55 protein-coding genes (2 of these 55 only partly in view) are annotated in these 56,588 nt (G+C 66.3%); 32 read left to right on the top strand and 23 right to left on the bottom strand.

Annotated elements, in window-relative coordinates; all coding sequences use genetic code 11:
• Positions 1–679, bottom strand: partial view of a TIGR03619 family F420-dependent LLM class oxidoreductase gene (locus tag AC5Y4F_RS16695; protein WP_499997644.1) — the 5' portion only. 239 nt of this gene lie to the left of the window's left edge; 679 of the gene's 918 nt are visible here — the first part of the coding sequence; it begins with the start codon at positions 677–679; its stop codon lies off the left edge, out of view.
• 62 nt (positions 680–741) lie between these two features.
• Between AC5Y4F_RS16695 and AC5Y4F_RS16690 the strand changes: the two genes are divergently transcribed.
• On the top strand, positions 742–1,431 hold the full coding sequence (locus tag AC5Y4F_RS16690; RefSeq protein WP_499997643.1) for a PadR family transcriptional regulator: 690 nt from the start codon (positions 742–744) through the stop codon (positions 1,429–1,431).
• Here AC5Y4F_RS16690 and AC5Y4F_RS16685 read toward each other — a convergent pair.
• On the bottom strand, positions 1,428–3,125 hold the full coding sequence (locus tag AC5Y4F_RS16685; protein WP_499997642.1) for a 3-ketosteroid-delta-1-dehydrogenase: 1,698 nt from the start codon (positions 3,123–3,125) through the stop codon (positions 1,428–1,430). The genes AC5Y4F_RS16690 and AC5Y4F_RS16685 overlap by 4 nt on opposite strands.
• A 102-nt stretch (positions 3,126–3,227) precedes the next feature.
• On the opposite strand from AC5Y4F_RS16685, the gene AC5Y4F_RS16680 reads away from it, so the two are divergent.
• Both AC5Y4F_RS16680 and AC5Y4F_RS16675 read left to right on the top strand, forming a co-directional pair.
• Positions 3,228–4,352, top strand: a complete 1,125-nt coding sequence (locus tag AC5Y4F_RS16680; RefSeq protein WP_499997641.1) for a 3-ketosteroid-9-alpha-monooxygenase, oxygenase component — start codon at positions 3,228–3,230, stop codon at positions 4,350–4,352.
• Between the two features lie 44 nt (positions 4,353–4,396).
• Positions 4,397–4,654: a ferredoxin gene (locus AC5Y4F_RS16675; RefSeq protein ID WP_231986344.1), complete on the top strand. Its 258-nt coding sequence runs from the start codon at positions 4,397–4,399 to the stop codon at positions 4,652–4,654.
• Between the two features lie 29 nt (positions 4,655–4,683).
• On the opposite strand, the gene AC5Y4F_RS16670 is transcribed toward AC5Y4F_RS16675, so the two are convergent.
• The 6 genes from AC5Y4F_RS16670 to AC5Y4F_RS16645 form a co-directional block, all read right to left on the bottom strand.
• On the bottom strand, positions 4,684–5,007 hold the full coding sequence (locus AC5Y4F_RS16670; RefSeq protein WP_499997640.1) for a DUF732 domain-containing protein: 324 nt from the start codon (positions 5,005–5,007) through the stop codon (positions 4,684–4,686).
• Positions 5,008–5,242: 235 nt separating this feature from the next.
• Entirely contained in the window at positions 5,243–5,851 is a 609-nt protein-coding gene (locus tag AC5Y4F_RS16665; RefSeq protein ID WP_067933856.1) for a PaaI family thioesterase, read from the bottom strand.
• A 42-nt stretch (positions 5,852–5,893) separates the two neighbouring features.
• A complete protein-coding gene (locus AC5Y4F_RS16660) occupies positions 5,894–6,970 on the bottom strand; it encodes a hypothetical protein (RefSeq protein ID WP_499997639.1) in 1,077 nt (358 codons plus the stop codon).
• Positions 6,970–7,974, bottom strand: a complete 1,005-nt coding sequence (locus tag AC5Y4F_RS16655) for an alpha/beta hydrolase (protein ID WP_067933803.1) — start codon at positions 7,972–7,974, stop codon at positions 6,970–6,972. The genes AC5Y4F_RS16660 and AC5Y4F_RS16655 overlap by 1 nt, the downstream gene beginning before the upstream one ends.
• Positions 7,971–8,822, bottom strand: coding sequence for an SDR family NAD(P)-dependent oxidoreductase (locus tag AC5Y4F_RS16650; protein WP_067933802.1), 852 nt, complete (start codon positions 8,820–8,822; stop codon positions 7,971–7,973). Before AC5Y4F_RS16650 ends, AC5Y4F_RS16655 begins: the two co-directional genes overlap by 4 nt.
• On the bottom strand, positions 8,819–9,298 hold the full coding sequence (locus AC5Y4F_RS16645; protein ID WP_499997638.1) for a nuclear transport factor 2 family protein: 480 nt from the start codon (positions 9,296–9,298) through the stop codon (positions 8,819–8,821). The genes AC5Y4F_RS16650 and AC5Y4F_RS16645 overlap by 4 nt, the downstream gene beginning before the upstream one ends.
• Before the next feature lie 132 nt (positions 9,299–9,430).
• On the opposite strand from AC5Y4F_RS16645, the gene AC5Y4F_RS16640 reads away from it, so the two are divergent.
• Positions 9,431–11,332, top strand: coding sequence for a flavin-containing monooxygenase (locus AC5Y4F_RS16640; protein WP_499997637.1), 1,902 nt, complete (start codon positions 9,431–9,433; stop codon positions 11,330–11,332).
• The gene (locus AC5Y4F_RS16635; protein WP_499997636.1) at positions 11,329–12,216 is read left to right on the top strand and encodes an SDR family NAD(P)-dependent oxidoreductase; all 888 of its coding nucleotides are present in this window, start codon (positions 11,329–11,331) and stop codon (positions 12,214–12,216) included. Before AC5Y4F_RS16640 ends, AC5Y4F_RS16635 begins: the two co-directional genes overlap by 4 nt.
• On the opposite strand, the gene AC5Y4F_RS16630 is transcribed toward AC5Y4F_RS16635, so the two are convergent.
• From AC5Y4F_RS16630 to AC5Y4F_RS16600, 7 genes are all read right to left on the bottom strand, one after another.
• On the bottom strand, positions 12,213–12,839 hold the full coding sequence (locus AC5Y4F_RS16630; RefSeq protein ID WP_499997635.1) for a Dabb family protein: 627 nt from the start codon (positions 12,837–12,839) through the stop codon (positions 12,213–12,215). The genes AC5Y4F_RS16635 and AC5Y4F_RS16630 overlap by 4 nt on opposite strands.
• Positions 12,832–13,179, bottom strand: coding sequence for a hypothetical protein (locus AC5Y4F_RS16625; protein WP_067933794.1), 348 nt, complete (start codon positions 13,177–13,179; stop codon positions 12,832–12,834). The genes AC5Y4F_RS16630 and AC5Y4F_RS16625 overlap by 8 nt, the downstream gene beginning before the upstream one ends.
• A gap of 10 nt (positions 13,180–13,189) precedes the next feature.
• On the bottom strand, positions 13,190–14,005 hold the full coding sequence (locus tag AC5Y4F_RS16620) for an IclR family transcriptional regulator (RefSeq protein WP_067933792.1): 816 nt from the start codon (positions 14,003–14,005) through the stop codon (positions 13,190–13,192).
• 213 nt (positions 14,006–14,218) lie between these two features.
• Positions 14,219–15,685 carry an FAD-dependent oxidoreductase gene (locus AC5Y4F_RS16615; RefSeq protein WP_499997634.1) on the bottom strand — a complete coding sequence of 489 codons (1,467 nt, stop codon included), beginning with the start codon at positions 15,683–15,685 and terminating at the stop codon, positions 14,219–14,221.
• Complete coding sequence (bphC, locus tag AC5Y4F_RS16610; protein WP_067933787.1) at positions 15,682–16,590, bottom strand: biphenyl-2,3-diol 1,2-dioxygenase; 909 nt, start codon at positions 16,588–16,590, stop codon at positions 15,682–15,684. Before bphC ends, AC5Y4F_RS16615 begins: the two co-directional genes overlap by 4 nt.
• A 15-nt stretch (positions 16,591–16,605) precedes the next feature.
• Positions 16,606–17,790, bottom strand: coding sequence for an acyl-CoA dehydrogenase family protein (locus AC5Y4F_RS16605; protein WP_067933785.1), 1,185 nt, complete (start codon positions 17,788–17,790; stop codon positions 16,606–16,608).
• An 87-nt stretch (positions 17,791–17,877) separates the two neighbouring features.
• Positions 17,878–18,156, bottom strand: coding sequence for a 2Fe-2S iron-sulfur cluster-binding protein (locus AC5Y4F_RS16600; protein ID WP_499997633.1), 279 nt, complete (start codon positions 18,154–18,156; stop codon positions 17,878–17,880).
• Between the two features lie 130 nt (positions 18,157–18,286).
• Here AC5Y4F_RS16600 and AC5Y4F_RS16595 point away from each other — a divergent pair, with 130 nt between their 5' ends.
• The 4 genes from AC5Y4F_RS16595 to AC5Y4F_RS16580 are packed head-to-tail and all read left to right on the top strand — an operon-like array spanning position 18,287 to position 22,026.
• Complete coding sequence (locus AC5Y4F_RS16595) at positions 18,287–19,897, top strand: flavin-containing monooxygenase (RefSeq protein ID WP_499997632.1); 1,611 nt, start codon at positions 18,287–18,289, stop codon at positions 19,895–19,897.
• On the top strand, positions 19,894–20,709 hold the full coding sequence (locus tag AC5Y4F_RS16590; protein WP_499997631.1) for a mycofactocin-coupled SDR family oxidoreductase: 816 nt from the start codon (positions 19,894–19,896) through the stop codon (positions 20,707–20,709). Before AC5Y4F_RS16595 ends, AC5Y4F_RS16590 begins: the two co-directional genes overlap by 4 nt.
• Positions 20,706–21,539 carry a mycofactocin-coupled SDR family oxidoreductase gene (locus AC5Y4F_RS16585; RefSeq protein WP_499997630.1) on the top strand — a complete coding sequence of 278 codons (834 nt, stop codon included), beginning with the start codon at positions 20,706–20,708 and terminating at the stop codon, positions 21,537–21,539. Before AC5Y4F_RS16590 ends, AC5Y4F_RS16585 begins: the two co-directional genes overlap by 4 nt.
• 10 nt (positions 21,540–21,549) lie before the next feature.
• On the top strand, positions 21,550–22,026 hold the full coding sequence (locus tag AC5Y4F_RS16580) for a nuclear transport factor 2 family protein (protein ID WP_067933777.1): 477 nt from the start codon (positions 21,550–21,552) through the stop codon (positions 22,024–22,026).
• Positions 22,027–22,079: 53 nt separating this feature from the next.
• On the opposite strand, the gene AC5Y4F_RS16575 is transcribed toward AC5Y4F_RS16580, so the two are convergent.
• From AC5Y4F_RS16575 to AC5Y4F_RS16565, 3 genes are all read right to left on the bottom strand, one after another.
• Positions 22,080–22,961: an alpha/beta fold hydrolase gene (locus AC5Y4F_RS16575; protein WP_067933775.1), complete on the bottom strand. Its 882-nt coding sequence runs from the start codon at positions 22,959–22,961 to the stop codon at positions 22,080–22,082.
• 60 nt (positions 22,962–23,021) lie between these two features.
• The gene (locus AC5Y4F_RS16570; RefSeq protein ID WP_499997629.1) at positions 23,022–24,416 is read right to left on the bottom strand and encodes a WS/DGAT/MGAT family O-acyltransferase; all 1,395 of its coding nucleotides are present in this window, start codon (positions 24,414–24,416) and stop codon (positions 23,022–23,024) included.
• 352 nt (positions 24,417–24,768) lie between these two features.
• On the bottom strand, positions 24,769–25,224 hold the full coding sequence (locus AC5Y4F_RS16565; RefSeq protein WP_499997701.1) for a nuclear transport factor 2 family protein: 456 nt from the start codon (positions 25,222–25,224) through the stop codon (positions 24,769–24,771).
• A gap of 174 nt (positions 25,225–25,398) precedes the next feature.
• On the opposite strand from AC5Y4F_RS16565, the gene mbp1 reads away from it, so the two are divergent.
• Positions 25,399–25,632, top strand: a complete 234-nt coding sequence (gene mbp1, locus AC5Y4F_RS16560; protein WP_499997628.1) for a microaggregate-binding protein 1 — start codon at positions 25,399–25,401, stop codon at positions 25,630–25,632.
• A 300-nt stretch (positions 25,633–25,932) separates the two neighbouring features.
• Here the strand turns inward: mbp1 and AC5Y4F_RS16555 are convergent, their stop codons facing one another.
• Entirely contained in the window at positions 25,933–26,778 is an 846-nt protein-coding gene (locus tag AC5Y4F_RS16555; RefSeq protein ID WP_499997627.1) for an SDR family NAD(P)-dependent oxidoreductase, read from the bottom strand.
• A 206-nt stretch (positions 26,779–26,984) separates the two neighbouring features.
• Between AC5Y4F_RS16555 and AC5Y4F_RS16550 the strand changes: the two genes are divergently transcribed.
• Both AC5Y4F_RS16550 and AC5Y4F_RS16545 read left to right on the top strand, forming a co-directional pair.
• The gene (locus AC5Y4F_RS16550) at positions 26,985–28,028 is read left to right on the top strand and encodes an alpha/beta hydrolase (protein WP_082947576.1); all 1,044 of its coding nucleotides are present in this window, start codon (positions 26,985–26,987) and stop codon (positions 28,026–28,028) included.
• A 171-nt stretch (positions 28,029–28,199) separates the two neighbouring features.
• Complete coding sequence (locus AC5Y4F_RS16545; RefSeq protein WP_082947575.1) at positions 28,200–30,836, top strand: ATP-binding cassette domain-containing protein; 2,637 nt, start codon at positions 28,200–28,202, stop codon at positions 30,834–30,836.
• 5 nt (positions 30,837–30,841) lie between these two features.
• On the opposite strand, the gene AC5Y4F_RS16540 is transcribed toward AC5Y4F_RS16545, so the two are convergent.
• The gene (locus AC5Y4F_RS16540; RefSeq protein WP_197520541.1) at positions 30,842–31,006 is read right to left on the bottom strand and encodes a hypothetical protein; all 165 of its coding nucleotides are present in this window, start codon (positions 31,004–31,006) and stop codon (positions 30,842–30,844) included.
• A 251-nt stretch (positions 31,007–31,257) separates the two neighbouring features.
• On the opposite strand from AC5Y4F_RS16540, the gene AC5Y4F_RS16535 reads away from it, so the two are divergent.
• The 9 genes from AC5Y4F_RS16535 to fadD1 are packed head-to-tail and all read left to right on the top strand — an operon-like array spanning position 31,258 to position 40,355.
• A complete protein-coding gene (locus AC5Y4F_RS16535; RefSeq protein WP_067933849.1) occupies positions 31,258–32,436 on the top strand; it encodes an acyl-CoA dehydrogenase family protein in 1,179 nt (392 codons plus the stop codon).
• Between the two features lie 21 nt (positions 32,437–32,457).
• Positions 32,458–33,576 carry an acyl-CoA dehydrogenase family protein gene (locus tag AC5Y4F_RS16530; RefSeq protein ID WP_067933769.1) on the top strand — a complete coding sequence of 373 codons (1,119 nt, stop codon included), beginning with the start codon at positions 32,458–32,460 and terminating at the stop codon, positions 33,574–33,576.
• Positions 33,573–34,073, top strand: a complete 501-nt coding sequence (locus AC5Y4F_RS16525) for a MaoC family dehydratase (RefSeq protein WP_067933767.1) — start codon at positions 33,573–33,575, stop codon at positions 34,071–34,073. Before AC5Y4F_RS16530 ends, AC5Y4F_RS16525 begins: the two co-directional genes overlap by 4 nt.
• A 9-nt stretch (positions 34,074–34,082) precedes the next feature.
• Positions 34,083–34,529: a MaoC/PaaZ C-terminal domain-containing protein gene (locus AC5Y4F_RS16520; protein ID WP_499997626.1), complete on the top strand. Its 447-nt coding sequence runs from the start codon at positions 34,083–34,085 to the stop codon at positions 34,527–34,529.
• Positions 34,526–35,728, top strand: coding sequence for a thiolase family protein (locus AC5Y4F_RS16515; protein WP_499997625.1), 1,203 nt, complete (start codon positions 34,526–34,528; stop codon positions 35,726–35,728). Before AC5Y4F_RS16520 ends, AC5Y4F_RS16515 begins: the two co-directional genes overlap by 4 nt.
• A 2-nt stretch (positions 35,729–35,730) precedes the next feature.
• The gene (locus AC5Y4F_RS16510) at positions 35,731–36,132 is read left to right on the top strand and encodes a Zn-ribbon domain-containing OB-fold protein (protein ID WP_499997624.1); all 402 of its coding nucleotides are present in this window, start codon (positions 35,731–35,733) and stop codon (positions 36,130–36,132) included.
• Between the two features lie 27 nt (positions 36,133–36,159).
• Complete coding sequence (locus AC5Y4F_RS16505; protein ID WP_499997623.1) at positions 36,160–37,122, top strand: alpha/beta hydrolase; 963 nt, start codon at positions 36,160–36,162, stop codon at positions 37,120–37,122.
• Positions 37,119–38,714: a flavin-containing monooxygenase gene (locus AC5Y4F_RS16500; protein ID WP_067933760.1), complete on the top strand. Its 1,596-nt coding sequence runs from the start codon at positions 37,119–37,121 to the stop codon at positions 38,712–38,714. The genes AC5Y4F_RS16505 and AC5Y4F_RS16500 overlap by 4 nt, the downstream gene beginning before the upstream one ends.
• Positions 38,715–38,738: 24 nt before the next feature.
• Complete coding sequence (gene fadD1, locus AC5Y4F_RS16495; protein WP_067933759.1) at positions 38,739–40,355, top strand: fatty-acid--CoA ligase FadD1; 1,617 nt, start codon at positions 38,739–38,741, stop codon at positions 40,353–40,355.
• A 1-nt stretch (position 40,356) separates the two neighbouring features.
• Here the strand turns inward: fadD1 and AC5Y4F_RS16490 are convergent, their stop codons facing one another.
• Complete coding sequence (locus AC5Y4F_RS16490) at positions 40,357–41,241, bottom strand: DMT family transporter (RefSeq protein WP_499997622.1); 885 nt, start codon at positions 41,239–41,241, stop codon at positions 40,357–40,359.
• A gap of 243 nt (positions 41,242–41,484) precedes the next feature.
• Here AC5Y4F_RS16490 and AC5Y4F_RS16485 point away from each other — a divergent pair, with 243 nt between their 5' ends.
• The 8 genes from AC5Y4F_RS16485 (at position 41,485) to AC5Y4F_RS16450 (ending at position 51,073) form a co-directional block, all read left to right on the top strand.
• Positions 41,485–42,582, top strand: coding sequence for a ferredoxin reductase (locus tag AC5Y4F_RS16485; protein ID WP_067933756.1), 1,098 nt, complete (start codon positions 41,485–41,487; stop codon positions 42,580–42,582).
• Between the two features lie 28 nt (positions 42,583–42,610).
• Complete coding sequence (locus AC5Y4F_RS16480) at positions 42,611–44,005, top strand: fatty acid desaturase family protein (protein ID WP_499997700.1); 1,395 nt, start codon at positions 42,611–42,613, stop codon at positions 44,003–44,005.
• Between the two features lie 176 nt (positions 44,006–44,181).
• Positions 44,182–45,498, top strand: coding sequence for a molybdopterin-dependent oxidoreductase (locus AC5Y4F_RS16475; protein ID WP_082947583.1), 1,317 nt, complete (start codon positions 44,182–44,184; stop codon positions 45,496–45,498).
• On the top strand, positions 45,491–46,009 hold the full coding sequence (locus tag AC5Y4F_RS16470) for a hypothetical protein (RefSeq protein ID WP_067933753.1): 519 nt from the start codon (positions 45,491–45,493) through the stop codon (positions 46,007–46,009). Before AC5Y4F_RS16475 ends, AC5Y4F_RS16470 begins: the two co-directional genes overlap by 8 nt.
• Before the next feature lie 469 nt (positions 46,010–46,478).
• Positions 46,479–48,101: a class I adenylate-forming enzyme family protein gene (locus AC5Y4F_RS16465; RefSeq protein ID WP_067933751.1), complete on the top strand. Its 1,623-nt coding sequence runs from the start codon at positions 46,479–46,481 to the stop codon at positions 48,099–48,101.
• Entirely contained in the window at positions 48,088–48,861 is a 774-nt protein-coding gene (locus AC5Y4F_RS16460; RefSeq protein ID WP_067933749.1) for a class II aldolase/adducin family protein, read from the top strand. Before AC5Y4F_RS16465 ends, AC5Y4F_RS16460 begins: the two co-directional genes overlap by 14 nt.
• A gap of 114 nt (positions 48,862–48,975) precedes the next feature.
• On the top strand, positions 48,976–50,244 hold the full coding sequence (locus AC5Y4F_RS16455) for an amidohydrolase family protein (protein WP_067933748.1): 1,269 nt from the start codon (positions 48,976–48,978) through the stop codon (positions 50,242–50,244).
• 7 nt (positions 50,245–50,251) lie between these two features.
• Entirely contained in the window at positions 50,252–51,073 is an 822-nt protein-coding gene (locus AC5Y4F_RS16450) for a class I SAM-dependent methyltransferase (protein ID WP_499997621.1), read from the top strand.
• An 8-nt stretch (positions 51,074–51,081) separates the two neighbouring features.
• Here AC5Y4F_RS16450 and AC5Y4F_RS16445 read toward each other — a convergent pair whose 3' ends face one another.
• Positions 51,082–52,101: a nitronate monooxygenase gene (locus AC5Y4F_RS16445; RefSeq protein WP_067933745.1), complete on the bottom strand. Its 1,020-nt coding sequence runs from the start codon at positions 52,099–52,101 to the stop codon at positions 51,082–51,084.
• 111 nt (positions 52,102–52,212) lie between these two features.
• Here AC5Y4F_RS16445 and AC5Y4F_RS16440 point away from each other — a divergent pair, with 111 nt between their 5' ends.
• From AC5Y4F_RS16440 to AC5Y4F_RS16430, 3 genes are read left to right on the top strand one after another with little or no spacing between them, the layout of a single operon-like run.
• Complete coding sequence (locus tag AC5Y4F_RS16440; protein WP_067933844.1) at positions 52,213–53,814, top strand: arylsulfatase; 1,602 nt, start codon at positions 52,213–52,215, stop codon at positions 53,812–53,814.
• 31 nt (positions 53,815–53,845) lie between these two features.
• Positions 53,846–55,081, top strand: a complete 1,236-nt coding sequence (locus AC5Y4F_RS16435) for an FAD-dependent oxidoreductase (protein WP_499997620.1) — start codon at positions 53,846–53,848, stop codon at positions 55,079–55,081.
• Complete coding sequence (locus AC5Y4F_RS16430; RefSeq protein WP_499997619.1) at positions 55,074–56,066, top strand: Gfo/Idh/MocA family protein; 993 nt, start codon at positions 55,074–55,076, stop codon at positions 56,064–56,066. Before AC5Y4F_RS16435 ends, AC5Y4F_RS16430 begins: the two co-directional genes overlap by 8 nt.
• Here the strand turns inward: AC5Y4F_RS16430 and AC5Y4F_RS16425 are convergent.
• Positions 56,054–56,588, bottom strand: partial view of a sugar phosphate isomerase/epimerase family protein gene (locus tag AC5Y4F_RS16425; protein ID WP_067933740.1) — the 3' portion only. Its footprint extends 329 nt past the window's final position; only the last 535 of its 864 coding nucleotides appear in the window; the start codon falls outside the window, past its right edge — the gene reads right to left on this strand; its stop codon occupies positions 56,054–56,056. The two genes, AC5Y4F_RS16430 and AC5Y4F_RS16425, sit on opposite strands and share 13 nt — an antisense overlap.

Raw genomic sequence — 56,588 nt, 5'->3', positions numbered from 1 at the left:
CGTCATAGGCGGGTTGGGACTTTATGTAGTCGAGTTTGCGCGCGATCTGTTCGGGCGGGGTGAGAAACGGCCACCACCCGGAGCCGAAGGTGGCCGCCCTGCGCAGGGCGGCGTCCGCGTCACCACCGACCCAGATCGGAAGATGGGGCTTTTGAACGGGTTTCGGCTCGAAGACGATGTCCGCGAATGACACATACTGGCCCTCGAATCGCGGTGTGTCACTGGTCCACAATTCGACGATGGCCGCCAGATACTCGTCGGCGATGCGGCCCCGTTCATCGAAGGGCACTGAAAGCAACTCGAACTCGCGGGCCAGCCACCCCACTCCGAACGTCACCATCATCCGGCCCCCGCTCATCCAGTCGGCGGTCGCCAGCGCTTTGGCCAACACGATGGGATGCTGCAACGGCAAGACGGTGACGCAGGAGTTGATGGCCACGCGCTCGGTGGCGCCGGCGATGAAGGCCTGCGCAGTCGTCGAGTGTAGATAGTGTGGCCCGGACAACTCGACGTGATCGGTGGGGATGACGAGATGTTCGGGCACCGCGATCATGTCGTAGCCCCACCGGTCGGCGCATTGCACCATGCGTCGTTGGTCGGGGCCGGTGACGGCGGCCTCCCACGGCTGCGTAATCGCCTTGAGGCGCAGCAGGTGCGGAACGGGAAAGGCGAATTTCACGGGCGTCCCAGCCAGCGGTCCATGTCCTCCAATCTAAGGTGCGGTGTTGTTAACCTGGCGACATGGACTCCGGAACGGACCCTGCCGGCCAGAATCTGACCAACGCGGCCCTTGCCGCCACCAGTTGGGCGCTGCTGGGCATGATGTCCTACGAAGAGGAAGTCTCAGGTTACGACCTCAAAAAGTGGATCGACTGGAGCGTCGACCTCTACTATTGGAGCCCCTCCTACAGCCAGATCTACACCGAGTTGAAGAAGCTGGAGTCGCTGGGGCTGGTGACGTCGCGTGTCGAACGCGATGAGGGCACCCGCAGCCGTCGGCTCTACAAGATCACCCCGGCGGGCATGGACGCCATCACCGAGTGGACCAACTATGCGCCGGTAGACCCGCCGGTGCTCAAACACTCTGTGCTGCTGCGGGTTACGTTCGGCCACCTCAGTAACCCGAGTCGGCTCAAGGAATTACTGCAAGAGCACGTGGCCTACGCCGAATCCAGGCACCGTAAGGCCGTTGAGGACGCCGAGGGAGCCGAGGCGGAGCCCGCCTGGGCGTACTCGGTGCTCGCGTTGCGCTGGGCGGCCAAATACTACGCCGCCGAGCGCGAATTCGCCCTGGAGCTGATGAAAGAGATCGACGAGGCCGACGCCGTCCTGCAGCAGGCCGCCAAGGGTGGTCTCGGCAAACCGCGGCCGACGCCAGGGTATTGGCGCGAGGTCGAAAAGCAGGTCGAGGCCAAGCGCGATCGCCGCTAACCCGCCGCATCCCGGGCGGCGACGTAGCCGTACACCAGCCCCTGGGCGATCGTTGCGCCCGCGCCCGGATATGTCGTCCCGAACGCATTGGCGGCGGTATTGCCGATCGCATACAGCCCGGTGATCGCCCCGCCGTCTTCGCGCAGCACCCGCGCCCGCTCGTCGGTCTTCAGGCCACCGCAGGTGCCCAGATCGGACAGCACCATCTTCACCGCGTAGAACGGACCTTTGACCAATGGGCGCAGGTTGGGGTTCGGCTTGATCGTCGGGTCACCGTAATAGCGATCGTAGGCGCTGCGACCCCGGCCGAAGTCGGGATCCGCACCGGCAGCGGCATTTCGATTGAAGCGTGTCATCGTCGCGAAGAACTCCGACACTCCGACGCCGATCCGCGCGCCCAGATCGGTGAGGTCGTCGGCCCGCACCGCGATCCCGGCGTCATACCACGCCTGGGGAATCCGCATCCGCGGAAATAGCTCGGCGCCAAAGACGTAACTGTTGCGGTACTGCTGGTCGAAGACGATCCACATCGTCTCGACCGGGCTGCCGGCGCGCTCCAGCTCGATCAACCGCTGCCCGAAGGACATGTAATCCGCCGCTTCGTTGGCGAACCGGTGCCCGTTCTGATCCACGATCAGACAACCCGGCAGCGACCGCTCGGCGAGCATCACCGTCGGTGCCTTGCCGGGTAGCGGCGCGATGGCGGGAAACCACCACGCCTGATCCATCAGATCGATGTCGGCACCGAAATCCTGGCCCGCGCGGATACCGTCGCCGGTGTTGGTGGCAGCGCCCAGACTCAGGTTGGCGCCCAACGATTCCGACTGGAATTTCCACCGCATGTCCATGTGGTGGTCGAAACCCCCGGTGGCCAGCACCACGCCTCGCCGCGCGGTGATCGTCACCTCGCGGCCGCCCTGCTCCACGACGGCGCCCGTCACACGGTCGTCATCGCCGGTGAGGCGCGCGAGCGTGGTGCCGGTCCACACCGGGATGCCGGCACGCAGCACCCCGGTGAACAGCCCGGCCATCAGGCCCTGGCCGCCCGCGGCGTACCGCCTGCCCACCACGCGGCCGGCCACGCCCTGCGCCAGGCGTTTGCCGTAGACGGGAAGTCCCTTGCGCGGCATCCGGGCGACCAGATTCATCCACCGGTAGTCGGCGCCCGTCGTCGGCATCGGGACGGTGACCTCCATTAGGCCGGGCTCCAGCCGGGTGCGGTACCTGCCGAGCAGCGAGGTGTCGAAGGGACGGCACTCACACGTGCGCCCGGCAGCGCTGCCGCCCGGCTCCTCGGGGTGATAGTCGGAATAGTCGCGTGCCCAAAACAGCCGCAGCGGCGTCGTCCGGCGCAGCATGTCCACCGTCGCCGACACGTTGTGAACAAACCCCGCCGATCGCCGCGGCGGCGCCGATCCGCAGACGACCGCGTCCAGATAGGTGCCGGCACGTTCCGCGGTGTCACCGGCCCCCGCTTCGGCCAGCACCGGGCTGGCCGGCAGCCACAGCGCGCCGCCTGACCGGGCGGTCGAGCCACCCACATACGACGACTTCTCCACGATCAGCACCGACAGCCCCGATTCGTGGGCGGCCAGCGCGGCGGCCATGCCGGTGCCGGAGCCGACGACGAGCAGGTCAACGCATGCATCGGCCACCGGGAGCCCGGCGGGAATCGTCGCGCTGTGCGTCGTCACGTACCTCACGGTAAGCGCCGCCGGCGCGACGCGGGAAGGTCCGTCCTGATCAGTGGAACAAGGGGGTCCCGCGGCCCGGCCCGGGGGAGTTAAATCAGGCTCATGACGTCGCAGACGGAGGCCGACGAAATTCGGTTCATTGAAGCGCAGGCCGCGCCCACGCGGTTCGCCCGAGGCTGGCACTGCCTGGGGCTGACCAGGGATTTCGGCGACGGCAAACCCCACACGATCAACGCCTTCGGGCAGAAGCTCGTCGTCTTCCGCAGCGGCGACGGGAAAATCAACGTGCTCGACGGATACTGCCGGCACATGGGCGGAGACCTGTCCCAGGGCGAGGTCAAGGGCAACGAGATCGCCTGCCCGTTCCACGACTGGCGCTGGGGCGGCGACGGACGCTGCAAGCAGGTGCCCTATGCGCGGCGGACGCCCCGGCTTGCCCGCACGCAAGCTTGGACCACCCTGGAGCAGGACGGCATGCTGTTCGTGTGGAACGACCCGGAGCGCAAACCGCCGGCGCCGGAGGTGAAGATCCCGCGCATCGAGGGCGCCAGCAGCGACCAGTGGACTGACTGGCACTGGTATACGACCGTCGTCAACAGCAACTGCCGTGAAATCATCGACAACGTTGTGGACATGGCGCACTTTTTCTACATCCATGGCTCGCTGCCCACATACTTCAAGAACATCTTCGAGGGGCACGTGGCGACGCAGTACATGAATGGTGGAAGCCGACCCGACATGGGCGGGAGCGTCGGTTCACAGATGTTGGGTACGACGTCGGTGGCGTCGTACTACGGCCCATCGTTCATGATCGACGACCTGACCTATCACTACGAGCACGGCGACGCCAACACGATCCTCATCAATTGTCACTATCCCATCGACTCGAATTCCTTTGTGCTGCAATATGGGATCATTGTCAAGAAGTCCGACGCGCTGCCCGATGACCAGGCCATGGAGACTGCCATCACCCTGGGTGACTACGTCAAAATCGGGTTCGAGCAGGACGTGGAGATTTGGCGACACAAGGCGCGCATCGACAACCCGCTGTTGGTCGAGGAGGACGGTCCAGTCTACCAACTGCGTCGCTGGTATCAGCAGTTCTACGTCGACGTGGCCGATATCCAGCCGGATATGGTGGACCGCTTCGAGTTCGAACTCGACACCACCCGTCCCTATGAGGCATGGATGAAAGAGGTCGAGGCCAACATGGCGGCCCAGGCGTGACGACGCTGGAATCGTCGGTGCGAGAGGATAATCGGCTCGACGAGATGCCGATGGCGCCGGTAGCGTGCCGAATTTGTGGTGCGCGGGTTTTGGCCCGCAAGAGCAGCTGGAATCAGACCAGCGTGCAGTGGAACGCCGACGCGACGGCGCGGTGTATCGAGCGCGCCGATGCGCGGATGATTGCCACACCGGGGAGCCGGGGGGTCTTCGTCGTGTGTTCCGCGCTGAGTGCGTCGATCCTGGAAGCGGTACGCTGCGGAGACTTATCCGTCGTGGACGAGACCGACGGTAGGCAATGCTAAACCCGGGCGCTTAACCCGGGCGCTATGAACTATCCGCGCGGGATCTCATCCTTATGCCGCGGGCAGTAGGAGTAGATGCTCTGGGCGACGAAGAAGCCGGTATGAAACTCGGGTAAACTGCTGCTAGCCAACACATCTTGCATCACCTGCAGGGCCGTTTCGCCGGCGTCGAGCCGAGCGCAGACGTAGCGAGCAGCTTCGATCGCGTGTCCGGCCGAAGATCGGTCGACGATGCCCTGGGCCTCCAGCGCCGCAAGGAATTTCTGGTCGGTCGTGTCGGCATGGGCCGTCGGTGCCGCCGCCAGCAGCGCGGCGGATATCGCCCCCAGAGTGACGAGCAGGCGGGCAACCATGTCTGACGGGCTCCCTGGAGTGGGTGGTCGCGCCGAAACCGAATCGGGTAACCGCGCCCGACGCCTCGGCTGTCCTGTCTCGATTTTGCCGCATATCGTGATCGTGCTTGCCGATTATCGGTAGTTGTAACCCCGCGTGTCGACCTGCCGGCAAACGCGCCGGGTTGATCTTATCGGCGGGTGCGGTGTCACGCGGCGACCGTTGTAAACGAGATCGCATGATTGACAGCATATTTCACGATTCCTGTACACGTTGTGACCCGCCCAATCCGAGGTATTCCCGTGGTGTGATGAAAACGCCCTCGGCTTCCACCGTCACCCCGTCGGCGTTGCTGAGATGGCCGGTCGCATACGTCTTAATGCCGTCGATCCGCTCCACCCGGGCCTCGGCTCGAAGTGTCCCCAACCGCGTGGGGCGCAGATAGCGCACCGTGATGGTGCCCGTGTAAGCCGGCTTACCGGGCTGATGTGCCGTCGCGCCCAGAACATGGTCCAGGATTAGAGCGCACATGCCTCCGTGTACACAACCGGGCGGTCCCTCGTAGGCGGCGCCGAGGTGCACATCGGCATGTACGCCGCCGTCCGCGTCTTGCTGGACGACCAGTGGCGGAGCGATCGGGTTGTGCAGCCCGATGGCCACGTTGCCCGCAACGACGGTTTTGCCGTCAGGGTTCGTGTGCGCACCGAACGACCCTGCCATGAGCTGGGTGCTCAACAACTCGACGGTTTGGTCGACCAGAGCCAGGGCGTGTGCCACGGTCGCGTCGTCGGCCTCGCTGCGAATGGTTACGTCGATTAGTCGTCGCACCGACTGCGTCAGTCGTTCGCGAAGCGTGTCAGGCATCAGCACCACCGCGCGAAACGCTGCATGGTGCGGTTCTTTTCGTCACGCCAATTGGAAGGCGCTCAGCGGCGCCTCGTCGGGATAGATGGATGGCCCGCCCAGGTCATAGGCGGCGTTGAGCGCACCGATGAAAGCCGGATCGTGCAGCGGCTCACTGGGAATGTCGAGATTGATCCCGCGACCGTTGACGTCATCGACCATGATGTCGATGGCTCGGTCGATCGTCAGGTCGTCGGAACCGTCCATGTTCTTTTTCAGTTCGTCGAAGTCGGAGAACACCTCGGCCGACCAATGCACGAGGAACCGCAGTTCGTCGGTATGGTGGCGTGCGATGATCGCATCACCGTTTCTCAGCTGCCACTGGTCGCGGTCCTCCGGGTCACCGGCGAACACGGTGTCGAATCCCAATCCTTTCGGAATCTGTTGATCAAGAGGACCATTCGCCTCGCCGCGGTGCACCATCATCTCGTTCTGCACAACGACGCCACGGTTGTAGACAGGTGGTAGGACGCGCCTCGGTTCCCGAAGCGGACCGTCGGGCCAGTAGGTGAATCCGCTCCCGCGATCGAGAGAAAACCAAGTAATCACCTGCGCCATCTTTATCAGGTATTCGCCGAACAGGCCGGATTTACCCATCACGCTGGTGAGCCACGTCGGCGCGTTCTCGTGTCGCACACCGCGGAAGCTGGGCGAATCCAGATGCCCCGGATCGCGGTTCGCGCACGGTCCGTTGATGTTGAACAGCATCAGCTGGGGTTTGGCGTATTCGGCGCGCCAGTAGGTCTTGGCCATCTGCAGGAATTTCGCGTTGTAGAAGCAGTCGTGCAGTTGCGGGTAGAGCACGGCGCCATAGTTGGCGAGGTAGCCGCGGAAGGTCGGAGTGAGGAAGAGGTCCAGCGACGGTGTGAATCCCTCGGGAAAGGCTCCGCTCATCGTCGCGATCAATTCGTCGGGCGACGCGAAATGTTGCGCGATGATCAGCCTCCACGGGCCTGCGCTACGCACGACGTCGAACAGCCGCCCGATTTGGTCGTCGGTGTACACCTCGTCGATCTCCCGAGGCGGGGCGGCCGGCCGCAACACATCGGAAAGCTCCATCCGTCGATCGTTGGTGAGCATCAGCTGTCTCCTTCTGCACTGCGTTGACTGTTGTTCTGATGGAACTGCTGGACCGGCAACGGGTGAGCGAACTTCGCGCGCAGCAGCGCACCGATCTCCGCGATGGCCAGCCGGCCGCGCGCCGTTGCGTCAGACCGCATCAGAAAGCCGTGGCACATCCCGGGATAGCGCGTCACGGTTGTCTGCACAGCCGCGTCGCGCAGCCGCGCCGCGTACTGCTCACCCCAATCTCGGATCGGGTCGGCTTCCGCTGTCACCACGATCGCCGCCGGCAGTCCGGTCAGGTCGGTCGCGCACGCCGGAATCAGGTAGGGATCCTGGGGCGGGCCGGCGTCGCCATAGGCGAGTGCATGCAAGTATTCGATGTCGTCGCGGCTCAGCATTGGTGCGTCGGCGAGCGCGGTGATCGACGCGGTGTCCATATCGCGATCCAGTCCGGGATACAACAGCACCTGCGCGCAAATGGCCGGGCCACCGCGCTGGCGGGCGGCCAGCGCAACCGCCGCCGCAAGCGAACCACCCGCGCTGTCGCCGACGACCGCGAGTCGGGCACCGTCGACGCCCAATTCCTGCGCATGCCGCGATACCCATTCGGTTGCGGCGTAGGCGTCCTCGAATTGAGCGGGCGGCGCGAATTCGGGGGCCAGCCGGTAATCGACCGCTACGACGGCGGCTTGCGCGGTGGCCGCCAGCGCTCGCGCGAGCGGCTCGAACGAGTGATTGGATCCCATGACAAGTCCACCGCCGTGGAAGAAGACAAGGACGGGTCCCATGGCATCGCAGGTGGGGCGATAGATTTTGACGGGAATCGGGTCAGCCGGCCCGGGTATGACAAGGTCGGTGACGCTGGCCATCTCGGGCATGTCCCGGGGGAGCGGCGCAGCCTCGATAGCAGTGCGCACCGCGGCCAACCCCCGCTGGCGCATCGGTGGGACGTCGCCGAACGACGCGATCCGTGCGGCGGCGTCGGCATCCAGCCTGACCCTGGCGATCTGCGGACTCATCGGCGTGACGGGGGATGCTGGGTGGCAAGGACGTTCGCGCGTTCGGTCATCGCCGCCCCGACATAGTCCGGCTGGGTGAGCAGGTAGAAGCGACCCTGCGCGGCCTGCTCGAATACGGTCTCGGCGGCGGCCAGCGGATCCATGGCCCGGTCCTTGATTTGCAGCATGGCCGCGCGTTGCGCCTCGGCGGCATTGGCATTCACGGTGTCGAGGGCATCACTGGCCTCGACTCCACCGGCGGATTCAAAGATGTTGGATACCACCGCACCTGGCAGCACGGCCTGCACGTGGATGTGGTGATCGTGTCCGGCCGATTGGACGTCGAGGTACAGACATTCGGTCATGGCGAGAACGGCGTGCTTGCTCGTGATGTAGGGCGCTTGCAATGGAATTGCCACCACGCCGCCGACCGACGATAGGTTCCATACCCAGACCTGCTCGTCGGTGGCCATCATCTTGGGCAGAAATGCCCGCACCCCGTAGAAAACTCCGCTGATGTTGACATCGACGACGCGCCTCCAGTTGGCGATGGGCGTGTCCCACAAATACCCGAACTGTTCGACTCCCGCGTTGTTCACCAGCAACCGCACCGGCCCGACTTCCCGGTAGGTGCGTTCCGCGAGCCCTTGCAGGGCGTCCGGGTCGCGCACGTCGCAGACGACGTCGACCGCATCGGTTCCCGCTGCGGCGAGTTCGCTCCGTAACGCCGCCACGGCGTCCGCATCGACGTCGGCAAGCACGACCGTCATGCCCAACCGGCTGGCGTGGCGCGCCATTCCCGCGCCGATACCACCGCCTGCTCCGGTGATGACGGCGACGCCACCGGAGAATTTTTCGCGAGCGGTCACCGACCGGCAGCACTCTTTTGGGCGAGCTCGGAAAGCTGCACCGAGTTCGTGGTGTCGAGCACGATGTCCATCTCAGTGAACTCAAGCCCCTTGGCGCCGCGCCTTACGCCCACAGTGGCGATGCCTGTCGAGACCGCGAACGGGACGAAGTTTGCGATCTGGTTGACGAAGATGTAGAAGCGCGCGTACGTGATCTCACCATTGGTGCTCGTGCGGTGCAGGTTGGTGGCGTGGTGGCGCAACGGGTAGGGACTCTGATCGCGATGGTCGGCAAGCCACTTCACCACCTCGTCACGACCATTCAAATCGGGCGACATCAATTCCTCGAAAGGACTTGCGCCTGAGTCGCTTCGGGTCACGTAGTGCACGTCCTGCGCGCAGCGGCGCGCCAAGTCATCGTAGTGGGCCTCGTCGTAGTGGTACCAGAAGCCCGCGATGAAGTCGTGCAGTTCGGATAGCGTGACCTCGTTGCTCATGGCAGGTAGTCAACACGCTGTGGCCCGCGGGTGTCTGATTGATGTCCGGTCAGTGGAACACTGTCTGCCCAACCTCCCACTCAGTAGACGGGGACCCCCGCGCGGCGGGGGAGCGACTCCATACTCGGTGCCATGAGTTCTGGCGCTCCGCTGGATCCCGGTGAACTCCGGGTCAACCTGCTGAAGGCAGATCCAGGGGTACTCGTCGCGGTGTTGGCGCAGCTGACTGGTGACGCTTGTGTGGTCGACCGGTTCGGGGCGAAGATCACGCACGTGCCCGACCCTCCGGAACGGGCCGGCGTCACCGATCCTGCCACCGCAGCAGAACTGGTCGAGGCGGTGATGGCTGCGCTGCGGTCGCCCCGCGAGGCAGCGGAGATTCCCGCTGACGACCCCGAACTCTTCGGGCGGCTGCTACCGCTGGCCCTGGGATGCGAAGTCGACGGCGAATTTGTTCCATTGTTGCTCGAGCAGGGCGGTTTTCATCCCTCCCAACCAGCGCTGCCGCGCACGGTGGCGATTCCCGAGACAACGAACGTGGCGATTATCGGTGCGGGCCTCGCCGGTATCATCGCCGCACTCGCCGCGGCTGACGCCGGGGTCGGCTACCAGATCTTCGATCGCAATGACGAAGTCGGTGGTACCTGGCTGACCACGACCTACCCGGGTATCGGAGTCGACACGCCATCGGCGTACTACTCGTTGTCGCGTGAGGTGAACCCGGATTGGACGAGCTACTATCCGCAGGGCGCGGAGTATCAGAACTACCTTGTTGCGGTGGCCGACAAATATGGCCTGCGTGAGCACACCCGATTCGGCACCGAGGTCGAAGCCCTGTGGTGGGACGAGGATCGCGAGCAGTGGCAGATCCGTAGCGTTGGTCGCGACGGCGAACTCGACGTCACCTACGCGCGCGTCGTGATCACCGCGGCGGGTTACCTGAATCGTCCACGATGGCCTGATCTTCCGGGTCGGAACACCTTCGCAGGCATCAGCATTCACTCCGCGCAGTGGGATCCGGCGCTGGACCTTGCCGGCAAGCGGGTGGCGATCATCGGCGCCGGCTGTACGGCGGTACAGATCGTCGATGCATGTGTCGAGGACGTCGAGCATCTGACTGTGTTTCAGCGGCAACCACACTGGGTGGCGCCGCGCAAAAGGGCGACCGATGACGTTCCCGAACACCGCCGCTATCTGGGCCGGCACCTTCCGTTTTACGCGAAGTGGAACCGGCTGAAGTCGTATTGGGGGACGGCGGACAACAACTATCCCGTCATCCTGCAGGACCCGGAGTGGTCGAAATCGCACTTGTCGATCTCACCCGCCAACGACGTGCTGTTGCGGATGTGCATGGACTACATCAACGAGACCTTCGGTGCCGGAACCGAACTGGCCAGGAAAGTCACTCCGGATTTCGCGCCCTACGGCAAGCGGATCATTCGGGATCCGGGGGGGTATTACGCGGCGCTGACGCGCGACCACGTGGACGTGGAAGCCAGCGAACCGGCCGCGGTAAACGCCGAAGGCATCGTGACGCAGGATGGCCGGCAGATCGACCTTGACATCATCATCTACGCCACCGGTTACCACCTCGACTTTCTATCCACGATCGACGTTCGCGGCCGCGGCGGACGTACGCTCTCCGACGAATGGGGTCAGAGCCCCCGCGCGTACCGGGGTGGCACAGTGCCCGGCTTCCCGAATCTGTTCATCAATTCGGCGCCGAACTACAGTCCCGGCCACGGTGCGGGCGCGAACTTCTCGATGGAAGTGATGGCGCATTACATCATGGAATGCTTGCAACTGATGGCGCTGCGTGGCGCGACAACGATGGAGGTCACCCGCCAGGCTTACACCGACTACGTGGCCCAGATCGACCAGACGATGGCGGGCACGGTGTGGTGTCACACGCCGAATGCACACACCTACTACCGCTCAGGGTCGGGCCGTGTCGTGGTGGCGACCCCCTACCGGCTGGTCGACCTTTGGCATCAGCACCGTGCGCCGATCGAAGAGCATTTCGAGTTCCGATGACTCAATTACTCTCGGGTAAAACAGCTTTGGTAACGGGAAGTAGCCGGGGCATCGGTCAAGCAATTGCGCGGCGCTTGGCCGCTGAGGGTGCGACGGTAGCCGTCACAGCCAGGTCGCACCAACCTTCCGCGTCGACGCGGGGCGGCACGAGTCATACGCTGCCGGGCACCATCGGGGAGACCGTCGCCCTGATTCAAAGCTCGGGTGGTCACGCGTTTGGCCTCGCGGCCGACCTCGAGGATGCCCAGCAGCGCCGCCGGTTGATCGACGCAGTGCTCGAGCACACCGGCCGCATCGACATCTTGGTCAACAACGCCGGTTTCGCCGACTATTCGGTCATCGAGGACATGAGCCTGGAGACGTTTGACCGGACCGTCGAGCATTACCTGCGGACACCTTTCATCTTGACGAAAGCTGCCGTTCCACACATGCGTAGGCAAGGTGGGGGCTGGATCGTCAACATCGGGTCGGTGACCGGGCTGCCTCCGGTGCGGCCGTACCGTGATTACAACAAGACCTCAGGTGACGTGATCTACGCGTCGGTTAAAGCTGCGCTGCACCGTTTCACGCAAGGCGCAGCAGCCGAACTGCTCGACGCGAACATTGCGGTCAACTGCGTTGGCCCATCGTCGGCGGTCAAGACACCCGGTGCTGCGGAGCTGATTCCGGTGACCTTCCCGACCGAACCGGTGGAGTACTTAGCCGAAACAGTGCTGGCGATGTGTCATTTGCCCGCCGTCGAGCGCACCGGGCTGGTCGCGTTCAGCCTGCACTACCCCTGGGTACAGCAGTTGCCGGTGCACAGCCTAGACGGCTTGGAGCTGTTGCCACCGCTGAAGCCGCCGCAGACAGCCAATCCGAACGTCCTGCCCACAGGCATCTAACTGATCACCGGGCCGGCGGTGGCGCAGAAGCTGTGGCACACGCGATCACGAACGATCACCTCGGTAGTTTCGGGATCGAACCACCGGTCCACCACCGCCCAGTGGATCGGGTGCATCAGGTACGGACCCATCAACCCTTGGAGGTCGGCGAACTCCTGCTCGAACACATGGGTCCACGCCGTAGCACCGGTGGCCTCGGATACCCGGCTCAGTTGCCATGCGCGGATCGCCGGCACGTGGCGGGGCATCATTGATAGCTCGTGCTCGAATTGATCGACAGAGGCCGCCGGGGCGTCGGGCACCACCCGCAGGAGCAACGTCCGGTACACGGTGCCTGAATTTTCGGCGCAGCGCTGGGGTGCACCGGAATAGTCGGCCCCGTTGACCCGGAGCATCGCGGGGTCGGTCAACAATGCAGTGAATCCGGCTGCGCCACAGCTCCAATCGGCCCGGGAGTGGAATCGCAGGTGCACGAGGATATCGCCGCCGTTGCGAGTCCCGGGCAGAGTCGGCTCGACCACCCAGCGCGGTGATCCTGTCTGGGTTGCGGCGCAACGCAACTCGTCGAGTAGCCGGTCTCGATCTGACTTGACGACGTCAAGCAATCTCGTGACGCTAAACATCACACAGGCCGTCGACGTCGGCCGCGGCCGCGGCGAACGATCGAGATCGCTCCTGCACCAATTCGCCGATTTGCGACCACCATTCGCTCAGCGCCGGATCAGGCCGGCCCATCCATGTCATCTCCCACCAGGCTTGAACGTCAGGCAGTGTCCACGTGATGGTGACGGTGTTAACCCGGTCTTCGAACCAGATCGGCGGGCTGACCAAGATGTCGCGTAGCGTCATGCCCCGGTCCCGGGCACCCGGGGCGTACTCGGCCAGGTATGCGTCGACGAACCGCCGCGCGCAACCCGGCCGGGTGACGACACGGTCTATCACCCATACGCTGCCGGCGACCATGGGGCTTGCTTCACGCGTACTGCAACGCGGGCCGCAGCGGACGCAATGGCTGCAGAGTCGGGGCGACGCGTTGTGGGCCGCCCTCGGCGTGCCGCCAGATGCCCATCGCCGTCATCCGGACCGGAGCGACCAATCGCTGATCGAACTTCATCCGGTTCATCGGACCGCATACCGACACCGCGGCGACGACTTCCTCGCCCTCTCCCGGCCCGCCGATCGGGGCCGCCACGCAACCGAATCCGAGCAGCGATTCCTCACGTTCGAAGGCGACGCCGTGCGCGCGCACCCGGGACAATTCGACGGCCAGCTGTGAGCCGGTGGCGATCGAGTACTTCGTCTTGCGGATTCGCAGGTCCACCGGGGCATCCTCGTCGCGGTAGGCCAGGATCGCCTTGCCGACGGCGGTGCAGTGCGCGGGCTGACGGCTGCCCACTCGGGTGGGTATGGGCGCCAGCGGCGAGTCGCCGACCTTGTCGAGGTACACGACGTCCGGCCCGTCCAGAACCGCAAGGTGCGCGACGAGCCCTGTGGCGCGGTGCAATTCGCCCAGCAAGGGGCCCGCGGCGCGCACTAGGCGGTCCTGATGCACGGCTAGCGAGCCCAATTCGACGAGGCGCATGCCCAGCTCGTAGTCACGGCCGCTGCGGCGCAGCCAGCGCAGCTGCACCAGGCGCTCGAGCATTCGGTGCGCCGACGAACGCGGCAGGCCGGTACGCCGGACGATCTGGGCCAGCGTCAGGCGCCCGGGTCCGTCGAATGCGTCCAGGACCATCGAGATGCGGTCGATGACCGCCGTCGGCGCGACTGATTCTGCGGTCTCTGTCATCCGGCCCTCCCAGCTAGAGCTATCTGGCTGTCATATTCCTATTAGGAATATCTGTTTGTACCATACCGCTGTGGCCGCTGTCACACGACACGCGAACGGCGAGGACGGACGGAAGGTCTGCCGAGTGCGCACCGGCGACTGAAATGTGGGCGCGAATCCGGCCCAGGAGGCACAGTCTCAAAGCCGTCAACCCGCTCAAGACACTGAGTGCGGTCAGCCCTTGGCCGCGGAGCGGCCGGCGCGGCGGCCGTAGAAGCTGCCGTCACCCAGCGAGACTCCGCTGGCGTAGCCCCACGCGGCCAGGCCGGCGGTGCAGCGGCCGGCGGCGAAGAGTCCCGGAATGGGCGCGCCGCTGACGTGCAGCACCTCGGCGTCCAGCGTGGTGGCCAGCCCACCCAGGGTGAACCCGCCGGTGTTCTCCCGCAGGTCGACGGCGCCGACGGGGGAGCCGATCGGCTTGATCCACTCCGGCTTCTTGTGCAGCAGTGGATCCTCGCCGCGCGCGGCGCCCTCGTTGTACGCGGCAACGGTCGCCTGCAGCGATCCGATCGGCAGCCCCATATCGCGTTCCAGGTCGGCGACCGTGTCGGCCACCCAGGTCGCCGGGCGCAGCATGAACTTCGGCGACCACGAGGCCATCGCCTCCTCCTGCGCATCGCCGTCGATGATCAGATAGGCGACGTTGTCCTGCTGATACAGCGTGAGCTGCCCGATCCGGCCGGGGTAGGTGTCCTCGGCGACGTAGCGCTGACCGCGGCCGTTGACCAGGATGCCGCGTACCAGCTGCTGGGGATCGATGAAGATCGCCACCTCGGTGGCGTCCATGTGGGCCAGGTCGGCGCCCAGCGCCTGCGCCATCCGGATCGCCTGCCCGTCGTGCTGCTCGATCGACGCGGCCGGCCGGCCGGCGATCCGCGGCGCGAAGCGCTGGACCATCGCGTCGTTGTAGGCGAAGCTGCCGGTCGCGAGGACCACTCCGGTGCGCGCTCGAACACTCATCTCGGTGCCGTACCGGCGGGCGCGGATGCCGACCACCCGGCCGTCGGATTCGGTGATCAGCCGCTGCACCCGCACGTCGTAGCACGCCCGCACGCCGGCTGCGGTCGCGGTTTCGACCAGGGGCTTCATCAGCATGTAGCCGGCGCTGGCTTCGCCCTGCTTCTTGTTCTGCATCTGCGGGACGTGCCCGCGCGGCGCGGGCGAGGCAATGGTATTGAACGGAAAGGAATTCTCGCCGCCGCTGTACATCAGCCCCTGATCGCCCATCGGCTCCCAGCCGGGCTCGGAGAAGAACTCCGCCTTGAACGGGACACCGCAGCCGACCAGCCACTCGAAGTGCGCGACGCTGCCGGCGCAGTAATCGGCGATCCTGTTCTCGTCGGCGCCGGGGCCCATCGCGACGTTGAGGAACGCCGCCATGTTATCGACGGAATCGCTGAAGCCACAAGCTGTTTGGATCGCGGTGCCGCCACCGAGATAGATGAAACCACCGGCCATAGACGCCGCACCGCCCCACGAGCCGGTGCGCTCCAGCACCAATACCTCAGCGCCGGAGCGGGCGGCTTCCACCGCCGCCGCCGCGCCGGCGATACCGTAGCCCGCGATGACGACGTCGGCCTCGTCATCCCATGAGGTGATCGACGACGCGGCGACCGGCGTTACGTCCGATTCGGGCGTCACAGCCGCATCGCCGCGGGCATCTCGCCGACCCACTGGTGACCCCAGTAACTGTCGGCCGTGATTTCTTCTGCGGTGTAATAGGTTTCGTCGACCCGCATCCCGTCGGTGCCGAACTCGATGTCCCAGTCGCCAGGTGCGCGGACGTAAAACGACACCATCTTGTCGTTGGTGTGGCGCCCAAGGGTCGACGACAACTGGAATCCCTCGACGTTGACCCGGTCCAGCGCCTGCCCCACGGCGTCGAGAGTATCGACCTCCACCATGATGTGCACCAGGCGCGGATCGCGCTGGTGCGCGGCCGGGACGATCGCCAGGCTGTGGTGGCGCTCATTGATGCCCAGGAACCGAACCCGCACCGGGCCAAACTCTTTCGGCAGCGGCACCCGGAACGCGCCGCGGGCGCGGAAGCCCAGGACCTCGGTGTAGAAATCGAACAGGCCGCCTGCGTCGATGGCCGGTACCACCACGTGGCCCATGCCCTGGTCGCCGGTCACGAACTTCGCGCCGAACGGCGTGACGACCGGGCTGTGGTCGAGCACCGCGCCGTGGAATACCTCCAGCGTCGTGCCGGCGGGATCCTCGAACGTGATCACTTCTTCGACGCGGCGCGCCTCGGCCTCATCGGCGGACAGCTGTTTGTACGCCACACCGGCACCGTCGAGGGAGGCTTGCACTCGCTGCAGCGCCGGGTGGTCGCGCACTTCCCAGCCGACGGTCAGCACCCGGTCGGTCTCACCGGGCACCACGATGAGCCGGGCCGCCCGCTCGTCCATGCGCAGGTAAAGCGCGGACTCGTCGGGGCCCCTACCCTCGGCGAAACCCAGCACGCTGAAGGCGAACTGCCGCCAGCGGTCGATGTCATTGGTCGAAATGGTGATGTAGCCCAGGCTTTTCAGATCGCTCACGGATGGGTCTCCTGCTCAGATCAGGGCCCGCAGCGGGCCCTCGGGCGGGTCGATGCCGATCGAACTCAGCGCCGCCGCGTGATAGGTCGTGCCGGGGACATGAATGGCATGCATCTGTCCGACGTGCACGTCACGCCAATACCGCTGCAGCGGCTTGTCCATTCGCGCCGCGTTGCCGCCCGAGCGGGCGAAGATCTCGTCGACCGCCGACACCGCGCGCCACACCGCGCGCACCTGTGTCCGGCGCCCGGCCGCCCGGTCGGCGAACGACACCTCCTTGCCGGCCGCGACCATGTCGTAGATGCGGTCGGCGTTGGCCAGCAACTCCTGGCGGGCAGCGTTGATGTCGGCGGCAGCCTCGCCGATCGCATGCATGACGTAGGGGTCATCCTTGATCGCGGTTCCGGTAGCACCGACGCGCTCGCGCTGATAGTCCAGATGCGCGGCCAGCGCCCCCTCGGCGATGCCGATGGTCGCCGCGGAAATGCCCAGCGGGAACATCGTCGACCACGGCATCAGGTACAGCGGCTCGGTCATGCCGGCCTCGCGCTGAGCGGTACCGTCCATTACCTTGGTCGCGTCCATCGTCCGGTAATTCGGCACGAATGCGTCTTCGACGATGACATCCTTGGAGCCGGTTCCCCTCAGCCCCACCACATTCCACGAGTCGTCGACGATTTCGTAGTCCTTGCGCGGCAGGATCATGTGCAGCATCTGCGGCGGCATCAACGGGATGCCCTTTTCGTCGCCGAGCATGGCGCCCAGGATGATCCAGTCGCAATGGTCGGTGCCCGAACTGAACTGCCAGCGGCCGTTGAAGAGGTAGCCGCCGTCGACGGGCTTGGCCACACCCTGCGGCGCATACGGGGACGCCATCCAGGTGTCGACGTCGTCGGCCCAGATTTCGGCGGCCACCTTCGGGTCGGCGTAAGCCAACTGATAGGGGTGCACGCCCACGACGCCGACGATCCAGCCGGCCGCCGGATCCAATGCCGCGGTGGCCATCGTCGTCTCGGCGAACTCGCGGGGATGGACCTCGAAGCCCTGGTACTGCTTGGTCTGCAACAGCCGGATCAGGCCGGCGCCTTTCATCAGCTTGACGGTGTCGTCGGTGAGCCGGCCGATGCGTTCGGCTTCCGCGGCTTGGTCGCGCAACTGGTCGGCCATGGCCACTACCCGGTCGAGTACCCGGTCGCTCATATCGTTGTCCTTACGTGTGTGGGCTTAGTAATGGTCTACCGCAGTCGCGGTCGGTCCCAAAGGACATCCCGATGAACGGACACGGAATCAAAATTCGACGTGCACATCGTCCCCTGCCGCCCTGGCCTGGCAGGCGAGTATCAGGCCGTCCTCGAGATCCGCCGCGTCCAAGACCTCGCACGGGGCCATGTCGACCCGCCCGGTGAGCACGGTCGCCACGCAGTAACCACAGCGGCCCTCCCGGCACGAATGCGGCACCGCGATTCCCGCGTCCAGCAGCGTCTCCACCAGTGTCTGCCCGTGCGGCCAGGGCAAACGATGCCGTTGGCCGTCCAGCTCGACGTCGACACGTGCGATTTCCGGCATCGGTCGATGGTCGGCCATCAGGGCCGAGCGGCGGGCCTACGCGCCCGGTGGCCGGGAAGTCTCGCGCGAACCGTCCGGTGACCGGGAGGGACGGCGGTCCAACACGCGCAAGGGCCTACGGTCACTGCTTGTGAATGATGCCGGCCAACAGCCCCTGGATGTCGTCGTGGTCGGCGCGGGATTCGCCGGCCTGTACGCGTTGCACAAGCTGCGTGGTCAGGGCCTCTCGGTGCGGGTGGTCGAAGCGGCGCCAGAGCTCGGCGGCACCTGGTACCACAACCGGTATCCGGGTGCCCGCTGCGACGTCGAGAGCGTCGACTATTGCTATTCGTTCTCCGACGAACTGCAACAGGAGTGGGACTGGACCGAACGGTATGCCACCCAGGCCGAGATCCTGGCGTATTTGAACTGGGTCGCGGACAAGCTCGATCTGCGCCGCGACATCGCACTGCGCACCCGCGTGGTCTCGGCACGACTCGACGAGGCGACCCTGCGCTGGACGATCACCACCGAAGCGGGCCAAGAGTTTTCGGCCCGGTTCTGTCTCATGGCGACCGGTCCGCTGTCGGCCGCACTGACCCCCGACTTCGCCGGCCTGGACACCTTTTCCGGCGAGATCTACCACACCGCACACTGGCCGCACGAGCCCGTCGACTTCACCGGCAAGCGGGTGGCCGTCATAGGTACCGGATCGTCGGGCATCCAATCCATTCCGATCATCGCCGAGCGCGCCGCTCATCTCTATGTCTTCCAGCGCACCCCCAACTACAGCGTCCCAGCAGGCAACCAGCCCTTGACGGCCGATGAGCTGGACGAGATCAAGGCCGGCTACGCCCAGCGACGTGCGCTGTCGTGGCGCAGCGGGGGTGGCTCACCGCACATCACCGCCCCAAAGCCGACGATGCAGTTCAGCGCCGAGGAGCGTCGTGCGGCCTTCGAAAAGCGCTGGCAGCTCGGCGGGGTGCTGTTCTCCAAGACGTTCCCCGACCAGATGACCGATCTGGAGGCCAACGAGGAGGCCCGCAGGTTCTACGAGGAGAAGATCCGGGCCGTCATCGATGATCCGGCCGTAGCTGACCTGCTGATCCCCACCGACCACCCTATCGGTACCAAGCGAATCTGCACTGACAGCAATTACTTTCAGACTTTCAACCGCGCGGACGTGTCATTGATCAGCGTCCGCGCCACCCCGATCGAATCCGTCGACGCCACCGGCATTAACACCACCGATTCGCACTACGACGTCGACATGATCGTGCTGGCAACGAGTTTCGACGCTATGACCGGTGCGCTTGGCAAAATCGATATCATCGGACGCCACGACACCGCGCTGCGTGACGACTGGGCGCACGGGCCCCGCACATATCTGGGCCTGGCGGTGGACGGCTTCCCCAACCTGTTCTTGATTTCGGGTCCGGGCGCACCCGCCGTGCTAGCGAACATGGTGCTGCACGCTGAAGCTCAGGTGAACTGGATCGCCGACGCCATCGCTTACCTCGACCATTACGGTTACGCCGCGTTGGAGGCGAACGTGGACAGCGTCGACGGCTGGGGCGCCGAATGCGCCCGCCTGGCCGAGGCGACGCTGTTCACCAAGGCGAACTCCTGGTACATGGGCGCGAACGTGCCGGGCAAGCCGCGTGGCTTCATGCTGTTCACGGGCGGCTTCGCCACCTACAACGATATTTGCGCCGAGGTCGCCGGCGCCGGCTACCGCGGCTTCGATCTAATCCAACAATGACGAAATTGCTGAACAAGGTAGTGGTGGTCACCGGCGCCGCCAAAGGCACCGGACGGGTGCACTGTGAGCGGTTTGCCGACGAGGGTGCCGACGTGATCGCGCTCGACGCCCAAAGCGCGGCCGCCGAGTTGCGTGACACCGCAAGGGGAGTCGAGGACCGCGGTCGACGGTGTGTGACCGGTTTGACCGACGTCAGCGACCTCGCGGCGGTGACGGCCGCCATCGACGCGGGGGTGGCCGAGTTGGGCAGTCTCGACGTCGTGGTCGCCAACGCCGGAGTCCACCTGCCCGGCGCCCCGTCCTGGGAACTCGACCCCCAGGTGTGGCAGCGCACGCTCGACATCAACCTCACCGGCGTCTGGCACACGATCCGGGCGAGGGTGCCGCACATGTTCGGTCGGGAAGGCGACTGCGGTGGCTCGGTCGTTATCATCAGCTCCACCAGTGGGCTTCGCGGCCTGCCCAACACCGGGCACTACACCGCCAGCAAGCACGCGGTGGTGGGACTGGCGCGCACCCTGGCCAACGAGCTCGGGCCGCGCGGCATCAGGGTGAACACCGTGCACCCCGGGCCGGTGGCCACCCCAATGGTGCTGAACGAGGCTACTTTTCGACGGTTGCGGCCGGACCTGGACAACCCGACCGCGGCCGACGCCGCCGAGGTGCTGCGGGCACGCAACCTGCTCCCGGTGCCGTGGGTCGAGCCCGTCGACATCGCCAACGCCGTGCTGTTCTTGGCCTCGGATGCGGCTCGGTACATCACCGGCACCCAGCTCGTGGTGGATGCCGGTCTGACCCAGAAGACGACATGACCGGACGGCTGCAAAACAAGGTGGCCCTGATCACCGGTGCGGCGCGGGGGATCGGTCGTGCGCAAGCGGTGCGGTTCGCGCAGGAGGGCGCTGACATCGTGGCGCTCGATGTGTGCGGCCCGGTCGACACGGTGGTCATTCCGCACAGCACCCCGGCCGACCTTGACACCACCGCGTCGCTGGTGAGCGACGCGGGCGGGCGGGTGCACACCGAAATCGTCGACGTGCGTGACCTCTCCGGGGTGCAGGCCGCAACCGATCGCGGCGTGCAGCGTTTCAACGGCCTGGACGTGGTGTGCGCAACCGCCGGCATCACTTCCCGTGGTATGGCGGTCGACCTGGACGAAAACACCTGGCGCACCATGCTGGACGTCAATCTCACCGGGGTGTGGCATACCTGCCGCGCCGCTGCGCCGCACCTCATCACGCGCGCGGCGGGTGCGATGATCCTGACGAGTTCCATCGCGGGGAGCCGTGGACTGGTCGGCGTCGCACATTACACCGCCGCCAAGCACGGCGTGCTCGGCCTGATGCGCAGCCTCGCCAATGAGCTTGCGCCGTATCATGTTCGGGTCAACTGCGTCAGCCCGACGAACGTCGACACACCCATGATCCACAACGACATCGTCAGCAGTGCCTTTCGGCCCGACCTAAGCCGACCACCGACTCGTACGGAATTCGCCGAGGCGGCCCGCCCGATGAATATGCTTGCGGTGCCGTGGATCGACCCGCTCGATGTCGCCAACGCCGCACTGTTCTTGGCCTCCGATGAAGCGCGGTACATCACGCCGGCGGACTTGCCGGTCGACGCCGGGGCCACGCAGCGATGAGGAGAACACCATGACCGCCGACGACGGGGTGCTGGCCAGGTTGCGCCGGCTCGAGGACGAGCGCGACATCGCACGATTGATCGCTTCATACGGCCCCGCGGTCGATGCCGGCGATGCCGACGCCGCCGCGAGCTTGTGGGCGACCGACGGCGTGTATGACGTCGACGGCTGGCGCATGGAGGGCCGCGCCGCCGTGCACACGATGATCACTTCGCCGGCGCACCAGAAGTTGGTGGCCAAAGGCTGCTCGCACTTCCTCGGGCCGTGTGTAGTCACCGTCGACGGCGACGACGCGGTGGCGGTATGCGAATCCCTGGTGCTCGTGCGAGACGGTGACGGCTACCGGGTGTGGCGGGCCACCGCACATCATTTCGCGCTGCGGCGCATCGACGACCATTGGCAGATCACCATCCGCACCAGCCGCGTGCTCAACGGCGACCCGGAGGCCCTCGCCCTGCTGACGAAAGGCCTTGCGGGACAGCAATGAGGTTGATGGCGGCGACGCGCTTCGCCCGGCTTCGCGGCGCTTGCGATCGCCGTCTAATTGCGCGAAAGGAACGCCAGCACGGTGCTTTCGAACGCGTCCTTGGCCTCGATCATGGCCCAGTGTCCCGAGTTGGGGAAGATGTGCAGCTCCGCGTTGGGGATGGTGCGCATCGGGATCAGCGCCATGTCCGGTGGACTCACCCTGTCGTCGCGGCCCCACGTCAGCAGGGTGGGAGCGGTGAGCTTGTGCATGGTCGCCCATGGCAGTGGCCGGTCGGAGGCGCTCAGTGCGGCGTTCATTCCGGCGAACGCGGCCTTGCCATACATCCGTCGCGCCGCGGCCAGGGTTGCCGGGTCGGTGGCCAACTGCCAGCGTTCCTCGATCAGCTGCTCGGTGACCAGCGCCTGGTCGTAGACCATCGATTTGAGCCAGTCGACCAGGCGTTGCCGCGTGGGGTCCTCGACGAACTCCTGTAGGAGCCGAATGCCTTCGCTGGGACTGGGACTGAAGATGTTGGTGCCGATGCCGCCAATGGTCACCAACCGACCGACCCGTTCCGGATTGTGGGTTGCGAAGTTGATCCCCACGCCGCCGCCCATCGAGTTCCCGACGATGTGCACCTTGTCGACGCCCAGCGCGTCCAGGAAGGGCGATACCGTGCCGAACGCGGTGACCATCGGATGGCCACCGAAGTCGTCGCTGACCCCGAAACCGGGAAATTCCAGGATCAGGCACCGATAGTGGACGGCGAATGCGGGCAGCACGCCGCGGAAGTTGCGCCAGCCCGTGACCCCGGGACCGGAACCGTGCAGAAAAAGTAGCGTCGGGCCGCCCTGCGGCCCACCACTGTCGTAGTAGCGCAAGGCGCCCTTCTCGGTGCTGATTTCCCGCAGATCTTGCGCTGTGAGGGACGTCGCTTCAGAAGTGTCTGCCACGGATGTCACCCTGCCATGCCGCAGCGGCGGGAGGGGACTGGGTTCCGCTGACCGGGTCGATCAGAGTGGACGCTGGGCGGCGGGCTCACCGCAATTCAACAGCTCTTTGAGAGCGACGGGGAACGCGTCGGCGAGATCCCACAGGTCGGGAACGAGGTCCGGGCAGGAGATGATGCCGACGCCGAGTCGGCCGTTGAGCGACATCACGGTGATGTTGAGCGCGGCGCCGGCGATGATCGGGCCGAGCGGATACATCGCGTCGAGCCGGCAACCTAGGAAGTACAGCTGCTCCTGTGGACCCGCCACGTTGGACATGACCAGATTGTGTGGCGGCCGCTCAGGCAAAGGGATGCGTGGCAGCAGTTTTTTGGCCGCGCCGAACACGGTCTGTCCTGCCACTTGTGTCCAGTCGTGCAGCAGGGTCGGGCCCATCGCCGCGGAGTGCTTCTTGGCCGCGGCGTTTCCGGCTGCGATGCTGGCCAGCCGTTCCACTGGGTCGTCGATGTGAGTCTCGAGCCGGCAGAGCATCCAGGTCATCTGGTTGCGGCCCGCCCGAGTCGACTGGTCGCGGACGGATACCGGCACGCTGGCGACCAGGGGGGCGTCGGACAGCGCGTCGCGGTCCTGCAAGTACAGCCGCAGTGCCCCAGCACACACCGCCATCACCACGTCGTTGACGGTCACCCCGAACCGGCGCTTAACGGTCTTCACGTCATCGAGGTCCATGCTCGTCAGGGCGACGTTGCGGCGTCGGGTGAACGAGCCGTTGAATGCCGTCGGGGGGGCGGCGAACGGAGCCGCCATCGTCTGCCCGCCGCGGGCACGCAGCACCGTTTGCGCCAGGGTCAGCGCCGTCGAAGGCACGACTTTGGCCAGGCGCCACGGCCGCAATGCCGCGCCGATGAGCCCGGTGGCGGCGATCTCTAGCGGATTCGCGGCGCCGGTGCGCTCGGCCGGTGTCGGTGGCGCGGCGTCGGGCACGGCGCTGCATAACTGCGCGAGCAGGTTGGCTCCGCCGACGCCGTCGATCACCGCGTGATGGACCTTGAGGACGACGGCCAGCGCGTCGGTGCCGTGCAGGCCCTCGATCACCCACATTTCCCACAGCGGACGATCCCGATCCAGCGCAAGCCCGGCGACGTGGCCGCACAGGTCGGCTAATTCTTTCAGCCCGCCCGGCGCGGGCAGCGCGACGCGGTGAAGGTGGCGAGCCAAATCGAAACGCTCGTCGTCCACCCACACCGGATGGTCGAAGTTGAATTGATTGTCGGCCAGCTTGAGGCGGAATTCGGGCACGGCGTCCAGCCGCACCGAGAGCGCCTCATGGAAGCGATCGAACGTGTAGCCCCCGGGCATCGTCGCGGGATCCAGTTCCAGGACACAGCAAACGTTCAAAAGCTGCGTTGGGGATTCCAGGTATAAGAAGAACGCGTCTAATCCACTGAGTCGTTGCATGCTTGCTCGTCTCTTTTGGGCGGCCATGACCGCTGGTCACGTGACCGGCGGTCACTTCGGAGCTCCTGAGGGGACGTACGATCAGGCGGCCGCCATCTTTTTGTGTGACTCTTATCTGTAGCCGCTGAGGCCGATTCGGCAAACATTCCGTCGGGAGATTTAACGAAATCGCCACGCCGCTCTCGCCCGGTGGGGGCCGTGGCCGACGGGCTGGTAGCGGTGATCGACCGAACCGGCAGGTACGCCAGGAACGGTCGGTGTTGGATGCGGACATGATCCGTCCCGCTTCGGTTGGCTCAATAACGCCGAATATCAACTCGAACAACAGGTTTGACGTGTCACTGCGCCGCGATTATCGCTGCTTCCCGGAGGGCTCGCGGGCCATCGCCGAGTCTGGCGCCGCCCAGTCCGTCGAAACCTTGCGGTGCCTGATCAGCCAGGTGTCACCCTCGGGTACGAGGATGTCGCGGTAGCGGCCGTAGTGGTCGAGCCCGATGTGGGTGAGAACGGTGAAGTACGAGTCGACCCGGGCCTGACCGGGCGCTACCTCAGTGAACAACACGCTCGCGATGTTATGGCGCACAATCGGTTTCACATCGGCAGCCACGGCGATCTTTCCGGTGACACCGCCCAAGAAAGCCGCGATGTCTCGACGTCCGCACAGCGGCTCAGAACCGCGTATTTCGAGGATGCCGTCTGCGCAGAACGTCTCCGCGAGGCCTTCGAGCCGCCCGGCGTCACCCGACCAGTTGTATCGCGCCAAAGTGTCCCGGATTCGCTCGCGGGCGACCAGTTCCCACATCTCCACCGTCACGACTCCTCGCGCCGCCGACTCCTCGGCCCACCAGCGTATGGCATTTCGGCAACATGCCGCCGTGGGTGGCGAAGGCCACTCACCGGCCGTGTTTCGAAAATTCACCGGTTGGGCATCAAGGGGGCGAGCGCACGACACGGGCGTCGTCCGCAATACGGAGGGAGGAGCATGTCGGACAAGAGTGGTCCCGCGGAAGCCGTTGGGGGCGTTGTCGAGGGAGTCAAGGGCAAGGTCAAGGAAGTCGCCGGCGCAGTTGCCGGGCGTGACGATCTGCAACGTGAGGGTCAAGCCCAGCAGGACAAGGCTGACGCGCAGCGCGAGGCGGCCCAGAAAGAGGCCGAGGCCGAAAGCGCCCGCAAAGCCGCCGAAGTCAACGAAGCTCGCCAGAAAGCCGAGCAGTAGCGGGAACCGATGGTGGCCCGGTCACAGGGGTGGCCGGGCCACCGTTTTTGTCGCGACCCCGAACGAAAGCCACCGCCCCGGATCACTGAGGGCGGTGCTCCGCCTACGTTTGTCGATGAGCCCTCCGGCAACGGGGTGCTCAACGGGATCGCGGTAACGATCATCGACCATCAAGCCCGGTTCGGGCCCGCGACAACTTCCTGGGCTAACCTGAGCTAATCCGGCGAAACCCTCATTCCCGCAACGCTTCCGCGGGCCTGGGCCCGGGCCCGGGCGGAACGCGGCTTCGGTGATGTCTGATCAGGGGGCGATGGGCCGGTTTGTCCACTGGCGGTCCGGTCGGCGGGTCGAGCGGAACCATCCACCGGCGGCCCCGGTACCGCCGTCGGTGGGAATGACGTGGCCGGTGACGAACCCGGAAAGATCGGAGGCCAAGAACAGGATGACTCTGGCCTGGTCCTCGGGCAGGCCCATCCGCCCCACCGGAACCCATTGCGGCCATTGCGCCTGTTCTTGGTCCGAAAGCCATTGCGAATAGGGAACTTGCAGGGATTCGGTGACATCGGGCGCGATTGCGTTGACCCTTATCCCGTGGATGCCCACCTGGACCGCGAGGCTGCGCGTGAACGAGTTGACAGCGGATTTGAAGGCGGCATACACCGGGTCCTCCGGATACCCCCGCAGCCCCTCGAGCGACGAGACGTTCACGATCGCACCAGCCTGGCGCTCGACCATGGCCGGCAGGAACGCGTGGGTCAGCAGGAAGACATGGTGCAAGTTGATCCGGTAGAGCTCGTCCCACTGCTGCGGGTCGGTGTCGACGAAATTTCCGGGGTGGCGCAACCAATGGCCCACGTTGTTGACCAGCACGTCCACTCGATCGAACCGCTCGAGCACCGTCCGGGCCAAGCGGGCGACCTGGTCGGGGTCTCGAACGTCGGTGACGACGGCTGAGGCCGAACCACCGGATTCGGTGATCGTGGCTGCCGTCGCGCCGGCGAGGTCGGCGTCGATATCGGCGATGACCACGCGGGCCCCGTGTTCGGCGAACAGGCGTGCTGTCGCAGCCCCGATGCCTCCCGCACCGCCCGTGACGACCGTCACCCGGTCGGCCAGCAGCGGATCGGAAGGCTTCGCGTGTGTCATCGCTCATATCTTGGGCCATTAGGCGGCCTTGGCAACAGCCGGTTAGGCCCGATTGCGCCCGCGCGGGAACCTCAAGACAAACGAGTCAGTGGTACCCATCTCTTCGCGCAACAAACAGTGATGTACCTGACATTTGTGGGCCGTTCATTTCCAGTTAGCCCCCCGCGGCGGCGGGTATTCGGTCGCCACTTAGGAGGTTGAAACCGATGGTGAGCACAGCCGAACCGACACATGTATTGCCGAGCGTGGCGATGACGCGGCGCGTCCATCACCGCCATAGCCCGCAGTCGGTTGCCGTAGGGCTCGCCAGCCGCTTGATCGTGAAAAACACCGTCCGCGCATGGGCCATGACGCCGAACCTGCGCTGGCCGTTCGAATACCTCGATGGTGTCGCGGGATTGGTGCCGCAAGTCGGGCCACGGGCACAAATCGAACGGGTGCGACTAGAGAACTGTGCTGCCGAATGGGTTCGTGCGCCCGGCGTATCGGGGGAGCGGACAATCCTGTATTTGCATGGCGGCGCGTTCCTGACCTGCGGCCTCAACACCCATCGCTCCATGGTGACTCGCTTGTCGAAGGCTGCTGACGCCACCGTGCTCACCGTCGCGTACCGGAAGTTGCCCGCGCACCAGATCACCGATGCCATCGACGACGGCATCAGTGGCTTGCGGTGGTTGCAGGATCGCGGCTTCGACGGAGACCAGGTTGTCGTGGCCGGCGACTCCGCCGGCGGGTATCTGGCGTTCATGACCACGCTCTTGGCGATCCAGGACGGCATCATGGAACCGGCGGGAGTCGCGACCGTCTCACCGTTCACCGACACGGATCCGGTACGCAAACTCAAGCACCGCAACGCGCGCAAGTGCTCGATGTTCACCCGCCGGGCGTTCTCCCGGTTCGCCGAATTCCTCAGCAAGGCACAGGTTGTGGAAGGCCAGGGCGATTACGCGGTCGCCTCCCCGGTGGATGCCGATCTGTCCTCGTTGCCGCCGGTCACCATCCACGCCAGCTCGGACGAGTTGCTGCTCGTCGACGCCGAGCTGATGGCGAAGCGTTTGGAAGCCAGCGGGATCCACTGTGATCTGCATCTGTGGGAGGGGCAGATCCACGACTTCCCCTTGGCCGCCGACGTTTTGCCCGAGGGCAGGCGAGCGATCAAATACCTGGGTGATTTCGTCAAGGACGTCACCGCCGCTCGCGCCAAAGTTCCGAGCCTGCGCAGTCTGCGCAACGCCGCGGTTGCCGGTTGAAAACGGCGAAAGTAATTGTACTACAATGTAATTCGTTACCCAGCTGGCCTTCGTTGCCGGGCGGCCTTCTAGTCGGCGCCCTCCGCTGATTCCAGTCGGCGATGGTACGACACAGAGCCCGGCCAAGCACGTCGCGCATAAGCCGCCCCGCTGCCGTTACAGTTGGTCCTGATGACCTCACCAGCCCCGCCCGCGCTGACCGTGCGGTACCAGGGGGCCGAACGCACCTTCGCGCCGGGCAACGATGTAGTGATCGGGCGTGACCTTCGCGCCGACATGCGAGTAGCCCACCCCCTGATCTCCCGAACTCATCTGATAGTGCGATACGACCAGGGTCGATGGATCGCCGTCGACAACGGCAGCCTCAACGGCCTTTATGTCCACAACCGCCGCGTCCCAGTCGTCGACATCCAGGATGGGCTGCGGGTCAACGTCGGCAATCCGGACGGTCCGGCGCTCACCTTCGAGGTGGGCCGCCACCGGGGCTCGGCCGGGCGGCCCCCGCTGACGACGTCGATACCGATTGTCAGCAATCCCAGCGAACCGCCGGCACGCGCGCCGCAGAGCCGGTCGTCAGCCAGCCAGCATGCCGGCCAGACCCAGCAGCCGGCGTCGTTCCGGCATTCCGTCCAGCCTCCCGCCAGCGCGCAGCCGGCCGGGGGAGCCACGGCAAGCCAACCGTCCGAGCCGCAGCCCCGATTCCCGACCAGCGGTCTACCGAGCGAATCGCAGCCTGCGCCGCAGATTTACCGGTCGCCGCAGACGCAGGCGGCGCCGCCGACCGCTGCGGGACCGGCGCCGCAGACGGGCCGCATCGGCGGCGACGCGTCGATCATCGCGACATCGATGATGAAGATCCTGCGGCCGGGCAAGGCCGGTCCGGACGGACCGGGCGCCATCAGGATCGGGCGCGCCAACGACAACGACATCGTCATCCCCGAGGTGCTGGCATCGCGCCACCACGCCACCCTGATTCCGACGCCCACCGGCACCGAGATCCACGACAACCGCAGCATCAACGGCACCTTCGTCAACGGCGTCCGGGTCGATTCGGCCGTATTGCACGACGGCGACGTGGTCACCATCGGCAACATCGACCTGATCTTCCACGGTGGCGACCTGGCCCGCCGCGACCAGACCGCGACGGCGACGCGCAGCGGCGGCCTCGATGTGCGCGGGGTGACCTGGACGATCGAGAACAACAAAACACTGCTGGACAACATCTCGCTGACCGCCCTGCCCGGCACGCTGACGGCCATCATCGGGCCTTCCGGCGCTGGCAAGTCGACCTTCGCGCGACTGATCGCCGGATACACGCACCCGACGACGGGGACCGTGTCGTTCGAGGGCCACAACATCCATGGCGAATACGCCTCGTTGCGCAGCAGAATCGGGATGGTGCCGCAGGACGACGTGGTGCACGGGCAGCTGACCGTGCAGCAGGCGTTGTTGTACGCCGCGGAGCTGCGGCTGCCGCCCGACACCACGAAGGACGACCGCGCCCAGGTGGTGGCTCGGGTGCTCGAGGAACTCGAGATGACCCAGCACCTCCGCACCAGGGTGGACAAGCTGTCCGGCGGACAGCGCAAGCGAGCGTCGGTGGCGCTCGAACTGCTCACCGGCCCGTCGCTGCTGATCCTCGACGAGCCGACCTCAGGCCTGGACCCGGCGCTCGATCGGCAGGTGATGACCATGCTGCGGCAGCTCGCCGACGCCGGTCGTGTGGTGCTGGTGGTCACCCACTCGCTGACCTACCTGGACGTCTGCGACCAGGTGTTGCTGCTGGGGCCCGGTGGCAAAACGGCCTTCTACGGGCCGCCCAACCAAATCGGTCCCGCCATGGGCACCACCAACTGGGCCGACATCTTCAGCACCGTCGCGAACGATCCCGACGGGTCCCGTGCGCGCTACCTGGCCCGAACGGGCCCGCCGCCCGCTCCGCCGCCCGCCGAGAAACCCGCCGAGCTGGGCGATCCGTCGCACACCAGCCTGGTGCGGCAGTTCTCGACTATCGCCCGGCGCCAGATGCGGCTGATCGTCTCTGACCGCGGCTACTTCGTCTTTCTCGCGCTGTTGCCGTTCATCATGGGGTCGCTGTCCATGTCGGTGCCCGGCGATGTCGGCTTCGGGATCCCGAACCCGATGGGCGCCGCGCCCAATGAGCCCGGGCAGATCCTGGTGCTGCTCAACGTCGGCGCGGTGTTCATGGGCACCGCCCTGACCATCCGCGACCTCATCGGTGAGCGCGCGATCTTCCTGCGCGAACAGGCGGTCGGATTGTCCACCTCGGCCTACCTGTTGGCCAAGGTTTGCGTGTACACGGTCTTCGCGATCGTCCAGTCGGCGATCGTCAGCATCATTGCGGTGCTCGGCAAGGGAGCGCCGACCCAGGGGGCCGTGGCGCTGGGCAAGCCGGGTCTCGAGCTGTTCGCCGACGTCGCGCTGACGTGTGTGGCTTCGGCAATGCTGGGGCTGGCCTTATCGGCCGTCGCCAAGTCCAACGAGCAGATCATGCCGTTGCTGGTGGTCGCGGTCATGTCGCAACTGGTGTTCTCCGGGGGGATGATTCCGGTTACGGCGCGCATCGGTCTCGACCAGATGTCCTGGGCAACCCCGGCGCGATGGGGATTCGCCGCATCGGCCTCGACCGCCGATTTGACCAAGCTGGTGCCCGGTCCGCTCACCCCGAAGGACTCGCATTGGCAGCACACCCCGGCGACGTGGTGGTTCGACGTCGGCATGCTGTTCGTCATCAGCGCCGTCTACCTCGGCTTCGTGCGCTGGAAGATCCGCCTGCGCGGCGGCTGACGCGGTCAGGCGCGCTTGCGGAGCACCTGCTCGGCCGCGGCACGCATGCGGTCGGACAGTTGCAGCAGATCGTGCTCGCCTACGCCTAACGGCAGCGTGTACGCCAGTTGCCGCAATTCGACGGCGTAGTTGCGCAGATCTTCGCGCAGGCGCATCTCAACAGTGGGCATGACTTCTCCCTGGGGCTCAGCAGAATGCCTGGTCCCCGTCGACCAGCCGATCTGACAATCGTCGCAGCCCACTGGAATCACTGCGAGAGCGTCGACGTGTTTTAACCGGAGTTTGACAGCGTAGTTACAGCACGAGCGCCCGCCTGTGGCGCCCGCGCATGACGCAGCCTCGAAATCGCCGGTGCCATCTCCCTGTGGCGTTACGCTGGCGACGCTCGGTGAAAAGCATGTGGAAAGGCAAAGGCGCCGGAATGGATTTCGAACTCGACGCTGGGCAGCGCGCCTGGCTCACCGAGGTTCGGGAATTTCTGCACGACAACGTCACCCCGGAATTGCGTGTCGAGCTCGCTGAGCACGACTTGGAGGTTCCCGACGGCGAAGTCGCCCGGTTTCGCCGCAAGATCGGGGCCAAGGGCTGGTTCGGGCTGAACTGGCCGCGCGAGTACGGCGGACTTGGCCTCGGCGCCATGCACCTGCATCTGCTGATGAGCGAATTCGAATATTGGGGCGTGCCCGGTCCCGACCTGACGGTGACATCGGTGGCGCCGATGATCATGCGGCATGGCACCGAGCGCAACAAGACCGACTGGCTGCCCCTCATCGCCAAGGGCGAAATGATCTGCGCGGTAGGCTATTCCGAGCCAGATGCAGGAACCGACCTGGCCAGCCTGCGCACCAGCGCCACGCGGGACGGCGATGAATGGGTGATCAACGGCACCAAGATCTGGAACAGCGGCGCCCAGCGCGCCACGCACGAATGGCTCTGCGTCCGTACCGATCCGAGTGGTGCCCGGCATCGCGGCATTTCGGTCATCATCGTGCCGATCGACCGCTCGGGCGTCGAAATACGCCCGCTGTACGCGTGGTCGGGCTATCGCACCAACGAGGTGCACTTCCGTGACGTGCGGGTGCCGGTCACCAACCTGGTCGGCGAGGTCAACCGCGGCTGGACCTACATCACGGGTGCGCTCGATCTCGAACGCGGGGCACTGACCAACGCCGGAGACCTGCGCCGCGCCGTCGAGGAGTTGCACGAGCTGGTGCATCGCCCCCGGCGCGACGGGACCGTACCCGCCGACGATCCGTCGCTTCGTCGGCGACTGGCGCAGGCCGAGGCAGACGTCGCGGTGGCCGTGCTGATGGGCTACGAGGCGGCGTCCATCCTGGACTCCGGCGTCATACCCACCGTCGAGGTCAGCGTGGAGAAGGTTTTCACCAGCGAGCTGCGTCAGCGCATCGCCGACCTGGCTCTCGACCTCCTCGGGCCCGACGGCCTGTTGGCGCATGGCAGCGAACAGGCCCCATTGGCAGGCAAATTCGAGCGGCTCTACCGGGCCGCCCCGCTGATGCGCTTCGGCGGTGGGACCAACGAGGTGCTGCGCGACATCATCGCGCAGCGCGGCCACGGAATGCCGTCCTATGGACGCTGACGTCAGACCCGCACTCCGCAGATGAAGACGATCCCCACCGCCGAACAGCGCGAGTTCGCCTCGGCCTTGCGCGCCCTGCTGGCCGCCGAGAACCCGATCGGTCTGGTGCGCGCCCTCAACGAACCCGGTGCAAACCGCCACACGCCGGCACTGTGGAAGGCGCTGGCCGATGCGGGCGTCTTCGGCCTGGCCGTCAGCGAGGAGTACGGCGGGGCCGGCGGCTCCGTCGACGACCTCGCCGTCTTCTACACCGAAGCCGGCCGCGCGCTGTGCCCGACGACGGTGCACAGCAGCGTTCAGGCCACACTGGCCATCGACGAGCTCGGCTCGCCGGCCGTCAAGGCCCGCTGGCTCCCGTCGCTCGCGTCCGGTAAGGCGCGGGCCACCACCGCACTCTTCAACGTGCGCGACACCGCCCTCGTCGCCCCCGGGCCGCACGCCGATCGCGCCGCAAAACAATGGCGGCTCAACGGAACCGCGGACTATGTCCTCGATGCCGACGTCGCCGACCTCATCGTGGCGTCCGCCACGACGGACGAGCGGCCCATGGCCTTCGTCGTCGACATCCGCAATGCCAGTGTGGAACCGCTCGACATGGCCGGTGGGCTCCGCGCATTCACGCTGCACTTCGACGACGTCGTCGCCGACGCGGTGCTCGATGGCGTCACCGCACGCGCGCTGCGCCGGGTGGCGAACACCGCCGTCGCGCTGGGATCACTCGACCTGGTCGGCGTCGGCCAGGCCGTGCTGGACCGCAGCGTCGACTACACCAAGCTGCGTCATCAATTCGGCCGGCCCATCGCGTCGTTCCAGGCCGCCCAACACCTGATCGCCAACATGCACATCGCCTTGGCGGCCGCGCGATTGGCCGCGCACGCCGCCGTGTTCTGGCTGGGCCGGGGCCGCGTGGCGACCAGGGAGACGGCCATCGCGCGCATGCACGCGGCCACCGCCGCGCGCCTGATCACGCTGGACGCCCATCAACTGCACGGTGGCATGGGCTATGTCACCGAGACCGACCTGCATCTGTGGAGCGAGCGGGCACGGCTCGGTTCGACTCTCGGCGGCGGAGCCGATGTCGCCGCCGGCTGGCTTACACACAGCCGGCACGACGAGACAGACGAAGGGGAGCGCCGTTGAGCGAGGATAGTCTGATCGACGCGGGATCGGCGTCGCGCATCGGCACCGTAGCGGCGTCGGCGACCGGGGAGTTGAACAGCCGCGATTGGCAACGCTGGGCGGCCGCGGTCGGCGACCACAACCCGCTGTATTTCGATCCGGATTATGCCCGGGCCAACGGATATCGCGACATCATCTGCCCGCCACTGTTTCTGCAGTACGCGATCCTCGGTGTATCGGCGCTCGAGTCGTTGCGTCCCGACGGATCGTCCGGAGCGGTCTCGGGCAGCCTGGCGTTTCCGCGAGCCCCCAAACGGATGGCCGGCGGGGAGAGCTTCACGTTTCACCTGCCCGCGTACCACCGCGACGAGATCGATATGGTCCGAACCATCTCCTCGATCGTCGAAAAGCGGGGCCGCTCCGGCCCATTCGTTCTCGTCACTTGGCACACGGTGTACCGCAACCAGCATCGGGACCTGCTGGCCGAAGCGTCGACGTCGATGATCGCCCGTCCCTAGTAGTGCGACATGACCGGCCCCCAACCCTTTTTCGAAGACATCGCCGTCGGCGAGCGCGTTCCCCCGCTGACCGTCACCGTCGACGAAACCCAGATGTTCTTCTTCAGCGCCGCCACGTACAACGGTCACCGGATTCACTACGACAAAGAGTGGGCACGCGAGAACGAAGGCTACGACAACGTCTTGGTTCAGGGCCCGCTTCAGGCGGCGCTGCTGGCCCGAGCGCTCGGCGACTGGATCGGCGGGCGAGGGCGGCTGGTGTCGTTCTCGGTGCAGAACCGGGCGGTGGCGTATCCCGGCGAGGCGCTCAGTTTCGGCGGCGAGGTCACCGGTAAACGGCTGAGCGACATGGGCGCCGGGTTGGTCGACCTCGTCATCGCCGGCCGGCGTGGCGACACGATCCTGATGCCGGGGACGGCGACCGTCGAGCTGCCGATGCGGGCGGGCCAGCCGTGACCGGGTTGCGCGGCGAGGCGGCCATCGTCGGCATCGCGGAGTTGCCCGCCGAGCGGCGCCCCACCCGCGCACCGCTGTTCACCCTGGATCAGTACGCGGCGCTGGCGAAGATGGTCATCGAGGACGCCGGAGTCGGTCCCCGCTGCATCAACGGCCTGCTGACCCACGGCGTTGCCGAGTCGGCCATGTTCGCACCGGCCACCCTATGCGAATACCTGGGTATGGCATTGGATTTCGGTGAGCGAGTCGATCTCGGCGGAGCCACCGCCGCCGGAATGATCTGGCGTGCGGCGGCGGCCGTCGAACTCGGCGTCTGCGACGCGGCGCTCGCCGTCGTGCCCGGATCGGCCTCGGTGCCCCAGTCCGGGCGGCGACCCCCGCCCGGCCCGAATTGGTATGGGGCGTCTTCGAACAACTATGGCTCGCCGCAAGCCGAATTCGAGATCCCATACGGCAATGTCGGTCAGAACGCGCCCTACGCGCAGATCGCCCAGCGCTACGCGGCGGAATTCGATTACGACCCCGCCGCGCTCGCCAAGATCGCCGTCGACCAACGCACGAACGCGTGTGCGCATCCCGGCGCGGTGTTTCACGGCAGCCCCATCACGGTGAAGGACGTCCTGGGCAGCCCGATGATCGCGGACCCGATCCACTTGCTGGAGACGGTGCTGCGCGTGCACGGGGGAGCGGGCGTGCTCATCGCCAACGCCGACATCGCCCGCCGCGGCCGCAACCGCCCGGTGTGGATCAAGGGCTTCGGCGAACACATCGCATTCAAGACCCCGACCTACGCCGAGGATCTGCTGTCGACCCCGATCGCGCGCGCCGCCGATCGGGCGTTCGCCATGGCCGGGCTGCATCGGTCCGACGTCGACATCGCGTCGATCTACGATTGCTACACCATCACGGTGCTGATGAGCCTCGAGGACGCCGGATTCTGCGCGAAAGGCGAAGGCATGTCGTGGGTCGGCGAGCACGACCTGACCTACCGCGGCGACTTCCCGCTCAACACCGCAGGGGGCCAATTGTCCTTCGGCCAGGCGGGCATGGCCGGCGGCATGCACCATGTGGTCGACGGTGCACGCCAGATCATGGGTCGGGCCGGCGACGCGCAGGTGCGCGACTGCCACACGGCGTTCGTGACCGGCAACGGCGGCATCATGAGTGAACAGGTCGCGCTGCTGATGCGGGGGGACTAGGCATGAGCCATCCGGTACCCGAGCCCACACCGGTCTCGCGGCCGTTTTGGGACGCCCTGGTGCAGCACCGGATCCTGGTGCAGTACTCGCCGTCCTCGCAGCGTTACGTGTTCTATCCGCGCACGCTGGCCCCGGGCACGCTGGCCGACGACCTGGAATGGCGCGAAATCGACGGCGCCGGAACGCTGTACACCTTCACTATCGCGCGCCGGCCAACCGGCCCGCCGTGGCAGGACGCGCTGCCGCAGCTGCTCGCGGTGGTGCGGTGGGATGCCGGACCGAAATTCAGCACCGAGCTGGTGGACGTCGAGCCGGACGACATCCGGATCGGCATGCGGGTGAAGCCGGTGTTCTACGATCTGCCTGAAGAGGGCATCACCCTCCTGAAATATCGGCCCGCATGACCTTGGACGACGAGGTCGGAGGTGCACATGGACGATCCGCTGAACGGCGTAGTGCAGGCGATGCTCGACCAGTTGAACGCCGGATTCCCGCGCGTCGAGAACATGACCGGTCCGCAGGCGCGCGCAGCGGTGGCCGAGCGGCGCATGCCGGTCAACAACCTCGACGACGTCCGCAGCGCCACCGACCGCGTGGTTCCGAGCCCTGACGGGTCGGTGCCGGTGCGCATCTACCAGCCACATGGTGCGCCGACGCAGGACCGTGCCGCGATCGTGTTCTACCACGGGGGCGGATTCGTCTTCTGTGACATCGAATCTCACGACGGATTCTGCCGAGCTCTGGCCCGGGGCACCCAAGCCGTCGTGATCTCGGTTGACTACCGTCTGGCCCCCGAGCATCCCGCCCCGGCCGCGGCGCTCGACGCCTTCGCGGTGTTCGACTGGACGGTCGCGCACGCCGCGGACATGGGCATCGACCCGGTGCGCATCGCCATTGCCGGGGATAGCGCCGGCGGCAACCTGGCCGCCGTCACCGCCATTCTCTGCCGCGACCGCGGCGTCACGCCACCGGCGGGGCAGCTGTTGATCTACCCGGCGGTCGATCCGACGTTCGATACCGACAGTTATCACCGCTACGCCACCGGGTACTTCAACACCCGCGCCGCGATGCAATGGTACTGGCACCAATACCTGGGTACACAAACGGTTTTCGACCCCGCCTATTTGGTCGCCCCGGCTCGCGCGCACACCCATGCGGGCCTGCCACCGGCGGTGATAGTGACGGCCGGTCTTGATCCCCTGCACAGCGAGGGCTGCGACTACGCGCACCGATTGCGTCACGCGGGAGTGCCCGTCGTGCACCGGGACTTTCCCGGGTTGTTTCACGGCTTCATGACGATGCAAGCGTTTCCGCCGGCGGCGTCGGCACAACATCTGGTCTGTGCCGACTTGCGCGAGCTGCTGTATCCGGCGGACCGGAGCGCGGTGTCGTGACCGAAGTCAGCGACGTCATCATCATCGGCGCCGGATTCGCCGGGCTCTACGCTGTGCACCGGGCCGCCTCGATGGGCCTGTCGGTGACCGCGATCGAGGCCGCGCCCGACGTGGGGGGCACCTGGTACTGGAACCGCTACCCGGGCGCTCGCTGCGACGTCGAAAGTGTGGACTATTCCTACTCTTTCGACGCGGAACTGCAACGGAGCTGGCAGTGGACCGAACGCTTCGCCGCCCAGCCGGAGATCCTGGCCTACCTGCGCCACGTCGCCGACCGCTTCGATCTGCGGCGCCACTATCGATTCGGCGTCGACGCCGTCGGCGCCACGTTCGAGCGAGGCCGCTGGCGTGTCGACACCGCGAACAACCAGTCGTTCGCCGCACAATTCCTGTTGTGTGCAACCGGTTGTCTTTCGGCGCTGAACCGGCCGAATATCCCAGGCGCCGAGGAATTTTCGGGTGAGGTGTATTTCACCGCCGCCTGGCCCCGCGAAGATCCCGAGCTGCGCGGCAAGCGGGTGGGCTTGATCGGCACGGGATCCTCCGGCATCCAGGTGGCGCCGATCATCGCCGCAAACGCCGATCACCTGGTGGTCTTCCAGCGGTCCGCGAATTACACCATCCCGATGCCCAACCGCCCATGGTCGGTCGAGGAGCAGCGAGTAATCCAAAAGCGGTACCCCGAGCGTCGCCGGACCTCCGCCTACGCCGCGGCGGGCACGCCGCACGGCACCTACCACAAGAACGCCCTCGACACCGACGCTCACGAACGGTCGGAGGCGCTGTGGAAGCGCTGGCGCGAAGGCGGGGTCCTGTTCGCCAAGACGTTCCCGGACCAGACCAGCGACCTGTCCGCCAACGACATCGCCAGGACCTTCGCCGAGGAGCGCATCCGGGAGATCGTCGCCGATCCCGTCGTCGCAAGGGATCTCATTCCGGTCGATCACCCGATAGGAACCAAACGGATCTGCACCGACGACGGCTACTACGCCATGTTCAACCGCGAGAATGTCCGGCTGGTCAACCTGCGCCGCGAGCCCATCGAGGAGATCACCGCCGACGGCGTACGAACCGGCGCGACGACATATCCCTGCGATGTGCTGATCTTCGCGACCGGCTTCGACGCCATGACCGGGGCGTTGACCCGAATCGATCCCAAAGGCCCAGGGGGACAACGACTGTGCGACGCCTGGGCCGAGGGCCCGGTGACCTTCCTCGGCCTGATGGTGCCGGGGCTGCCCAACCTGTTCACCATCAGCGGGCCGGGCAGCCCGTCGGTACTGGCCAACATGGTGTTGCACGCCGAGGTTCAGGTGGACTGGGTCATCGAGCTGGTGCGAACTGCGCGACAGCGAGGGGTGAGCGAGGTCGAGCCACGCCGCGACGCCGCGTTGGGCTGGACCGAGCACGTAGCCCAGGCCGCCGAGCGGACGCTGTTCCCCAAGGCCGCGTCCTCCTGGTACCTGGGCGCCAACATCGAGGGCAAGAAGCGGGTCTTCATGCCCTACCTCGGCGGCTTCGGCACCTACCGGCGCCACTGCGACGAAGTAGCACGCAACGACTATGCGGGGCTGGTGCTGACCACCCGATGACGACGTCGAAGGGGAAGTGAACGCGTGCAGGAGACCGTTCAACAGCTATTGCGGCAGCGTCGCTGCGACGACACCCCGGCCGTGGCCTACGGCGAGGCGACCTGGACCTGGCGGGAGCACCTCGTCGAGGCCGAGGCGGAGGCCGCGGCGCTCATCGCGCTCGCGGACCCGGGACGACCACCGCACGTCGGTGCCCTGCTGGATAACTCGCCGGCGATGTTGCGGGCCATGGCCGCCGCGGCGCTCGGCGGGTACGTGTTGTGCGGGCTCAACACCACGCGACGCGGCGCCGGATTGCTGACCGACATCCGGCGATCCGACTGTCAGATGCTGCTCGTCGACGCCGAGCATCTTGAGCTGCTGGAAGGGTTGGACCTCAAGGGTATTGAGGTGCTCGATGTGACCGGCGGACGCTACGCCGAAGCCGTCGCCGCCGCGCCGCCGCTGGTCCCCGTCCGCGAGGTGGCATCCGCCGACACCCTGATGATGATCTTCACCTCCGGCACCAGCGGCGACCCGAAGGTGGTCCGGTTCGCCCATGGCATGGCGATCATGTGCGGTGCCAGCCTGATCTACCAATACGATGTCACCGCCGACGACGTCTGCTACCTCTCGATGCCGCTCTTCCACTCCAACGGTGTGGCCGCCGGGTGGGCGGTCGCCGTCGGCTGCGGGGCCACCATGGTGCCTGCGCGGTTTTCGCCGTCCCGTTTTCTCGACGATGTCCGCCGCTACCGGGTGACCTACCTGAACTATGTCGGTAAGCCGCTGGCATTGATCCTGTCCACCCCCGAACGTCCCGACGACGCCGAGAACACGCTGCGTGTGGCGTTCGGCAACGAGGCCACAGATCGTGATATCGCGGAATTCTCAAGGCGATTCGGGTGCCGGGTCATCGACAGCTTCGGCTCCAGTGAGTTCGCGGTCATCGTGGTGCGCGAAGACGGCACCCCGCCCGGATCCATCGGCAAGCCGTATCCCGGGGTGAGCATCTACAACTCGACCACGCTGCGGGAGTGCGAGGCCGCGCGGTTCGACGCGCACGGTGCGCTGACCAACTTCGACTGCGCGGTCGGTGAGCTGGTCAACACCCAGGGCGCGGGGCCCTTCGCCGGCTACTACAACGATCCGGGGGCCACCGCCGAGCGGATGCGGCACGGGATGTACTGGTCGGGTGATCTGGCCTACCGCGACGTGGACGGCTGGATCTATCTCGCCGGTCGTACCGCCGACTGGATGCGGGTCGACGGGGAGAACCTGGCGGCCGCCCCGATCGAGCGCATTCTGGCGCGGTTGCCCGGAATCAGCCAGGTCGCCGTCTATGCCGTCCCCGACGAGCGGGTGGGCGATCAGGTGATGGCCGCCCTGGTGCTGCGGCCCGGCGCAAGCCTGAGCCCGGGTGATTTCGAGAAATTCCTTGCCGCGCAGGCCGACCTATCGCCGAAAGCGTGGCCGCGTTACGTGCGCATCAACGATCGGCTGCCCGCGACCGCGACGAACAAGATCCTCAAGCGTGCGCTGATCGCCGCGGGTGTCACCGCACAGGACGGCCTACTGTGGACGCGACCGGCGCGTGGCACCGGCTACGCGCCCGTGGGCGACACGGCGCTGGGCCGTGCGGCGTCCACCCTCGGATCATGAGCTAGCGGCGTCCTGAGCCCGCTTCCTCGGCTGGGTCGGGTTGGGGCGCTTCGCCAAACCGGGCCAGCACCAGAGTTCCGGACACGGCGACGGCGAACCCAACGATCACCAGCCAACCGAGCCCGTCGCGAGCGGTGTCGCCGAGCCAGACCACCCCGACGACGGCGGGTGCCAGCGTTTCACCCACCACCATTCCGGCGACGGCCGTCGTCACCGATCCGCGATGCAACGCGGAGGTGAGCAAGAGGAACCCCGCGGCGCCCCCCGCAGCGGCGGCGTAGAGGGCGGGATTGGTGTAGAAGGAGCGTTTGGTGGGATCGATCTCCTCGATCAGGCGCACGGCCACCTCAACCACGCCGAATCCGGTTCCGGCGCCCAGACCAAGCGCGAGTGCGCGGACGCGGTCGGGCAGACGTCCCGCGGCCGCGCCGCCGGCGAGCATTGCGGCCACCACGCCCAGCAGCGCCCAGCCCAGCCCGGCCGGGGCGTGCCGGAAGTGGCCCGGCCCGGCGGCGAGGGCGAGCACGACCAGGCTGAGGCAGACGACACCGACGGCCGTCCATTCGGACGACGACAAGCGCGCCGACAGCAACCAAGCGGCGACCACGCCGGTGACCGCGATCGAGGCGGCCAGCGCCGCCGCGACCACATAGATCGGCACCAGCCGCAGGGCCGCGACCTGCAGCGCAAACCCGATGATGTCGAGGCCTACCCCGGCCAGATAGCGCCACTGCCGGACGGCTCGTAACAGCAGCACCGCATCGACGCCTGACCCGCTGCCCGCCTCCACGGATCGCGTCCCGGCGGCTTGCAGCACGGTCGCCGTCCCGTAACAAAGCGCGCAGCCCAGCGCGAGGAGGAAGCCGATCAGCACAGTCACCGACATTAGGCGCCGCGACGATCGGCCGCTGCGCGGCCTGACCCGCAAAAACACCTGAACAAACGTTTGGGCGACTGTTGTTCTGGGCACCACCCAGGTACCCATCGCAGCAGTGGTAAATCGAGCGCGCAGCGGCCAGTGAACGGCTGATATCTAGGTGTGCCCAAGTTAAACGCATGTGTAATGCTGTGCGACAACAACATTCAAAATGACGTTTAGAGTCGGTGCACAACTGTGTACTCTGACGCCATGGCTGAACGCGGCGCCGAGCCCCGCGTCCCCCGGGGACGCCGGTTGTTCCTGCGAGCAATACGGCGCCTGTTCAGTCCGCTGCAGCCCGACGACTACCTCGAAATGATCAACCCGCTGTGGACCACCCGGGAGCTGCGCGGCAAGGTCGAAGGCATCGAGGCGCAAGGCTCGGAAGCGGCCAGCGTTCTGATTCGTCCGGGATACGAGTGGCCCGGGCACAAGCCCGGTCAGTACGTACGTCTCGGCGTGGTGATCGACGGTGTCTACCACTGGCGCGCGTACTCGCTGACTTCGGATCCCCGGCCTGAAGACGGGCTGATCAGCGTCACACCAAAGAGGGTCGACGGCGGTGTCGTATCGCCGTATCTCGTGCACAAGATTCAGCCGGGGGACTTGGTGCGGCTCGGCGAGATCGAGGGTGTTTTCACACTGCCGGAGCCCCTGCCGGACAAGATGCTGTTCATCAGCGCTGGAAGCGGCATCACGCCGATCATCAGCATGCTGCGCGACCTGGACCATCGCGACGAATTGCGCGACGCGGTGGTCATTCATTCCGCGCGGACCCGCGAGCAGGCGATGTTCCTTTCCGCCTTGGAAGAGCTCGAGGAACGCCACGAGGGAATGAGGCTGGATCTGCGCCTTACCTCCGAGCGGGGGCGGCTGACCCCCGAGGACCTCGATGACGCGTGCCCGGACTGGCGCGAGCGCGAGGCGTTCTGCTCGGGCCCCGGTGAGATGCTCGATGCTCTGATCGAGCATTGGGAACAGAACGGGGATTGCGAGCGCCTGCACTTCGAGCGCTTCCAGCCCAAGATCGGCGGCGACGCCAACGCCGGGGAAGGTGGCACCGTCTGCTTCCTCGACAGCGAAAAGGAAGTCGAATGTGACGGCGGCACGTCGATTCTCGAGGCCGGCGAGAAGGCAGGTCTCAATCTCGCGTTCGGCTGCCGCATCGGAATCTGCCACACCTGTGTAGGCACGCTGAAGTCGGGCAAGCTGCGCGACCTGCGCTCGGGTGACGTAATCGAGCCGACGGAGCAAGACGTGCGGATCTGTATCAACACCGCCGAAGGCGACGTCGAACTCGAACTGTGATCGAAAGGAGCGGCTCGTGACAACTGCCGTGAAGAGGGCTGGGGAAACACCGCTTTCCCGCTTCGGGGAACAAGAGCTCGAAAAGCTCGCGAAGGAATTCGACGCGATCCACGACGAGGTGTTCGCCGACCTGGGCGACCGCGACCGGCGCTACATCAAGAACGTCATCTCGGCACAGCGACAGATCGTGGTGGTCGGTCGGGTGCTGTTACTCGCATCGCGCTCGAAGACGGCCTGGTTGCTCGGCACCGCCTGCCTCTCCATGGCCAAGATCTTGGAAAACATGGAAATCGGCCACAACGTGATGCACGGTCAGTGGGATTGGATGAACGACCCCGACATTCACTCGTCGGTTTGGGACTGGGACACCGCGTCGACGGCCGAGTCGTGGAAGCACTCCCACAACTACATCCACCACACGTTCACCAACATCCTCGGCAAGGACAAGGATCTCGGCTACGAGATCATGCGGATCGATCCAAACCAGAAGTGGGAGCCTCGCTTCCTGTTCCAGCCGCTCTACAACCTACTGCTCACGCTGCTGTTCGAGTGGGGCGTCGCCGTCCACGACATGGACATCGACGCCATCCGTAAGCGCGAGAAGCCTTGGTCGGAAGTCCGCAAGGACCTGAAAGGCATCGGGGTCAAAGCTCGGGCCCAGATCGTCAAGGATTACCTCGGCTGGCCCATGATCAGCGCCGGGGCGTTCGCCCTCGTCCAGTTGGCGTCGCGCGGGCGGCTCGAGCAGCCCCCGCGGTCCCGCCTCGCCAGAAGGCTCCGCAAAGTGTCGAACAGCGGCCGCATCAATGCCGCAGCGACGTTCCTCGACAAGGTGGCGCCGGGCGTCGAAAGTACGTACCTGCGCACCCTGGCCGCCGATGCACTCGCCAACGTCATCCGCAACGTGTGGGCGCACGCGATCATCTTCTGTGGCCACTTCCCGGACCAGACCTACACGTTCACACAGGAAGAGACCGAGAACGAGACGCGCGGCGGTTGGTACGTACGCCAGTTGCTGGGCGCCGCGAACATCGACGGCAGCCCTCTGTTCCACATCATCAGCGGAAATCTCGGTTATCAGGTCGAGCACCACCTCTACCCCGACATGCCGAGCAGTCGATACTCGGAGATCGCGCCACAGGTCAAAGACATCTGCGAGCGCTACGAGTTGCCGTACAACTCCGGCCGCTTCTCGAAGCAGTGGGGGACGGTGCACCGCAGCATCTTCCGCCTGGCCTTCCCCGGTGGAAAGCCCCGGCCGAAGCCCGGTCCCTACCATGGCAACGTTCATCGGCCCGGCCCCGAACGTCCCAGCGAAGGCACCCGATTCCGGGACCGCGTCCCGCCCGAACACCCTGCCGCGGGTCCCGAACACGACTCCAGCGGGGTCGAGGTACAACCGCCGCCACGCGGCAAGGACTGAGATACGCGACGGCCTCCGCTGCGAGTGTGGGGCCCAGGCACGACTCAGACGCCGTTCTGGCACGTAGGGCCCGCGCTCGGTGCAGATCCTCGATCTGAACCCTTTTCGTCGTTCCGTCGTGAATGATCGTTGACGGGCACGGCCAGGCGTGCTCGCGGAGCACGGCTTGGGGGCGGATGAGGCCGACAAAGACGACCGGCATAGCCGCTACCGACGACCCGGATGCGGCAAAGAAAACCCACGGGTTTCCCGACCGGTTATGGCGCAGCCCGTTGCGGGGACCGTGGCTGACGTCGGTGTTCGGTTCGGTGCTGTTGGTGACACTGCCGATCGTGATCGTCACCGGCCTGCTGTCCTACATCGCCTACGGGCCGCGGTTGGGCCAGGCGATCCCCGCCGACGTCGGCTGGCTCAAGCTGCCGACATTCGACTGGCCCACCGATCCGCCCTGGCTGTACCGGCTGACCCAAGGACTCCATGTCGGGCTCGGACTCATCCTCATCCCGGTGGTGCTGGCCAAGCTGTGGTCGGTGATCCCCAGGCTCTTCGTGTTCCCGCCGGTTCGGTCGATTGCCCAACTGCTGGAACGGATTTCGCTGCTGATGCTGGTCGGCGGGATCCTGTTCGAGATCGTGACCGGCGTGCTGAACATTCAGTACGACTACATCTTCGGGTTCAGCTTCTACACCGCGCACTACCTCGGCGCATGGGTATTCCTCACCGGCTTCGTCATGCACGTCGCGGTCAAGGGCCGGCGCATGTGGGCCGGCCTGCGCTCGCTGTCGCTGCGTGACGTGCTGCGCACCGGGCGCGCCGCCACCGAAGCCGAGCCGCGGCAGCCCGACAGCCTCGTCGCTGCCGAACCCGGCCCGCCCACAATGAGCCGCCGCGGCGCCCTGGCGCTGGTCGGTGGCGGCGCCCTTTTCCTGACGTTCCTCACCGCGGGGCAGACCCTCGGTGGTTGGGCCCGGCCCGCCGCCCTATTACTGCCGCGCGGGCGCCGACCCGGCGACGGACCCGAGGACTTTCAGGTCAACAGGACCGCGGCCGCGGCCGGCATCTCCGCCCTGGACATGGTCGAGCGCTGGCGGCTCGCCCTGGACGGCGGCCCCCACCCGGTGACGCTGGACCGCGCGGCCCTGCTGGCGATGCCGCAGCACACGGCGGTCCTGCCGATCGCCTGCGTCGAAGGCTGGTCGACCACCCAAACGTGGACTGGCGTGCGACTGGCTGACCTCGCCCGCCTGGCCGGCGTGCCGCTACCCGATTCCGCGCGGGTGTCGTCGCTCGAACGCTCCGGTGCTTTCGCCAGCGCGACGCTACAACGCAACCAGGTGCTGCACCCGGACGCGCTGCTGGCGCTGCGCGTGAACGGCGCCGACCTGTCCCCGGATCACGGCTTCCCCGCGCGGATCATCGTGCCCGCGCTGCCCGGCGTGCACAACACCAAATGGGTGGCAGCCATCGCCTTTCGGGCGGCCGCACATGCGTAGCGCGTTCGCACGGATCTACGGATCCCACCCGCTGCACCTGCTGACGATGCTCGCCGGGTTCGCATTGCTGGGTTACGTCATCGCCGTCATGAGACCGGTCACGCTGTGGAATCCGCACGTCTGGTGGCAGTCGATCATCGTGTGGTTCGCCGCGGCCATCGTCGCCCACGACCTGGTGCTGTTTCCCGTCTATGCCTGCGTCGACCGCCTGCTTTCACGCGGTCGTGCCCGGCGCCCCCCGGATCGCGCCGAACCCGATGTGCCGGCGCTCAATTACCTCCGGGTGCCCGCGCTGGGCGCGGGGCTGACGCTGCTGGTCTTTCTGCCCGGCATCGTCAAGCAGGGTGGCGCCACCTACCGGGCCGCAACCGGTCAAACCCAGGATCCGTTTCTTGGTCGGTGGCTGCTGTTGACGGCCGCGATGTTCGCGATCAGCGCTGCCGCCTATGTCGCAGCGCGGGCTATGGCGCGCCGCCGGGCGCGGTCGCATCGGCATGAAGACCGGCGATGACGATCCAACTGCAAAACGGCTGCGTCACTGTCCATTCCAGCTTCCGGGCGAGTGGCGCTGCGAGAAACACGTGAGGATGCTTAGAGTTTGCTCCTAGCTCGGTCGCTGGCCCACACGTCCGCCGACGCCGAACTACTGTTGTGTTTATGGGGATCCGGAAGGCTATTGCACGCGCCGCCCTGTGCGGGTGCGTGGCCGCGTTTGCCTTGACGGCCGGTCTCGCGTCGGGCGCCGCGCCGGCGGCCGCCACCGTCAGTTCATCGGTTGCGGACCCGGGTCCCGGCGGTGCCATGCCCGCGCAACCCTTCGGGCGAGGCGGCTGCATCATCGGGCTCAATTGCGGGTGCATTCGCAATATCACCTGCCCTTCGCCGCACCCGCGCAGCCCGAGCATCCACAATCAGCACGCGGTACCGGCCCCGCCGACTCCCCAGCCTCGACCAATCGGCGGCTCTCCTATCCTTTAGCGATGAGCGCCGGTGGCCTGGAAACCGTGGGGTCGCCGGCATTCACCGTCGAGGATTCCGCCCGGTTTCGTGCAGCCGGCTGGTGGTGCGATTCGACGCTCTCGGACGCGGTGCGGCACAACGCCGAACGGACACCGGATCGCCCCGCCTACCTGGATTACCCCGGGCCGGTGTTCACCTGGCGTGATTTCGAGCGTGCGGCAACGCGATTAGCCGAAGCCCTGGCCGGGGTGGGCATCGTCCGCGGTGATCGGGTGGTGGTGTGGCACCGTGACTCTGCCGCCATTCATGTGCTGTTCGTGGCGATCGAACGCTGCGGCGGGGTGGCTGTCGGCATCGGTGCGCGCGCCGGCACCCGCGAGGCGTCGGCGATCCTGCGCAGCGCCCAGCCGAAAATGATGGTCAGCGATCTGGCCCACAGCAGCGCCGCCGCCGAAGTGGCAGACGAGCTGGGCGTGCCCGCGATCGTGTTGAACCGTGACGAGGCGACACTTTACCTCGATGTCGACGCCGAGCCCAAGGCGTTGGCGGCCGGCTGTGCACTCGGCCCCGACGATGTATTCCTGATCAACTCGACGTCGGGGACCACCGGGCTGCCCAAGTGCGTCGTGCACACTCAGAACCGGTGGTACTACTTCCACCAGAAGGCCGTCGACAACGGGCGATTGACGGACGACGAGGTATTCCTGCCGGTCATTCCCACCCCCTTCGGATTCGGGCTGTGGACCAGCCACACCACCCCGATCTATCTCGGCGCCACCGCGGTGCTTCTGGACCGATTCACCACCAAAGCCACCTGCGAGGCGATAGCCCAACACCGGGTCACCGTATTATGTTGCGTCAGCACGCAATTGACCATGCTGATGGCCGACCCGGCCAGCCGCGGCTACGATTTCAGTTCGCTGCGCGTCGTCTACACCGGCGGGGAGGCGTTGCCGTATCGGCCCGCGGCCGAGTTCGAGGAACTCACCGGCGCCAAAATCCTGCAGTTCTACGGCTCCAACGAGACCGGGATGCTCAGCGCTACCACCGTCGACGACTCGACCGAGCGACGGCTGCGCACTGGCGGCCGCGTAATCCCCGAAATGGAAGTCCGATTGTTCGACGGCGACCGCGACGTGACCGCCACGGGACGCGGCCAGCCCGCGTGCCGGGGTCCGGCGACCAGCCTCGGTTACCTTGGCGGCACCGACCACGACAAGCTGTTCACCCCCGACGGATGGATGCGCATGGGCGACATCTGTGAAATCGACGCCGACGGCTATCTGCGCGTCACCGGGCGCACGTCCGATTTCATCGTGCGCGGCGGGAAAAACATCAGCGCCAGCCAGGTTGAAGACGCCGTCATGACACATCCCGCCATCGCGATAGCGGCGGCGATAGCCATGCCCGACCCGGTGTTCGGCGAAAAGGTCTGTCTGTACGCCGAACTCAATGACTCCGCCACCGTCGACCTGCCCGGACTCGTCGAACACCTGCTGGCGCTGGGGGTTTCCAAGGAACTGCTCCCCGAGCGGCTCATCATTCTCGACGAATTGCCCCGATCATCCGGCGGAAAGATAGCCAAAGGCCGGCTGCGCGAGGATATTGGAGCCAGAATGGAGGCTGGTCATGAACGCTCCTGATGCACGCCGCGGCGGGGTGGAAGTCTGGGCGCCATCGGTGGTTCCCCCCATCGGCGTCGAGCTCTCCAACGAGCAGGCGCTGGCCATCGCCTTCCGTCACCTGGCCGGCATCGGTTTCGCCGAGAACATGGCCGGGCACATCACCTGGCAGCTCGACGGGCAGTCCGACATGTTCGTCAACCCGTGGGGACTCTGGTGGCAGGAGATCACCGCGTCCGATATCTGCGTGGTCGACAGCGACGCGCATGTGGTGAGCGGGCGCTGGGACGTCACCCCGGCCATCTATATTCACACCGAATTGCACCGAGTGCGCGAGGACGCCCGAGTGGTGATCCACAACCACCCGTACTACGTCTGTGTGCTCGCCGCGCTGGGCAGACTGCCCGAACTGGTGCACCAGACCGGTTCGCTCTTCCTCGACGACCTGCGCCTGGTCGAGACCTACGATGGCGAGATCGACAGCCCCGCACGCGCCGCGGAACTCGCCGCCCGGATCGGGGGGGCCAACCTGACGATCCTGGCCAACCACGGCGTCATCGCGACGGGCCGCAACCTGCCCGAAGCCGTCTACCGCGCGGCATCCATCGAGCGAGTCTGCAAGCTGGCCCACGACGTCATGCTCACGGGCAGGGATCCGGTGACCATGAATTGGTCGGACATGGCCGGCATGCAACGGTCGCTGATCGAACGCGCCGCCGATGTGTACTGGGCCGGGGCGGCGCGCATGACCATCAAGGCCGACGCCGATGTACTCACCTGAACCACATCCGCGAGTGTGCACCCGCGGCCGCGACGCGCCGACAGACGTCGCCGCCGCACAATCAAAGGCGTCGCGTCATGCGTCGATAACGCTGCCCCGCAAGGAGATTGACGAGTGAAATCGATCGACGAGCTGGCCACCGACCTGAACTTCACCAAGGCGAAGACCGGCACCGAGCGCTCGGTCACGTTCTTGCCGGATCCGCCGCGGGCCAAGCGCCGCTACACGGTGATCTCGGTGGACGACCACATCGTCGAACCCCCGGACACCTTCAGCGGCCGCCTGCCCCGCGGGTTCGCGGACCGGGCGCCGAAAGTCGTCGAGACCGACGGCGGGGGACAGACGTGGGTCTATGACGGCAAGGAACTGCCCAACGTCGGGTTCAACGCGGTGGTCGGACGGCCGGTGGCCGAATACGGTTTCGAGCCGGTCCGCTTCGACGAGATGCGCAGGGGGGCGTGGGATATCCATGCGCGGGTCAAAGACATGGACCTCAACGGCATCTACGCGTCGCTGAACTTCCCGTCGTTCCTGCCAGGTTTCGCCGGCCAACGGTTGCAGCAGGTGACCAGCGACCGCGACCTGGCGCTGGCCTCGGTGCGGGCGTGGAACGACTGGCATTTCGACGTCTGGGCGGGGTCGTATCCCGACCGGATCATTCCCTGCCAACTGCCGTGGCTGCTCGACCCCGAACTCGGCGCGAAGATGATCCACGAGAACGCCGAGCGCGGCTTTCACGCCGTCACGTTCAGCGAAAACCCGGCGATGCTCGGGCTGCCCAGCATTCACACCGGCCATTGGGATCCGCTGATGGCCGCGTGCGCCGAGACCGGCACCGTGGTGAACCTGCACATCGGTTCGTCGGGGTCCTCACCGTCGACCACCGCGGACGCGCCGCCGGACGTGCAGGGTGTGCTGTTTTTCGCCTACGCCATTTCCGCCGCGGTCGACTGGTTGTATTCCGGACTGCCCAGCCGGTTCCCCGACCTCAAGATCTGCCTGTCCGAGGGCGGAATCGGTTGGGTCGCGGGGTTGCTCGACCGTCTCGACCACATGCTCAGTTACCACGCGATGTACGGCACCTGGCACGCGCTCGGTGAGCCGCTGACGCCCGCGGAGGTGCTGACCCGTAACTTCTGGTTCTGCGCGGTTGAGGACAAGTCCTCATTCGTCCAGCGCGACCGGATAGGCGTCGACAACATCATGTTGGAAGCCGACTACCCGCATTGCGACTCGACGTGGCCGCACACCCAACAAGCCATTCACGAGCAAATCGGCGATCTACCGGCCGACGTCATCCGGAAGTTCAGCTGGGAGAACGCGTCTCGCCTGTATCAGCACCCGGTGCCCGCCGCGGTGCAACAGAACCCCGAGGCGTTCTGACCCGGCCATGACGGCGACGGGAAAAGTCGACTTCAGTTCGGTGCGTTGGGGTTCGGTGGAGTGGACGAACCTCGTGACCCTGTATCTGCGGGCCCATGAAAGCCGCACGGAGCGGCCGATTCTGGGGGATGAGCCGGCTGCGCAAGCGGTAGACCGGATCGCTTATGACTTCAAGAGAATTCATCGGACGTCATGGCCGTCGGCCAATCAATACCTGGTTACGCTGCGGGCCAGAAAACTCGACGACTGGTGCGCCGACTTCCTCGCCCGCCATCCGGATGCAGTCGTGCTGCACCTGGGTTGCGGGCTCGACGGCCGCGCCTTCCGGCTCGACGTACCGCCGACGGCGTTGTGGTTCGACGTCGATCAACCGAGCGTGATCGGACTGCGGCGTCGGCTCTACGATGACACCGAGCGCCACCGGATGATCGGCTCGTCGGTGACCGAACTGCAGTGGCTCGACCAAGCCCCCACCGGACGTCCGACCCTGATCGTTGCCGAGGGCCTGCTGATGTACCTGCACGAGCAGGAGGTGCGGCGGCTGCTGGGGCGCCTGACCGACCGATTCGCCAGCGGCGAAATGTATTTCGACACGCTCTCGGCCCTGGCACCGCTGCTGTCCAAGTTCTTCACCAGAGGGATCATCAAATGGGGCATTACGGACGCACGCGAGATCGCGACCTGGACTCCCCGGTTGCGATTCCTCGAGCAGACACCCGTGCTCGCCGGCTACAAGCGAATCCCATCGGCCGGGGTGCGGCTGATCTACCACTTCACGTGGATGACGGCCGGTCGCCACTACGACGTACTCAACCGCTTCGCATTCTGAGTGGCCGATCACAGGTCGGATGCCAGCCGACTCAGAATGTCGGACGCGGGCTCGGCGGTCGCGTGCCGGTATCCGGTGCCCGCCCACAGGTGGACGTAGTCCGGCCTACCCGCCGCCGCGGCGGCCTTGCGCAGCGGGCTGGTCAGGTAATGGATGGCGGGATAGCCCGCCGGCGCCTCGGCTTCGTGAGCATCGATGAACGCGTTGCGCAACCCGCGGGCCGGCCGGCCGGTGAAGGCCAGGGTCAGCACCGTCTCGGTATAGGCGGGATCGACCAGGGCCGCCTGATGAGTGGCAGAGGCGCCGCTCTCAAGGGCGCGCAGCAGCACGGTGCCCACGGCGGCCGCGGTCGCCCCCGCGCGGATCACCTCGGCCACTGCGGCCGGGGTGGCCAGCCCGCCGGTGGCCATCACCGGTAGGGGTACCTTCGCGAGGACGTGCCGCACCAGCTCGACGATCGGGACCGGCGTCAAGGGCCGCTGCGGCGAGAGGGTGCCGGAGTGGCCGCCGGCGGCGGCGGCTTGCACGGCAAGCATGTCGACGCCGGCGCCGTGGGCCTGCGCCGCCTCCTCGGCGGTGGTGACCGTCTGGACCACAACACTGTTGGCGCGCTGCAGCGCGGCGATCACCTCGCGCGACGGGATGCCGAACGTGAACGACACCATCGGAACCGGGTCGTCGAGCAACAGCGCGATCTTCTGGTCGAATCTGTCGTCGTCCTCGATGGGCTCGGGTGGCAACGTCAGCCCGAACTGGTCGGCCTCGGCCTGGATGATTGCGGCGTAGGCGCGGTAACGCTGCGGGTCGACCGGCACCGGATTGGGTGCGAAGACGTTGACCCCGAACGGGACTCCTTCGGCGCGAACGGCTTTGATCTCGCCCTCGATGGCCTCGACGGTTTTGTATCCGGCCGCGAGCAATCCCAGGGCACCCGCGCGGTGGGCCGCGGACACCATGGCCGGCGTGGTCGGGCCACCCGACATCGGGGCCGCCACCAGCGGAACGGACATTCCAAACTGCGCCAACATCTCGATGCCCTTTCGCTGGTCCGCGGCTGACCTTGCCCGCCTCACCATATCGGCGTCCAGCCGGTGCGGCAGCGTTCCGCCCTGGCGACGGACCTGGCAGGATGCTTGAGCGTGACGCGTCCCAACTTTCTCGTGATCGTTGCAGACGACCTCGGGTTCTCCGACCTCGGCGCGTTCGGCGGCGAGATCGAGACCCCCAACCTCGATCGGCTGGCACACGCAGGACTCCGGCTCACCGATTTCCATTCGGCCCCGGCCTGCTCACCGACCAGGGCGATGTTGCTGACCGGGACCGACCACCATATCGCCGGCATCGGCACCATGCTCGAGGTCGCGGCGCCGGAATTCCGCGGCGCGCCCGGCTACGAGGGCTACCTGAACGACCGGGTCGTCGCCTTGCCGGAATTGTTGCGCGACGCGGGCTATCTGACGCTGATGTCGGGAAAATGGCACCTGGGCGCAACGATCGAGACCTCGCCGTGGGCGCGCGGTTTCGAGCGCTCGTTCGCCCTGCTGCCAGCCGGCGCCAGCCATTACGGTGGCTCGGCTGCCCGTGGATTCTCGCCCGTGCCAACGCTTTACACCGAAGACGATCAATTCGTCACCGTCGGCGACGACTTTTATTCCTCGGACTCATACACCGACACACTGTTGCGGTATTTCGAAGAGCGTGCCCCCGACGACGACCGGCCCTTCTTCGCCTATCTGCCCTTCCAGGCCCCGCACTGGCCTCTGCATGCACCTGAGGAATCCGTCGTCAAGTATCGGGGCCGCTACGACGCCGGGCCGGACGCGCTGCGAAAGGAGCGCCTGGCGGCGCTCAAGCGGTTCGGTCTGTGCCCGCCCGACGTCGTCGCACACCCGGTGGTGGCCGACGGCGCACCGGAGTGGGCCGACATGACCGACGGGCAGCGCGCGGTGTCGGCCCGCAGCATGGAGGTCTACGCCGGGATGGTCGACCGGATGGACTACAACGTCGGGCGGGTGATCGATCACCTCGCGGCCAGCGGCGAACTCGACAACACCGTAGTCATATTCATGTCCGACAACGGCGCCGAGGGCGCGATCGTGGAGGCGATGCCGCTGCGCGGTCCGCAGATCGCCGCACAAATCGAAAAGCATTGCGACAACAGCCTGGACAACCTCGGCCGGCCCACGTCGTTCATCTGGTACGGCCCGCGCTGGGCGCAGGCCGCCACCGCGCCCTCGCGCCTGCACAAGGCGTTCACCACCCAGGGCGGAATTCGTGTCACCGGCTTCGTCACCTGGCCCGGCTTCGCCCGGCAACAGCAGATCGGCACCGCGTTCTGCACCGTCATGGACATCGCGCCGAGCCTGCTGGAGCTGGCCGGGACCACACACCCGGGCACGTCCTACCGGGGCCGCGAGGTGGCTCCCCTGCGCGGCCGCTCACTGGTGGATTACCTGACCGGCGCCGCCGAGACCGTGCACGACGCCGACACCGGTACCGGCTGGGAGCTGTTCGGCCGCCGTGCCATCCGACAGGGCGACTGGAAGGCGCTGTACCTGCCGGCACCCTACGGCCCGAACAGCTGGCAGCTCTACGACCTGGCTTCCGACCCCGGCGAGGTCGACGATCTGGCCGCGTCACGGCCCGACAAGCTGGCCGAGCTGCTGACCCTGTGGGACCGCTACGTCGAGGAAACCGGCGTGATCCTCGATCCCGTCTCCGTGTACGACGTTCAACTCTGAGGATCCCGGTGCCGCTTATGCTTGAGCGCTGATGGTCGAGACAACGACGTGCGCCGTCGTCGGCGGCGGCCCGGCGGGCATGGTCCTGGGTCTGTTGCTGGCCCGGGCGGGCATCGAGGTCACCCTGCTGGAAAAGCACGGCGACTTCCTACGTGACTTCCGCGGCGACACGGTGCATCCGACGACGCTGCAGCTGCTCGACGAGCTCGGCCTGGGGGAGCGGTTCGCGAAATTGCCGTACAGCAAACTGCGCAGGGGCACTTTGGAATCCGACGGCCGATCGGTGACCTACCTTGACTTCGAGCGGCTCCGACAGCCGCACCGATACATCGCCATGGTGCCGCAGTGGGACCTGCTGAACCTGCTTGCCGAGGCGGCCCAGGCCGAACCGAGTTTCACCTTGCGCATGCGCACCGAGGTCACCGGCCTCTTACGCGACCGCGACCGCGTCACCGGGGTGCGGTACGACGGGGTCGACGGGCCCGGCGAGCTCACGGCCGAATTGACGGTCGCCTGTGACGGCCGGTGGTCGATCGTGCGCCAGGAGGCCGGGCTCACCGCGCACGAATACCCGGCGAACTTCGACGTGTGGTGGTTCAAGCTACCGCGCGACGGCAACGCGGATCATTCCTTCCTGCCCCGCGTGGGGCCGGGCAAGGCGCTGGCGGTGATCCCGCGCGAGCACTACAACCAGATCGCCTACATAGGCCCGAAGGGCACCGACGCCCAGCTGCGGGCACGCGGCATCGATGCGTTCCGGCGCGACCTCGATGCGCTCTTGCCCGACATGCCCCAGTCGGTCGCCGCCTTGCGGTCCATGGACGACGTCAAGCACCTCGACGTGCGGGTGAATCGGTTGCGTCGCTGGCACACCGACGGACTGCTCTGCATCGGCGACGCCGCCCACGCAATGTCTCCACTGGGTGGAGTCGGCATCAACCTGGCCATCCAGGATGCCGTCGCGGCCGCGACCGTGCTGGCCGAACCCTTACGGCGCCACCGCGTCACCGAACGCGACCTGGCCGCGGTCCGTCGTCGCCGCGGGCTGCCCGCCGCGCTGACCCAGACGGCTCAGCGAGTGCTGCAGACCGTGTTACTACGCCCGGTCTTTCGTGATGCGGATCCCAAACCGCCCGCGCTGCTGCTGAGCGTGTTGCACTGGCTGCCCTCGCTGTCGGCCGTGCCCGCGTATTTCGTCGGCGTCGGGGTCAGACCTGAGCATGCACCGGCATTCGCTCGACGCTCAGTGCAGGGGCGCGATGGCTGACACCGCGATACGCATCGGGATTCTGGGGGCGGCCAGAATCGCACCGCTGGCGTTGATCAATCCCGCCAAGGAGAACCCAGAGGTCGTCGTGGCCGCGGTGGCGGCCCGCGACGCGGCGCGCGCGCGGGCGTTCGCAGAGAAACACGGAATCGCTTCGGTGCACGTCGATTACGCGGCGCTGATCGCCGCCCCCGATATCGACGCCGTTTACAACCCGTTGCCGAACGGCCTACACGGACGTTGGACCCGCGCCGCACTGGCCGCGGGCAAACACGTGCTGTGCGAAAAGCCGTTCACCGCCAATGCGGCCGAGGCGCGCGAAATCGCCGAATTGGCAGCAGATTCGGATCGCGTGGTGATGGAGGCCTTCCATTACCGCTATCACCCGATGATGCTGCGCGCCGAGGAAATCATCGCCTCCGGCGAACTGGGCGTGCTGCAGCACGTGGAGGCCGCGTTGTGTTTCCCGCTGCCGAAGTTCTCCGACATCCGCTATAACTACGGGCTTGCCGGCGGTGCGACGATGGACGCCGGCTGCTACCCGGTGCACATGGCTCGCACGTTCGGTGGATCCATCCCAAAAGTCGTTTCGGCACATGCCAAACTGCGTGATGCACGGATCGACCGAGCCATGACCGCCGATTTGCGGTTCCCGGCCGGCCAGACCGGTCGGGTGCGCTGCTCGATGTGGTCTTCGCGGCTGCTGCAGATCAGCGCCCGGGTGATCGGCGAACACGGGGAGCTGCGCATCCTGAATCCCGTGCTACCACATTATTTCCATCGGCTCGCGGTGCGGTCGCGGCGGGGCAAACGGGCGGAACGGTTCGGGCGCCGGAGCTCCTACGCATATCAGCTGGATGCTTTCGCCGCGGCGGTGCTGCGCGGCGAACCGATCAAGACAACCCCGAGCGACGCGGTCGACAACATGACCGTCATCGATGCGATCTACCGCGCCGCGGGCCTCCCGCTGCGTTACCCGAGCTGAACCTCCGACAGCAACCGGCGTGCGGCCTCGACACACGGACGCAGGCGGTCGATCGGACTCACCCCCGCCAGTGCCAATGAGCGCCTGGGAACTTCGATTTCGAGCACGATGTGGCCGGGCAGCGCCCACAGCAGGTCGTGCAGCGGAAGTTCACCGTCACCGGGGACCATGCGTTCGAACATGGCTTCCTTTATGTAATTGTCTACGTAATTGTCTACGTAATTGTCGACTCGCGGTCGCAGCGTTGTGTCGTTGAGCTGGGCGTAGCCGATCTGATCGGCATCGATCGCGGCCAGCTCGGCGGCGCCGGAACCCGACCGCACCAGGTGCATGGTGTCGATCAACAACCGAAATTCGTCGCGGCCCACGTAATGCTTGGCGGCCAGCGCCGAGTTCACGTCGCCGATGGTCAGGCCGGGCACCGGTTCGACGACCGTATCGATATCGCGCTGGGCGGCAAGCTCGGTCAGCGCAGCGAACTGGTCAAGCGTTCGGGGCAGGTCGGGGTCCAGGCTGACCACG

The organism is Mycobacterium sp. NGS56 (genome assembly GCF_059812425.1).
The sequence above is the reverse complement of the archived record's forward strand: the minus strand, read 5'-3'. Positions and strand labels throughout refer to the sequence as shown.

Excerpts from the sequence above, each read along its gene's own strand:
- AC5Y4F_RS16540 (WP_197520541.1), bottom strand. The coding sequence starts at position 31,006 with ATGCCCACTGTTGAGATGCGCCTGCGCGAAGATCTGCGCAACTACGCC.
- AC5Y4F_RS16430 (WP_499997619.1), top strand. The coding sequence starts at position 55,074 with ATGGCTGACACCGCGATACGCATCGGGATTCTGGGGGCGGCCAGAATC.
- AC5Y4F_RS16580 (WP_067933777.1), top strand. The coding sequence starts at position 21,550 with ATGACCGCCGACGACGGGGTGCTGGCCAGGTTGCGCCGGCTCGAGGAC.
- AC5Y4F_RS16545 (WP_082947575.1), top strand. The coding sequence starts at position 28,200 with ATGACCTCACCAGCCCCGCCCGCGCTGACCGTGCGGTACCAGGGGGCC.
- AC5Y4F_RS16605 (WP_067933785.1), bottom strand. The coding sequence starts at position 17,790 with ATGAGCGACCGGGTACTCGACCGGGTAGTGGCCATGGCCGACCAGTTG.
- AC5Y4F_RS16645 (WP_499997638.1), bottom strand. The coding sequence starts at position 9,298 with ATGAGCAACGAGGTCACGCTATCCGAACTGCACGACTTCATCGCGGGC.
- mbp1 (WP_499997628.1), top strand. The coding sequence starts at position 25,399 with ATGTCGGACAAGAGTGGTCCCGCGGAAGCCGTTGGGGGCGTTGTCGAG.
- AC5Y4F_RS16625 (WP_067933794.1), bottom strand. The coding sequence starts at position 13,179 with ATGGTCGCCGGCAGCGTATGGGTGATAGACCGTGTCGTCACCCGGCCG.
- AC5Y4F_RS16630 (WP_499997635.1), bottom strand. The coding sequence starts at position 12,839 with ATGTTTAGCGTCACGAGATTGCTTGACGTCGTCAAGTCAGATCGAGAC.
- AC5Y4F_RS16640 (WP_499997637.1), top strand. The coding sequence starts at position 9,431 with ATGAGTTCTGGCGCTCCGCTGGATCCCGGTGAACTCCGGGTCAACCTG.
- AC5Y4F_RS16505 (WP_499997623.1), top strand. The coding sequence starts at position 36,160 with ATGGACGATCCGCTGAACGGCGTAGTGCAGGCGATGCTCGACCAGTTG.
- AC5Y4F_RS16530 (WP_067933769.1), top strand. The coding sequence starts at position 32,458 with ATGAAGACGATCCCCACCGCCGAACAGCGCGAGTTCGCCTCGGCCTTG.
- AC5Y4F_RS16600 (WP_499997633.1), bottom strand. The coding sequence starts at position 18,156 with ATGCCGGAAATCGCACGTGTCGACGTCGAGCTGGACGGCCAACGGCAT.
- AC5Y4F_RS16470 (WP_067933753.1), top strand. The coding sequence starts at position 45,491 with ATGCGTAGCGCGTTCGCACGGATCTACGGATCCCACCCGCTGCACCTG.
- AC5Y4F_RS16490 (WP_499997622.1), bottom strand. The coding sequence starts at position 41,241 with ATGTCGGTGACTGTGCTGATCGGCTTCCTCCTCGCGCTGGGCTGCGCG.
- AC5Y4F_RS16445 (WP_067933745.1), bottom strand. The coding sequence starts at position 52,101 with ATGTTGGCGCAGTTTGGAATGTCCGTTCCGCTGGTGGCGGCCCCGATG.
- AC5Y4F_RS16690 (WP_499997643.1), top strand. The coding sequence starts at position 742 with ATGGACTCCGGAACGGACCCTGCCGGCCAGAATCTGACCAACGCGGCC.
- AC5Y4F_RS16555 (WP_499997627.1), bottom strand. The coding sequence starts at position 26,778 with ATGACACACGCGAAGCCTTCCGATCCGCTGCTGGCCGACCGGGTGACG.
- AC5Y4F_RS16520 (WP_499997626.1), top strand. The coding sequence starts at position 34,083 with ATGACCGGCCCCCAACCCTTTTTCGAAGACATCGCCGTCGGCGAGCGC.
- AC5Y4F_RS16620 (WP_067933792.1), bottom strand. The coding sequence starts at position 14,005 with ATGACAGAGACCGCAGAATCAGTCGCGCCGACGGCGGTCATCGACCGC.
- AC5Y4F_RS16665 (WP_067933856.1), bottom strand. The coding sequence starts at position 5,851 with ATGCCTGACACGCTTCGCGAACGACTGACGCAGTCGGTGCGACGACTA.
- AC5Y4F_RS16675 (WP_231986344.1), top strand. The coding sequence starts at position 4,397 with ATGCCGATGGCGCCGGTAGCGTGCCGAATTTGTGGTGCGCGGGTTTTG.
- AC5Y4F_RS16465 (WP_067933751.1), top strand. The coding sequence starts at position 46,479 with ATGAGCGCCGGTGGCCTGGAAACCGTGGGGTCGCCGGCATTCACCGTC.
- AC5Y4F_RS16450 (WP_499997621.1), top strand. The coding sequence starts at position 50,252 with ATGACGGCGACGGGAAAAGTCGACTTCAGTTCGGTGCGTTGGGGTTCG.
- AC5Y4F_RS16635 (WP_499997636.1), top strand. The coding sequence starts at position 11,329 with ATGACTCAATTACTCTCGGGTAAAACAGCTTTGGTAACGGGAAGTAGC.
- AC5Y4F_RS16535 (WP_067933849.1), top strand. The coding sequence starts at position 31,258 with ATGGATTTCGAACTCGACGCTGGGCAGCGCGCCTGGCTCACCGAGGTT.
- AC5Y4F_RS16485 (WP_067933756.1), top strand. The coding sequence starts at position 41,485 with ATGGCTGAACGCGGCGCCGAGCCCCGCGTCCCCCGGGGACGCCGGTTG.
- AC5Y4F_RS16435 (WP_499997620.1), top strand. The coding sequence starts at position 53,846 with ATGGTCGAGACAACGACGTGCGCCGTCGTCGGCGGCGGCCCGGCGGGC.
- AC5Y4F_RS16590 (WP_499997631.1), top strand. The coding sequence starts at position 19,894 with ATGACGAAATTGCTGAACAAGGTAGTGGTGGTCACCGGCGCCGCCAAA.
- AC5Y4F_RS16660 (WP_499997639.1), bottom strand. The coding sequence starts at position 6,970 with ATGCTCACCAACGATCGACGGATGGAGCTTTCCGATGTGTTGCGGCCG.
- AC5Y4F_RS16655 (WP_067933803.1), bottom strand. The coding sequence starts at position 7,974 with ATGAGTCCGCAGATCGCCAGGGTCAGGCTGGATGCCGACGCCGCCGCA.
- AC5Y4F_RS16585 (WP_499997630.1), top strand. The coding sequence starts at position 20,706 with ATGACCGGACGGCTGCAAAACAAGGTGGCCCTGATCACCGGTGCGGCG.
- AC5Y4F_RS16570 (WP_499997629.1), bottom strand. The coding sequence starts at position 24,416 with ATGCAACGACTCAGTGGATTAGACGCGTTCTTCTTATACCTGGAATCC.
- AC5Y4F_RS16460 (WP_067933749.1), top strand. The coding sequence starts at position 48,088 with ATGAACGCTCCTGATGCACGCCGCGGCGGGGTGGAAGTCTGGGCGCCA.
- AC5Y4F_RS16510 (WP_499997624.1), top strand. The coding sequence starts at position 35,731 with ATGAGCCATCCGGTACCCGAGCCCACACCGGTCTCGCGGCCGTTTTGG.
- AC5Y4F_RS16550 (WP_082947576.1), top strand. The coding sequence starts at position 26,985 with ATGGTGAGCACAGCCGAACCGACACATGTATTGCCGAGCGTGGCGATG.
- AC5Y4F_RS16670 (WP_499997640.1), bottom strand. The coding sequence starts at position 5,007 with ATGGTTGCCCGCCTGCTCGTCACTCTGGGGGCGATATCCGCCGCGCTG.
- AC5Y4F_RS16680 (WP_499997641.1), top strand. The coding sequence starts at position 3,228 with ATGACGTCGCAGACGGAGGCCGACGAAATTCGGTTCATTGAAGCGCAG.
- AC5Y4F_RS16475 (WP_082947583.1), top strand. The coding sequence starts at position 44,182 with ATGAGGCCGACAAAGACGACCGGCATAGCCGCTACCGACGACCCGGAT.